Below are 57,671 nucleotides of genomic sequence, written 5' to 3'. Positions count from 1 at the left end.
CTGCTACACTAAGGCGTCATCGCATAATCCGCGCCAACGCCTTAGCTAGGCATTACCCAAGGTCAAACCGCTGGTCCTCACACTCTACGGCAAATCATTCCCCGCCGCAAAGTACGTATCGTACCACTCTTGGCGCGTCAACTGCACGTCCGCGCCTGTCATACTTTCCTTTAAGTGCTGCGGGTTCATCGATCCTAAAATCACTTGCATATTAGCCGGGTGCCGCAAAATCCATGCCGTCGCAATCGCATTCTTGGTCACACCATACTTGTCCGCCAGCGCCTGCAATTGCTTATTCAATTCCGGGAACTTCGGGTTGTCAATGAAGGTTCCCGCAAACATCCCGTACTGGTACGGCGACCAAGCTTGAATCGTCATCCCATGCAGCCGTGAATACTCAATGATTTCACCATCGCGATTTACACTCGCCGCATCCTGCATATTAGTATGCAGGCCAAACTGGATTGGCCCCGTATGCATGACCCCAAACTGCAACTGGTTAATCATTAACTTTTGACCAAGTGCTGCTTGCAACATCGCAACCTGCATCGGGTTAAAGTTCGACACCCCAAAGTGACGCACTTTCCCGGCCGTCTGTAATTCATCAAAAGCCGCCGCCACGTCGTCTAGTTCCATCAATGGATCCGGCCGGTGCAGCAAAAAGCTATCCAGGTAATCCACCTGCATTCGTTGTAAAATACCGTCCACCGTTTTAATCAGGTGTGCCTTGGAAAAATCGTAGCGCTGACCAAAGACCAGCTCACCCTTACTCCGCTTTGGATCCAGGACGATGCCGCCCTTAGATTGAATCCAAAAATCATCCCGGTGTAAACCAGACCGTTTTAACGCTTGCCCAAAAACGGTCTCTGATTGGCCATTACCATAAATGTCCGCACTATCGATAAAATCAACCCCGTGCTCATGAACCGTGTTTAAAACGCCGGCAGCCTGATCAGGATTGAGCCGAACCATCCGCATGATTCCCAGTGCAACCGCCGAAACCGACTGACTGGTTGCGCCTAATTGAATTGTCTTCATTTAGTTTTCACCCTCGTTTAAACTTTTTTCGTTACAAGTCTACGGTACTCGTCTTTACGGTCACAGACAACTAAAGCTCCCCGTTTGGATGGTTTTCAAGTAAACAAAAGAACTTTCGGATCCACGATCCGAAAGTTCTTTGATTACTTGAATTATGCTTCAGAATCAGTCGTTGCTGAATCAGCGGCTGAATCCGCTGCACTCGTTGCCGAATCGGCTTCACTAGCAGCACTCGTTGCATCGCTAAACGCAGCACTACCATCAATGACGATATCGCCTTCATCATCATCCGCATCCTGTTCATCTTCGACCTGGGCGAGTTCCGTGCGAAGACTATCCGTTGCCCGGTCCAAACTGGACGTAAAGGTTTCGTCACCGGCGCCCTTAGTTGCTTGGTACTGCTCCGCAAAGTCCGCAACTTTCCGCTTAGCTTCTTCAAATTCTTCGCTAGCAACGTCCCGAAAATCCGCGGTTGCATCGTTCGCGTAGAACGCGTAATCGATGGCCCGATCTTTGAAAGCGGCTAATCCGGCCTGCGCCTTAGCGGCTAATTCCGCTTTTTTTTCGTCAGATAACTTGGTGGCAACGGCAGCAATGGCACTTGCCCCAACGGCTAATCCAAATAAGAATCCCTTTTTTGACATCGTTAAGACTCCTCACTATTTTTTTTTGACCGACGGTTCCGATAGACATCGAAGGCGGCTTTACCAACCTTACCGGCGCTCGTAAACTTACTACGCTTCTGGTTATTATGACCAACCTTCGCAGTTAACTCCCGGGTCGCCGCGTTCAGATCCGAAACGCTTTGACCTAAGTCACCCATCGCTTGGAATGCCGGGTCAATTGACGCGACCTTGCCATTAACATCTTTTAATAATTCATTGGCGTTTGCCATAATTTTTTCCGTTTGGTGTGATAAGGCATCGACATCATCCGTGATGGTGTTTAAACTTCGGTTGACTTCCCCCATCGTTTTCGTAATCCGCATCAGGAAAATCCCGATGAAGCAGACTAACAGTAAAAACGCAATGGCGGCAATGATCCCCGCAACGTGTGTAATCATCCGTAATTTCCTCCTTCAACTGCCTCTATATTAGAACTAGCATAGCATTGTCTTAATTAAATCGCAATTATAAAAGTGCTTACAACTTAGACTAACCGCGAATTCACACCAATTGTCATTGGACTTGTGGGGCGCGCTTCTGCTACACTAATTAACAGACTATTAGACGAAGGTGAACACATGACTTTTCCAACGATGTTAGCCGTCGATACCCCAACCAAGCAAGTGTCCGTATGGATGAAACTGGTGCAAAAAATCGATTGGCAACAAATTATCATCGACATTGGTGGTAAGATTATTGAAATTATTCTCTTTATTTTGTTGTTCTGGATCATTGACCGCGTCGGTAAGCGCCTGATCCACCATATTTTTATCACGAACGCCCGAACGAGCGATACGGCCAGTAACCGGATCTCAACGATCTACACGTTGACGCTTAACATTTACCATTACGTCATCATGTTTTTTGGCATTTACGCCGTTCTCTCCGTACTTGGCGTCCCGGTTGGAACCCTGATTGCCAGTGCCGGAATCTTCAGTGTGGCCCTCGGTCTTGGTGCCCAAGGCTTTGTGAGTGACATCGTTACTGGTTTCTTCATCTTATTGGAAGACCAGATTGACGTCGGCGACTACGTTCAAATCGAAACCGTTGAGGGAACCGTCTCCGCAATTGGCTTGCGAACGACCCAAATTACAAGCCCGGACGGCACGTTAAACTTCGTCCCCAACCGCAAAATCATGATCATTAGTAATCAGTCCCGCAACGACATGCGGGTCCTGATTGACTTGTACGTGACCACCGCCACGCCCATTCAACAATTAACTGAAGCGGTCAAGGACGTCAACCGCAAGCTCGTACCTCAGTATCCCGATATTATTGGTGAACCCGACATTCAGGGGGTCACCACGCAAACCGACGGGACGCTCGTTTTTCGGGTTCAGTTTTACGTTAAAAACGGAATGCAATTTGCCATTCAACGCGACTTTCTCGCCGCTTACTTGGCAGCTGCTAAAGCAGCTAACATTCAGTTACCCTCGACCCGCTTAAATTTAACACCTAATCATTAACAAAAAATAAGAGTGTGCCAAAAGTCGGTTAGCTGGTGAGCATTAACGACGTAAGGCGAATAATCCTGGGCTTGGATTGTTTGACTTACGGGGTTAAGCGGAGCCAGCTGACTTTTGGCGCACGTTTCGGCTATTAACATGAGTCAATACACAATGAGGCTGTGACATAAGTCACAGCCTCATTTTTACGTTGATTTAAGCTTAAGCTTGCCGTAACGCATTGCGATGCGTCAAAAAGCCGGTCATCGCGTCAACCCCGCGCATAATTGCGTCGGTATGCGGAACCATTTTTTCTGAGTGCAACGAGTACGGACTATCGACTCCCAACCAGAACATCGTTCCGGGAATCTGATGGATCAGATAACCAAAATCTTCACCGGTCATCGCCGGTTGCGTTTCAATGAAGTTGACCCCGTCGGCACGTTGCATGTAATCAATAAAGTCCGCCGTGATCGCATCGTTGTTCTCAACCGGGTAGTACCCGCCCTGGTTCAGCTTCAAATCAATATCACAATCGTAAGCCAGCGCAATCCCTTCCGTAATGGTCCGGACCCGCCGTTGAATCAGCAAGTTCATGTCCTGCGTCAACGCCCGAATCGTCCCATCAATTTGGGCCTCACCAGCAATCACGTTACCAATGGTCCCTGCCGTGAAGTGGCCCAACGTGACCACGCCACTTTGAATGGGATCCACGTTACGAGCAACGATCGTTTGCAACTGTTGAACTAGCGCCGAACCGGCAACCACCATGTCATGAGCCTGATGGGGATAAGCGGCGTGACCGCTCTTCCCGGTTAAGTGGGCGTGAATTTCACAAGTTCCCGCAAACAAAGTCCCCATGCGGCAACCAATGGCACCGGTTGGTAAATTCGGATTGTCATGAAAGGCAAAGATTTCGTCCGGCCGCCAATCCCCGTCGAGTGCGCCACTTTGGAACAAGCGCATCCCACCGGAGGCATTTTCTTCGGCCGGTTGAAAGATGAAAATCATATCCGTCGTTGGCTGATTTTCAGCAAAATAACTCAGAATCCCCAGTGCCACCGACATATGAATATCATGACCGCAAGCGTGCATCTTACCAGGATGCTTCGACGCAAACGGCAACCCGGTTTGCTCAGTCACCGGCAGGCCGTCAATATCGGTCCGGTAGCCGATGCGGTAATCGTGCTGCTGACCGCTAACCTTGACTAAAATCGCCGTCGGGACACTCGCAACCCGCTTAACCGTTAACCAGTCCTGGGGCATGGCCGCAATCAGCTTTAACAAGTAGGCTTGCGTTTCGTGTTCTTCTAACCCGAGTTCCGGAATTTGATGTAAATGTTGATAAATTGGAATTAATTCGGCTTCCCGTAACGCCATCTTTATCCCTCCGTTATTAGAGATTCCGTAACTCGTTCATTAATTCAGTCTTACTCTTAGTTTGATCATCAATGTCTTTTAACTTCCGTGCTGGTAGGCCACCGACAACGGTGTTCGGTGCAACGTCCTTTGTAACAACCGCACCGGCCGCCACAACGGCGCCCTTACCAACGTGCACGCCTTCTAAGACTACGGCATTGGCACCAATCAAGACGTCATCATCAATCCGAACGGGTTGGGCCGAAGGTGGTTCAACCACGCCGGCTAAGACCGTTCCGGCACCAATGTGGCAATTCTTACCAACGAGGGCCCGGCCACCAAGGACCACGCCCATATCGATCATGGTTCCTTCACCAATTTCAGCTCCGATATTAATGACCGCCCCCATCATGATGACCGCGTTGTCACCAATTAAGACTTGGTCACGAATCGTAACCCCGGGTTCGATGCGCGCGTTATATTGCTTCAAATCAGCTAACGGCACCGCTGAATTACGGGCGCTATTTTCTAGTTGATAATCGTCAATGTGGGCCGCATTCGCTTTCAAGAATGGTTCTACGTCAGCCCAATCACCGAATAACACACCAGCTTGGCCACTGAAAAACGTCTTAATTGTTGCGGGGACGTCTAACTGGTCCAGTTGGCCTTTCACGTACACCTTAACGGGTGTTTTCTTTTTCGCACTACCAATGTAGTTAATAATCGACTGTGCATCTAATTTTGCCATCGAAGGGCCTCCATTACATTTATTTAGCTTTTTCGCTAGTGGAAAAATCCTTTTCAATCATATCATACTGTTTCCCAATTTCATGGGTCAAGAAATTAAAACTCTTCATAAATTCACGCCGGGTCACAATCCCTTGAAAAACGTGATCCGCGGTCACCACCGGGACGAACGGGTGGTCAATCATTAAGTGCAGGGTCGCTTCTAAGTGATCAATGTCTGGGACCGTCTTAACGTCGGTCTCCATCACATCACTGACCCGCTTGTGCATCAAAATGTCCACGTTTAATTGATCAAACCCCAGCATTTGTTCCGTAATTAGCGGTAATGAAATCAAACCTTCAAAGTGCCCGGCCCGGTCCAGTACTGGAATTTTAGAATACTTAATTTTCGTTAGGACGAGAAATGCATGGTACAAATTATTATCAGCTTGGACGTTAGCAACGAGGTCGGCCGGAATCAAGTAATGGTCGGCATTACGTGCCAGCATGTCCGCAACTGGTTGAATCAACATTCATAAACCCTCCCTTAACAACTATTCGGTAAACCTGACTAATCCTATTTTACCCGAAAATCGTCTTAAGTTGAGGTTGGGGTCCCATATTTAATCAATTTTTTTACCGTGCAAAGTGGAACTTCAACTCGGGAACCGCCTGCATCTGGCGGTCATAGTACTGCACGTCTAGTGCGTCCGTACTCGTCGTGACAATGGCATAGGTCCCACCAATCCGGGTAAACTCACCCCGTGGGTAGCTAATACTCCCAGGATTTAATACTAAAATGCCATCGTGACGCTCAACCCCCAGTTGGTGCGTATGACCAAAGAAGGCCAGCTGCGCACCGGCCGCTTTAGCACTCGCCAGTAAGTGCGTCAAACCAAGGTTGACCCCGACCAAGTGGCCGTGCGTCATGTAGACGGTCTCCCCCGCCACTTGGGCCTGAAGCGCATTGACAAACTGCGGGTCAAAGTCCATGTTGCCCCGAACAACGTTCATCTGATCAAAAACCGCGTCGTCCCGTGATAATTCAGAATCACCACAGTGGAAGAACGCATCGACCTGACCTTGATACGCCGTCAATAAATTCACTAAAATATCACGATCACCGTGACTATCGCTAACTACTAAACATCGCATCTAATTCGACCACCATTCATCAAATTTTGTCATCAATTTACGCAACGCCGCGCCGCGATGACTAATCGCATTTTTCTGTGCCGCAGTCAGTTCCGCTAGTGACCGGTCATACTTGGCCGTCCAAAACAACGGATCGTAACCAAAACCGTTATGACCACGCGGCGCAATTAGGATTCGACCAGCGAGTTCCCCGTTAACGACCAGCTTCTGGCCGTTGGGCTTTAAAGCCACTAAGGTCGTATGGAAGGTCGCCGTTCGCTTTTCTAACGGTACGCCGCCCAAATTAGCTAATAACTTTGCATTGTTCGCCGCATCATCGTGGTCACCAGCATAGCGGGCTGAAAAAACGCCCGGATCGCCGTGTAACGCGTCCACCATCAAGCCCGAATCATCCGCAATTGCGGGCAGCCCAGTCGCCGCTACGACCGCGGTCACCTTTTTAGTCGCGTTTTCTTCAAACGTGATCCCGTTCTCGCGAATCGCTGGCACGGCTGGAAAATCGGCTAGCGTTTTAATGGCAATGTCATCCTTGGCGAGCATCGCTTCAAATTCCCGCGCCTTATTGGCATTATTGGTGGCAATAATTAATGTCTGTGGTTTAGTCATTTCATTCACTCCCTAAATCAACGTGCTGGGACTTAAAATCGGGCAGTTCAAGCCAGTCCTTTGCGATTGTTTCAAACTGCTTGGCCGAGCCAGTCGTATAATATTCATCCGGGTAACGCTTGGTTGCACTGGTGTTAGCAATATCTAAGTAATCCAGCATGGCCGAAACATCGTTAACCGTTTCAGCTCCCGAATCAATCAGCGTCACCCCACTCCCCATCACGTTTTGAATTAACGGCCGCAACAACGGGTAATGCGTACAGCCCATCACCAACGTATCAATACCCGACTGTTTAAAGCTTTGGAGGGTTTCCGCAACCACCCGTTTAGCAACCGTTGAATGATACTCATTGGATTCGACCAATGGGACAAATTTCGGGCAAGCCTTCGATAGCACCTGTTCATTAGGATCCTGCGTTAAGATGGCGTCGCGGTACGCATTACTGCGAATCGTCCCCTCAGTCGCAATCACCCCAATGTGGTGCTGCTTGGAAGCCTTGATCGCCGCACGCGAACCCGGCGCAATTACCCCAATCACCGGAATTGGCAAGTTGGCTCGTAAATCTGGCAACGCGGCCGCCGTGGCGGTATTGCACGCAATCACCAATAATTTGATGTGCTTTTTTAATAAGAAGTTCGCCAACTGCCAAGAAAAGGTCCGCACCTGTTCACTCGGCCGCGGACCGTACGGTAGCCGGGCCTGATCACCAATGAAATAGATGGTTTCGCGGGGCAACTGCTTCCGGGCCTGCTTAACGACTGTTAAGCCCCCCACACCCGAATCCATAAAACCAATTGCATGTTCATTTGACATTCTCAAAATCTCCGTTCGCTGAATTCTGAAACTTCATTATGTTCTTTTTTGGAGCCGATTTCAAGCCAGACCAATTTGTAAGGTTTTCTTTTGATAAAGCGAAAAAATCCCGCAGATTCCTTGAAACAAGGTATAATAACTATTATGAAGTGGTCGAATGACTACGATTTATTGTATGGAAAGGACCCTATCATGACGAACGCCTTTTATTCACAATTTGCGGGTAACGCCGTAAAGTCTTCCGTTTTAAGCGTGGAAGTTTTACGCGACGCCCTGATTCCCAACCTACTGGGCGACGAAAGCAGTGGGATTCTGTATTGGGCGGGTAAGGATTTGGCCCGTCAATTTCCAGTCGGGTCGACGGAGGACCTAGTCACGTTCTTTGAACAAGCTGGCTGGGGGCACCTGGTTTTAATTAAGGCCACGGAGGACCTGGTCACCTACGAACTCACTGGCGAACCGGTCGCGCGGCGGAGCGCGGCCATTAAGAAACCCGACTTCATGTTAGAAACCGGCTTTCTCGCTGAACAAGCCGTTCAGCGAACTAGTTGCATCAGTGAAGCCAAAATCACCTTCCAAAATCGGATGCGTTTGCGCATCGTGGTCACGATTGATCACCAGCAGCCCATCAGCAACTACGATCCGGCAACCCCGATTGAAATTATTAAACCGCGGGTCGAAGAAGAACCCTCGGCACCAGCAGATGACGCCAACTAACAATCATTGGCGTTGTCGGTTAGCAACGCGTCCTAGCGCGTTTGTAAGCATACTAAAAGCGGACTCCCATTTTGGGCGAGTCCGCTTTCTTGTTTAAATTCACTACTGTTTAGAGGTACTGATCTAAAGTTTGCTTAATTTGTTCTTTAGAATGGTAACCTACCAGGGTATCAACCACTTCACCATCTTTTTTAACTAATAAAGTTGGGATACTCATAATGCCGAAATTGCTAGCCGTTTCAGGGTTGGCGTCTACATCCATTTTATTGAAAGTAACCTTGTCACCCATTTCGCCATCCAATTGTTCAACAACTGGCGATTGCATCCGACAAGGACCACACCAAGTTGCCCAGAAGTCAGTTAACGTTACGCCCTTAGCCGTATCGGCTTCAAAAGTTTTATCAGTAGTTGCTGCGACCATTTAAATCGGCCTCCCTAAATCTTATTTTGTTACTATTTGTAAGTATAGCGGCTTTGTTTCCGGAACACAAATAATTCGTTCACAATTCAATTTTATTTTGCCTACTTAAACTGAACTTCAGTCGCCCCGTTGCCACCGTGGTTTGGCGCTGCAAAATGGAACGATTTTACCTGCCGATTGGTTTTCAGGTAATCCGTGATGCCTTGCCGTAACGCACCGGTCCCCTTACCATGCACAATTGTAACCGACGGATAACCCGCTAGTAGGGCCGCATCAATGTAGCGATCCACTTGCGTCATCGCGTCCTCGTAGCGCACGCCCCGTAAGTCTAAGTTAGGTGAAACGTGACTCGCGTGCGCACTTTGAACCGTCGCGCGGGCGCGCTTCGGCTCAGCTTCCGGCTTAACCTTTTCAAGGTCGGCTTCCTCAATTTTCATTTTTAGAATTCCCAGCTGAACTTCCCACTGATGGTTACCCATATTTTGAACCAGAACGCCCCGCTGGCCATACGACTTGACGAGAACGTCATCGCCCTCATGGAAGTCGTGTTGCGCTTTCGCCCGACGTAGGACCCGGTTCTTTTTGAGCTTTGGTTGTTGTTCAAGGGCGTTTAAGGCTCCCTTGGCATCGATCAGCTCGTTTTCTTTAATGGTTGCGTGACCACTCATTAACTGTTTCTTACGCAGGTCACTAATAATGGCGTCGGCCTTGGTTTTGCTGTTCGCCACAATTTCATTGGCTTGCGTTTTAGCAGCTTCAACCAGTTGATCCTTACGTTGCTGATAAGCGTTAAACTCGCTCTTTAATTCGCGGTGTAATTTTTCAGAATCAGCGACCTGTTGCTTTAACTGAATTTGCGCGTCTTCAACCTGCTTACGCTTGGCAACTAGGTCGGCAATCATCGCGTTTAAGTCCTGACTATCCGAATCAGTCAATGAACGTGCCTGATCAACCACCGACTGTGGAATCCCCAGTCGCTGCGCAATGTCCAACGCGTTACTTCGACCCGGAATTCCCACTAATAACCGGTACGTCGGTTTTAGCGTTTGCTCGTCAAATTCCATGCTGGCGTTGATCGTATCCGGCCGGTTAAACCCGTACGCCTTGAGTTCCGGGTAGTGGGTCGTTGCAACGACCTGCGTCCCGTGGGCCCCAATGGCGTCCAACAGGGCAATCGCGAGCGCGGCCCCTTCCTGTGGATCGGTCCCGGCACCCAGTTCATCGACCAGCACTAAACTATGTTGATCAATCTGGTCTAGGAAACTTTCAATATTTTCCATGTGCGACGAGAAGGTACTCAGGTTCTGCTCAATCGATTGCTCATCACCAATGTCGGCAAAAATTTCATTATAAATCCCGATTCGACTACCCTCGTCGGCGGGAATGAACAGGCCGGATTGGCCCATCAGCTGCAAAAGGCCCAGCGTTTTCAACGTAATCGTTTTCCCACCGGTGTTAGGACCGGTAATCACCATGGCTTGGTAATCGGTTCCCAAACTAATGTCGTTGGCCACGACCTTGTGCGCATCAATCAACGGGTGGCGCGCTTGCCGCAAGTAAACTTCATTGGCCGCCGAGACTTGGGGTTCGGTGGCGCGCATCGCGTGCGCATAGCGCGCCTTAGCGTTAATGAAGTCAAAGTGGCCTAACATGGTCGCGTTTTGCGTAATTTCATCCCGGTAAGGCGCAATTAGGTTTGACAATTCTTCAAGAATTCGTTGCTCTTCCTGCTTTTCGGCAACTTGATTTTGGCGCAAACGGTCATTCAAAGTCATGACGGCCTGGGGTTCAATAAATAACGTTTGACCACTGGCACTTTGATCATGAACGATCCCGCCGAAACGCGAGCGGTTCTCCGCTTTGACTGGAATAACGTAGCGGTCGTTCCGAATGGTAATAATCGGGTCACTCAAATATTTCGAGTCGCGACCACGCGTATAAGTTTCCATTTTACTGCGAATTTCAGCCTCGGTTTTCCGAACGTTACCGCGGATTCGATTCAATTCAGGCGACGCGTCATCCGTGATGTGCCCGTCACCTTCAATGGCCGTTGCCAGTCGTTTAGTCACGGCTGGGAGCGTCACCAGTTCCTGGACTTCATCAAACAGGTGGCGAATGCCGTTTTCTGGCGCATCCTCAGCCAGATCATCAAAGAAGCGGACGATGGCGCGGGTCGTTTTGAGTACCCGACCAACCTGGCCAAGCTCGCTCCCATTAAGGGTCGCACCGATCGCCAAGCGCTTCATGTGCGGCGTAATATCCGCTAAACGGGCAATTGGAATGCCGCCCTTTAACCGGTAGACTTCCGCACCATCGTTCGTTTCGTCCAGTGCTAACTGCACCGCCGCCACGTCCGCGGTCGGCTGCAGTTCGGTCAGCTCTTGCTGACCAGCGGCTGAAGCCAGGTAAGGTTCCAATTGTCGCTTAACTTGTTGGTATTCTAAGGTTTTTAATACTTTGGAATTCACTAATATCCCTCCGAAGTGTGGCCGAACCACTCAACTGCAAAAAAAAGACGATGCGTTACTGTTCGGCATCATCCGGTTGCATCTTCAATAATTCGGCTTGCTTATCAACCTGATCCGAAATTGCGTTAAACGCAAGTAGGATTGCAATTTCACGGTCAGATAAAGTTGGTGCTAACTGTTTTAATTGTTCAATTTGTTCGTTCATCATCCGTGTCACCGTTTGCATGTGACGATCGGACGCCGTTCCGATGATCGTGTAAGTCTGACCATCGATTTCCGCTTTAAAGCGCCGTTTGCTTGCAGCCATCCAAATCCAGCTCCCTTTCAATAACACTTAATATTCTAGCATGCTCATTACGTTTATGCGACTGTTAGACCTATTCTTACCAAAAGCGGTGTAAAAAACGGGAACCTCAGGGTCACGCCCCAAAGTTCCCGTTCACCTGACGCTACTGATTAACGATCGGCACTACTGCATCCCACCGTCGTCGGCTAAGAACGTATTCAATACTTGTTCGACCATGTCCCACTCTTCGTCGGATTCAATCAGTTGTAATTCACCATTATCGCCATCTTCTGGATCAAAGATGTAGGCCTGAATATCAACTTCATCATCGGCAGCCGCATCGGCTGGATAGAGTAGGATGTAGGAATGACCGAAATCTTTAGAATCAAAGGTAAATAAAATATTAAATAACGTTTCGTTACCGTCGTCATCGACTAACGTAATTACGTCGTTTTCATTGGTGTTTTGGTTTTGGCTCATGTTAGTTCCTCGCTATTCTTGTGTGAGTTTGCCGTGGCGATCAAGGTAGTTTTGCAAGATCAAACTTGCCGCTAGCTTATCGATCACCTGCTTGCGCTTCTTGCGCGACGTATTGGCCTCTTCGACTAGCATCCGTTCGGCTTCGACCGTGGTCAACCGTTCGTCTTCAAAGTCGACCGGCATGTTAAACCGTTCCGTTAATAAGTCCCCGTAGTGTTGGGACGCTTCGGCCCGCGGTCCGAGGGTATTGTTCATGTTTTTGGGCAAGCCCAATACAAACCCCTGCGTTCCGTGTTCTTTAACGAGTTCGGCAACCCGTTCAATGCCAAATTCTTCCGCATCTTCATTGATGCGGATAATTTCAACACCCTGAGCAGTCCAGCCAAAAATATCACTTACGGCTACACCAACAGTTCTCGAACCAACATCTAACCCCATTAACTTCATGCATTAACATCCTTATCTGCTTTCAAGTATGACTTGACAAGCTCTTCGATAATCTCATCGCGTTGATGCTTACGAATCAAATTCCGAGCATCGTTCAAGCGCGGGATATACGCTGGATCACCAGATAGCAAATAACCCACAATCTGGTTAATCGGGTTATAGCCCTTTTCTTGTAACGCTTCATAAACCGTCGTTAACGTGTCGTGAACATCCTTAACGTTGTCATTATCGAAGTCAAAATACATTGTTTTGTCTAATGAACTCATATAAAGCACCTCCCGCTAGTTTCCGCTTCTAATCTATTTTACTAAATGCCCCTATGAAGTACAATCAATCCATTCTGATGTAACACATTCGTAATAAAACGAGCATGATTAAGTTTGCCGTTTTAACTAATCGTTCCAGCCATTTAAAATATGGCTCTATACCAATTGGTGTTGAGGTTGCCGCCAGCAGTGGGTGTAATCGGGTGGCTGGAACACTGCGGGCATCGATTTGAGCTCACTCAGAAAAACCACTGAGCAATCTCAAATTCGAGCCTTATTCTAAGCCGGAAGAACAACACTTCCAGCTAAGAATAATTTCGCAGTTGAGCCATGGTTACACCCGCTGCTGGCTAGACTGGCTTTTATATTGAGTCTCACGGGTTACGCTAGTAAGTCTTAATTAATGAAGTTGATTCCGCAAAACGGTTATTAAATTTAACGTAATCTTGCTTGCTATTTTGCTAGTCACAACGAATTGATTGAAAATTCAATTGGCAGCTTTCATAGCAAATCAACACCAAATATCATAGACCCTAAAATATCCGTTAACCGCAAACCGCAAAAACCGGGCCTGGCTCATCTAGCCAGTCCCGGTTCAAAATTGCAATTATTGTTCGTTTAACCAGTCGTAAGCCGCTTTCAACGCTGCTGGTAGTCCCGCTGGCTTCTTACCACCAGCTTGGGCTAAGGTTGGGCGACCGCCACCGCCACCACCAACGAGTGGGGCAATTGCTTTGATCAAGTCCCCGGCTTTAATTCCCGCCTTGGCCTTGTCGTCACTCACCGCAACTAGTAAGTTGACCTTTTCGCCGATCACCGTCCCTAAAACAAGCACGTCAGAGTACTGCTTAGCTTTCCAAGTGTCCCCAAGTTGACGGAGTTGATCCATCCCAGAAACATCGACTTGCTGGGCAATTAGCGTCGTGTCATTAACCGTATCAACTTGTTCAAAAATGGCGCCGGCCTGTTGCTTAGCTAACCGGCTTTCCAATTTGGCACTTTGTTGTTGGGCCGCCTTTAGGTCGGCTTGTAATTGGTTGACCCGTTCACTAACGTCGCTTAACTTCGGGGCCTTAACCTGCGCAGCAACCCGTTTTAATTGCTGTTCTTCGCTTGCCAAAAGCTGGAAAGCTTCCTTCGAAGTAACGGCTTCAATCCGCCGAACTCCGGCACCAACGCCGGCTTCGGAAGTAATCTTAAAGAGTCCCAGTTCGCTACTATTCTTGACGTGGGTCCCACCATCAAATTCAATTGAGTAGTCCCCAATTGAAACGACCCGAACGACCTTACCGTATTTCTGGGTAAAGACGGCAATTGCGCCCATTTTATGCCCAGTTTCCTGATCAGTATGGATCGCCGTTACCGGTAGCGCCGCCCAAATCTTATCATTAACGATCTGTTCTACGCGCGCCAACTCTTCGGCAGTCACCTGACCAAAGTGGGTAAAGTCAAACCGCAAGTAGTCTGGCTCTACGAGTGACCCCGCCTGTTGCGTGTGTTCGCCAAGAACGTCGCGCAAGGCTTGGTCTAACAAGTGGGTCGCGGTATGGTTCTTTTCAACCTTGGCGTGGAACGCTAAGTCAACGTTCAACGTGTAGGTTTGGTCCTGGTGCATCGGCTTTAAGACGTTGACCGTGTGTAAATGCTGCTTATTCGGCGCATTTTGGACGTCAGTCACTTCAGCTACGGTTTGACCATCCGCATCTAAGATTACCCCCCGGTCGGCAACTTGACCGCCCATTTCAGCGTAAAACGGGGTCTTACTGAAGATCATTTCGGCAACCCCGTGATCAACGTGGTCGACCAATTGTTCATCAACAATGATGTCATTTAGCACCCCGTGAACGTCCGTTAATTCGTCGTAACCGACGTATTCACTTGGCGTCTTGATGTCCATTAACAAGCTCCGTTGAACGCCCATTGACTTGGCGCCACTCCGGGCGTTGCGGGCCCGTTCCCGTTGGGCCTTCATTTCGGTTTCAAAACCGGCTTCGTCAACTTGTAGGTCTTCGTCGCCCGCATATTCCTTCGTCAGTTCAAACGGGAAGCCGTACGTATCGTAGAGTTTGAACGCGTCGGCACCGGAGAGCATCTTTTCGTTTGCTTGTTTCGTTTCCGCGATTAAATCGTTCAGTAACCGCAACCCGTCGTTCAGCGTTTCATTGAAGCGGCTCTCTTCGGAAGCAACGATTTTTTCGATGTAATCGGCATTCTTCAGTACGGCTGGGTAATGCGACTGCATAATTTCACCCACGATTGGGACTAATTGGTCTAAAAACGCACCCTTAAGGCCCAACTTTTGGCCGTGTAGAATGGCCCGGCGGATCAAACGCCGGATAACGTAGCCGCGGCCTTCGTTTGAAGGCAACGCGCCGTCTGAAATCGCAAACGTAATGGCCCGTGCGTGGTCAGCAATCACCTTAAACGACACGTCGTCTTGCGCGTTATCGCCGTAATGCTTGCCCGCGCTGAGTTCCTCGGTTTTACGAATAATCGGTAAAAAGAGGTCAGTTTCAAAGTTAGTGGGTGCGTTTTGAAAAATTGAAACGACCCGTTCTAAGCCCATCCCCGTATCAATGTTTTTACGGGGGAGCGGTTCGTACGTATCTTCAGGCGTGTGGTTGAATTGGGAGAAAACAATGTTCCAGACTTCCAGGTAACGTTCGTTTTCACCACCCGGATAATTTTCAGGATCGTCGTCCGCCAAATTATTGAAGGACTCGCCGCGATCGTAGAAAATTTCGGAGTCCGGACCAGAAGGCCCCTGACCAATATCCCAGAAGTTATCTTCAACTTTAATAATGTGGCTGGGGTCCACGCCGGCTTCTTCCCAGAACTTAGCCGCGTCGGTATCCTTCGGGTAAACCGTCATGTACAGCTTATCCGGTTCCCAGCCGAACCACTTCGGTGACGTTAATAATTCCCACGCCCACGTAATGGCTTCTTTTTTGAAGTAATCACCAACGGAAAAGTTTCCAAGCATTTCAAATAACGTATGGTGCCGGGCAGTCCGGCCAACGTTTTCAATATCGTTGGTCCGGATACTCTTTTGCGAGCTAGTCATCCGCGGGTTATCCGGAACGACTGACCCGTCAAAATACTTTTTCATCGTGGCAACGCCGGAGTTGATCCATAGTAAGGTCGGATCATCAACCGGTACTAAAGAGGCGCTCGGTACAATCGTATGGCCCTTTTCGTGGAAAAAGTCCAAGTACATTTGCCGAATTTCACTGCTACTTAACTGCTTCATTAACTTTTGGCACCCTCTCTATCCATCTATCTTGATTTTAGGCAAAAAAACACCGTTGCGAGCAAAGACGCTGTTAACGCGGTACCACTTTGCTTGCAACGATGTTGTTCGTTTACCTCTTAAGCTCATTAACGCTGAGACACGGACTAGTTTGCTAGTCAATTAATTCCAGGTAGCACCACCAATCGACCGCGCTTTTTTCAGCAACCAAAGCGTTTCTAAACTGACGTCGACTTGCGGCATGTCCTGACTCTGCTAAAGTATAGAAAACTTAGCGCAACTTGTCAACTGCTAGCTAACGCTAACCCTTGCGATCCTTACGGGCTTTCCGCGCCGCCGCACGTTGTTCGATTCGGCGGTCCATCCGGGCCTTATCACTAATCTTCTTACGGATTCGCCGCTTATACCCCGGCTTAATCTTCTTCTTTGACTTTTTAACGTAACCAATCAAGGTTGGGTCCAGTTTTTCTTGTTTCGGCCCCCGTTTGGCCCGACGGTTACGGTCGTAAGTATCAACGACTTCCCCATTTTTAATCGTTTTAGGCTTAAATTTAATGCCCATCGCTTCAACGGCGCTGACCTTATCCTCTTCACCCGGGCTATAAAGCGTAATGGCGGTACCCGACATGCCATTGCGGCCCGTCCGGCCGACCCGGTGAATGAAGAATTCTAAGTCGTTCGGAATGTCATCGTTAATAACGTGCGACACCCCTTGAATATCAATACCACGGGCCGCCAAATCGGTCGCCACAACGAATTGATACTTCAATTGTTGTACTTCACGCATGACGCGTTTGCGTTCCCGCGGTTGAATATCTCCATGAATCATAGCGACCGTTAAACCTTGTTGCCGTAAGTAACGGGTTAACTCCTGGACCCGTTCCTTCGTATTCGCAAAGATTAGGACCAGGTACGGCTCACCAATCGTTAACAATTGATAAATTAGGCCGTTGCGGTCGTGACTTTTGGTTGAAATCAACCAGTTATCAATGGTCGGGCTAATGACCGATTCCACCGGAATTTCTTCCATGACCGGGTTATTCATGTACTTCTTCAAAAATGGCGTTAATTTTTGGGGCATCGTCGCTGAGAAGACCAGCATTTGTAAATTAGCTGGCATTCGGCCCGCAATTTGGTCAACCACGTTTAAGAAACCGAGGTCCAGCGTCATGTCGGCCTCATCGACGACCAACTGGTTTGCCAAGTGCACGTCGAGGGCCTGTGAGCGCATTAAATCTAAGATGCGCCCAGGCGTCCCAATGATCAATTGTGGTTGGTGTCGGTGTAACTTTTCGATTTGTTCCTGCTTATCAGTCCCGCCGACGTACAACCCAATGTGAAACGCCTTCGGGCTATGACTAATCAATTGCTTGGCAGCGTCATGAATCTGGTAAGCCAATTCCCGGCTAGGAGTCGTAATAACGGCTTGGACCCGGCGCTCGTCAGCGTTTAATTGGTTGATCATTGGCAACAAGAAGGTATGGGTCTTCCCACTCCCAGTAGCCGATTGACCAATCACACTCCGTCCGGCCGCAATCACCGGAATTAACTTCTCTTGTACCGCCGTGGGCTTCCGGAAATGAATTTCATCCAGTGCCTGCATCAAAAACGGTTGCAATTTAAACTCTTCAAAACTTGCGGTCATTGTTAAACCTCTTTCTTATCCTGGCTGGCAACTTGATCAAGCTCCCGCACAACGGCTTCGATTTCCTGTTGATTTTGCGCCTTAGCACCACTGGCTAACGGGTGGCCCCCGCCACCGTGATGCTTAGCAACACCGTTAATTGACGGACCCTTCGAACGAAGCCGAATGCGAAAGTCGCCTTCCTTTTGCTGAACAAAGATTGCCCAGCATTCAACGGTATCAATCCGACCGGGTAACGGGACGACGCCAGCCGTGCTGGCATCACCAATTGCAAACGAATCCATCAAGTCATTCGTCAAAATGACGTAGGCCGCACCGGAATCAAGTTGGGTTAAATGTTCGTAAACGTAGGCTGACAACCGGGCCACCGGCATGGTAATGGTATCTTCAATTCGGTTAACGGCGGTGGCGTCGGCTCCGGCCTCCATTAAGGCCGCTGCCGCCCGCATCGTGCTTGGCTTAGTCGCATCGTACAAGAAGCGCCCGGTATCCCCAACGATGCCGGCATACAACAACCGCGCCGCGTTGGGCGTCATCGTTAGGTCCGCACCACAAGTTGCATACCACTGGTAAATCATTTCACTGGTACTTGAGGCGTCCACGTCGACCCACTGCGGATCGCCAAAGGAATCGTCGTTAGGATGGTGGTCAATTTTAACCAGGGTCTTCCCCGCTTGATAAAATTCACCATCGATTCGCGGCTGGTTGGCCGTATCTAAAACGAGGACTAACGCGTCTTGGTAGTCGGCCTCGGTAACTTCGTCCATTTGGCCGAGCCAATCAAACCCGTGGTACTGCTTGCCGGGTGCGAGGACCCGTTTATCCGGAAAATTGGTTTTAATTAAGTCGGCCATTCCCAGCTGACTCCCGATTGCATCGGGATCGGGCCGTTGATGGCGGTGAATGATAATTGTTTTTGCTTGTTTAATTAACGTTAAAATTTCTGTTTGGACGGTCATAATGATCCTTCTTATTCCAAGATTTACTAGTGACCCACTTCGGTCACAGTATTCCAGTATACCGAACAATTGGCCGCGCGCCAAATGAATTCGTCGTAAAAGCGCGTTCAAGAAGGTTGGTTCGGATACAGTGGTAAACTAATGTTTTCAAAAGTTAACGGCGCTAAGCCGGTAAACGTGATGCCCAGTAACCGAATCCCACTATCAAAATGGGCATCGACCACCTCATCAAAAATCTGGGTGGCATACCGGTTAATCACTACCGCATCATTCGGTAAAAACTCGCTAAAGGTCCGGCGCTTAGTAATCGTCACGAAATCACCGTACCGCAATTTCAGTACCAACGTTTTACCGTGACGTTGATGTTTCTGCATGGCAGCGGTAACGAGCTTTGCAATTTCTTGCAGGTGTTCGTTCACTTCCGTTTGAGTCGTTAAAAACGGGCCAAACGTCCGCTCCTTACCAATTGATTTCCGCTCACGTAAATACTCGACCGGCCGATCATCGCTCCCACGGACCCGGCGATAAAGGACGTACCCCAGCTTTCCGAACTGCTGAATCAAATCTAGCTCGGACTGCTTAAAAAGGTCGCGCCCCGTTTGAATACCCAAATCGTGCATTTTCGGGACCGTTTTTTTACCAACGCCACGAAACTTCTCAATCGGTTCCCGCCACAAAAATTCGTGGGCGTCCTCGGGTAACACAATGGTAACGCCGGCTGGTTTCCGATAGTCCGAAGCCAACTTAGCAATAAACTTATTGTAGGAAATCCCGGTCGAACAAGTGAGTTGCGTTTGCTGGTAAATTTCTTGTTGGAGTTGGTGCGCAAGCTGGACCGCGCTTCGTAGCCCCTTTTTATTAGTCGTGACGTCTAGGTACGCCTCATCAAACGCAATTGGTTGAATTTTATCCGTATATTCATGAAAAATCTGATGAATTTGTTCTGAAACCGCCCGGTATAGCGGGAAATTGGGCGTCTTAAAGACGGCTTTCGGACAGAGTTCCAGTGCTTTTTGCGCAGGCATAGCCGAGTGAACTCCGTACTGCCGCGCAACGTAGTTCGCCGTCGTCACGACGCCCCGACCGCCGGTTTTGCGCGGATCATGCGCGACAACCAGTGGCTGCGTTTGGTAGGCCGGCTGCTCGCGTTCTTCAATTGACGCGTAGAAAGCATCCATATCAACGTGAATGATTTTACGACTCGTATCAACTTTAATGGGTGCTTCCACAATTGCTTGGGCCACCGGAACCCCCTCCTTTCGAATAGGTTCATTATACACGAACAAACGTTTGCTTGTCGCGCCAAACGCCCTTAGAAAAGGTAAATAAAAACGCAAGCCCCTACGGACTCGCGTCTAACTTGATTGCTTTATTTTGCTTCGGAATCAGCATCTTCAGTAGCACTAGTTGCTTCACTGTCAGCTGCTGAATCAGTCGCACTGGCTTCGCTAGTTGCTTCAGAAGTTGCTGGTTCAGCTGGCTTAGCCGCTGCGGCACCTTCCTTAGGCGTTACCCGCGCAACCGCACTCAAATCAAAAACCAAGTAAATCCCGTCACAGTCTAACGTTACGGTCTTGTCGGCTTCGTTGACTTCATCAACGACCCCGTGCAAACGACCAATCGTTGTGACCTTGTCACCACGTGAAATTTGCTTAAGCATTTGTTGATGCTTTTGTTGTTGTTTTTTTTGTGGACGGATCATGAAGAAGTACAAGAACGCGAACATGACCACGATGAAAATAATTGATGTCATTTGACCCATTAGTGAATCGCTCCTAATCTATTCAATGTTTGACTAACTTTAACTTTAACAAATAACGGCTAAAATTACTAGTATCCCTAGAAGTTTTTCGGGTTTTCCTGGTTAAAGCCGTACATTTCAAAGAAATCTTGCCGAAATTCTAGTAAGTTATCATCCTTAATAGCTTGCCGCACTTGTTTCATTAAGTGCAATAGGAAGTACAAATTGTGGTAACTCGTTAGTCGTAAGCCGAACGTTTCATCCGCCTTAATCAGGTGACGCACGTAGGCCCGGGTGAAGTTACGACAAGTGTAGCAATCGCAATTATCATCAATTGGTGAAAAGTCGTGGGCGTAAGCCGCATTCTTAACAACTAACCGGCCGTGCGACGTCATGCAAGTCCCGTTACGCGCAATTCGGGTCGGTAGGACGCAGTCAAACATGTCGACTCCCCGAATGGCACCGTCAATTAACGCATCGGCTGAACCAACACCCATCAGGTAACGCGGCTTGTTAACCGGTAATAGTGGCGTCGTAAAGTCTAAAACGTGATTCATTTCAGCCTTAGATTCACCGACGGATAGGCCCCCGATGGAATATCCTGGAAAGTCCATGCTGACCAGGTCCTTGGCGCTTTGCTCCCGTAAATCTTTAAAGCCGGCCCCCTGCACGATTCCGAAAAGGCCTTGGTAATCGGGGTGTTGGTGCACTTTTAAACCGCGTTCGGCCCAGCGGCTTGTCCGGGCAACGGACTTGCGGACGTAATCGTAACTTTCAAAAAACGGTGGGCACTCGTCCAGGCTCATCATGATGTCCGGGCCGAGGTCGTTTTCGATTTGAATGGCTTTTTCGGGTGACAAGAACATTTTTGACCCGTTGAGGTGGTTCTTAAAGTGAACCCCTTCTTCGGTAATGTCGCGGTTTTTGGCTAATGAAAAGACTTGGAAACCGCCAGAATCGGTCAAGATTCCCTTTTTCCAATTCATAAATTGGTGCAAACCGCCCCCCTCTTTAACGATTTGTTCACCAGGACGCAGCCAAAGATGATAGGTATTCGATAAAATGACGTTGGCTCCCATGGCATCCAGTTCTTCCGGGGCGAGCGACTTAACACTCGCTTGCGTGCCAACGGGCATGAACATTGGGGTCGGGAACGTCCCGTGGGGGGTAATTAACTCACCCAAGCGGGCGCCCGTGTGTTTTTCAGTTTTAATTAATCGGTATTTAATTGCCGGTTCCATAAATTGTTTCCTCCGTTAAGTAGCTTGCTAAACTTTGACTATCATAGCACGAAACGCGCTGGTCAACCAACCACCGCCATTCCGAGCAGCCTAAAAATGGGAACTTCAGGCGTCCCTGAAATCCCCATTAACGACAGTGTTCAGCTTAATGAATAAACATGGCGTCACCGAAACTAAAGAAACGGTAACGTTCATCAATCGCGTGCTGGTAAGCCTTCAAAATCAAATCACGACCCGTAAAGGCCGCTACTAGCATCACGAGCGTCGATTTAGGTAAGTGGAAGTTGGTAATAAACGCGTTGACCACTTTCCAGTCGTAACCAGGCTTAATAAAAATGTCGGTCCAACCAGAATCCGCCTTAATTTCACCATTAAACTTCGTCCCAATCGTCTCTAACGTCCGAATTGAGGTCGTTCCCGTGGCAATGATGCGGCCACCGTTTCGACGAACTTCGTTCAACGTCTTGGCCGCCTCTTCGTCTAGTCGGTAGAATTCACTGTGCATCTTATGGTCCTCAATATTATCCTCTTCAACTGGTCGGAACGTTCCTAATCCTACGTGTAACGTGATGTACACCAGTTTAACGCCCTTATCCTGGACCTTTTGTAACAGTTCCTTCGTCCAATGAAGTCCAGCCGTTGGCGCCGCCGCGGACCCGTTTTCCTTTGCGTAAACCGTTTGGTAACGGTCCGGATCATCTAGCTTTTCCTTAATGTATGGTGGCAACGGTGTTTCACCAAGTCGTTCCAAAATTTCCATAAAAATTCCGTCGTAGTGGAATTTGATCATTCGAATCCCGTCTTCTTTTTCCGCGGTCACGGTGGCCGTTAACTGACCATCGCCAAAGGAAATCTCGGTCCCAACCTTAGCCCGCTTAGCCGGCTTCATCAGGGTTTCCCATTCATCCCCCTCCGTATTATGTAATAACAATACTTCGGCGTGGCCCCCCGTTTGCGGTTTAACCCCGTAAAGCCGCGCTGGCATCACGCGGGAGTTATTCATGACAACCGCGTCACCCGGGTTCAATTCATCCAGAATGTCGTAAAAATGCTTATCCTGCATTGCACCCGTCTGCCGGTTTAATTCCAATAAGCGCGACGTATCCCGCTTTTTGATGGGCGTTTGGGCAATTAATTCATGTGGTAAGTCGTAGTCAAAATCTTCTAGTGTTAAGCTCATCTAATGTTACCCCTTATCTTAATTTTGTTCTGGATACGGAAATCCTAAGTGCTGGTAGCCTTTCAAAGTGACGACTCGGCCACGTTGGGTGCGTTTCAAGAACCCAATTTGGAGCAGGTAGGGTTCAACCACCTCCGCAATCGTATCCGTTTCCTCACCAATGTTCGCGGCAATCGTCGCCAGCCCAACCGGGCCACCATTATAGTATTCCAACATGGTGCGCAACAACTTATTATCGGTTTCGTTTAAGCCCGCATCGTCGACCCGCAAATAGGTTAATGAGCGACCAACGATCTGTTCATCAATCGCCGTCTGGTCGGCCACCTCCGCAAAATCGCGAATCCGCTTAAACAGCCGGTTCGCAATCCGGGGCGTGCCGCGCGACCGACGGGCAATTTCGTGGGCCCCCGACGGCTTGATCGACGTATTAAAAATATCAGCCGTTCGCTTGACGATTTCTTCCAAATCAGCCACTTCGTAATATTCCATGTGTTCAACAATTCCAAAGCGATCCCGTAACGGCGCTGATAACATCCCCGCTCTGGTGGTCGCTCCGATCAACGTAAACGGTGGTAGTGGAAAGTGCACCGGGTGGGCCGTTGGTCCCTGACCGACCACGATATCCACGTAAAAGTCCTCCATCGCTGAATACAGCATTTCTTCCACAATTTTTGGTAACCGGTGGATTTCATCAATAAATAAAATATCACCGGCCTCCAAATCGTTCAAAAGCGCGACCAGGTCACCAGGTTTTTCGATGGCCGGTCCACTCGTGGTCCGAATGTTGACCTGCATCTCATTTGCGATTACCATCGCCAGGGTCGTTTTCCCTAGACCGGGTGGCCCGTACAGTAAGACGTGATCCAGAGATTCTTCACGTTTACGCGCCGCCTCGATATAAACGCCAAGCTCATGTTTAACCTGATCTTGGCCAATGTACTGGGCTAGCGTTTGTGGGCGCAGCGACTTTTCTAACGATGCTTCGGCGTCATCCGCGTTGTTGCCGGATAATAATTTATCATCGTCCATTCAAGTCCCTCCTACTTCGTTAATAATCTCAGGCCCTCACTTAACAGGGCGTTCGTATCTCCCGCTTGCTGTTCCGCAAAGGTTTCAAGCGGCTTCGTAATCTTTTTAACTTCCCGTTGCGAGTAGCCTAACGCAGTCAGGGCCGCGAGCGCGTCTGTCAGCGCTTGGTCGTCTTTAGGCGTCGCAACGTCTAGGGCCGTTTGACCACTAACGTCAACGTTGAGGTCGTCTAGCTTCCCCTTCAAATCTAAAACGATCTGCTGGGCCGTCTTCTTACCAACGCCCGGGAAACTCGTCAGGTACGTTGCATTTTCCTGATTAATGGCTTGAATCAAGCCCGAATGATCATTATTGGCAAGAATCGCGAGCGCCGACTTCGGTCCAATACCAGAAACGCCCAATAACTTTTCAAACAACGCCTTTTCGTCAGCATCGTAAAACCCAAACAACGACATGCCGTTTTCACTGACGGCCTGATGAATGTAGAGTTTAACGTTACTTTGACCAACGTCGAAGCGGTACGGATTGGCGGTTAAGACCTTATAACCGATACCACTGACTTCGATAACAATGTAGCTGGGGGTTACATCGGCAATTTTGCCGAGAAAGTATTCATACACAACAAAAGCGCTCCTTTAAACTAAAACGTATGTTTGCTTGCTAAATTGTACCACATTTCAACCAATAAATCGTACCTCCGAAACGTGAAAAGTCGGCGACCCTGAATAAGTTGCCGGCATCCCGGGAAAATGCTATGCTCAAAGCCGATATTAACTACAAAGGAGCCAACTGCGATGCAAACCGAACCCTTTATTGCCAAATTACCAACGGCAAGTGGCCTGCGTAAACTTGGTCAGAATCAACCTGACTTGAACGCTGAAGACCAGGCTGTTCAAACGACGGCCAGCTATTACTGGTACGAACTAACCCAAGCGGGCGTTCACCAGTGGCGCTTAATCGCCCGCTGGCCAGCCGACCAACTCGTGACCACCATTGTGCCGGGTCAACCTAACACGGTACTTTACCCACAACAAGCCGTGCTAGAAATGTTAATCGATGACTGGGTCGGCCACTTCAAACCGGTCGTGACCCTCACCGATGCGGCCCAAGTGACGCACCGGCTCTGGCAGGTCACGGAGCCCGAGGCAAACGCCGCCATCACCGACGCGCTAACTGCCGTTACCCCCCGTAAAACCTGGTTAACGACGACCAGCACCCCGCTGGTCATGTTGGTGAGTGACACTGACTGGTCTAAGTTCAAGAATCCCCTTGAAATGCCCGCCCACCTAATCGAATTAGCGAACCAATAGAAAAAGAGAGTGTGCCAAAAGTCGGTTGACTTTTGACGCATTCTCTTTTGGTTCTGTACCAATCGACGTTGAAATTGCCGCCAGCAGCGGGTGTAACCGGTTGGCTGGAACACTGCGGGCATCGATTTGAGCCCACTCAGAAAAACCACTGAGCAATCTCAAATTCGAGCCTTATTCTAAGCCGGAAGCACCCCACTTCCGGCCAAGAATAATTTCGCAGTTGAGCCATGGTTACACCCGCTACTGGCTAAACTGGTTTTTATATTGAGTTTTACGGGTGATTCTGATAAGTCATAATTAATGAAGATGATCCTGCAAAACGATGACTAAATATAGCGTAATCTTACTTGCTATTTCGCTAATCACAACGAACTGATTGAAAATTCAATTGACAACCATCTTAGCAGATCAACACCAAATATCATAGTCCCTTTCTTTTTAGCACTACTTAAGGTCGTCGCCGCCACCAACGCCAAGCACTAACGCCCGCAACACCGAGCAAAATCACCGCCGCCGCGGCGCTTAGCCACTGTCCAAGTCGTAACCCCGGTGTCTCGTAGGTTAGCTTGATGGTGTGCCGGCCAGCGGCAAGTTTAGCCCCAACGAAACCAAGGTTGACAACCTGCGTTTTAACCGTGCGACCGTCAACTTGTAAGTGCCAACCACTGGAATACGGAATTGAAGTGGTTAAAACGCTCGCCCGCTTAGTCGTCGTCGTGCCAGTGACCTGGTTCGCTCGAACTCGTAACCGCTGCAACCCCTGCCGTTGGAGCTGGGCCGTCCGTTGCCGGTGTGCCCGCTTAAAGGGTACCGCCACTAAGCGCGCCGACTTAAAGTGTAGACTTTGAATCTTACTAAAGTTTAGCGTGATCAGTTTGCGCGCGTGCGCACTATAACCCAAGTTAATTACCGCACTCGTGCGCGGTTCGTAATCGGACATGTTGGTTGTCCCTAACTGGTTAAAACTGACTTCGTTATCCATCGTCGTCGCCGTCAGGGAATAGCCGCTTGCGCTTAGGTTGCCTTTCAACCCGTCCCGTAAGTCGTTTAAATGGTCAATTTTACTGTACGGCCGGTCCGTAAACACGGTCGTGTTGCGACTCGTCTTCAGTGCGTGCTTGATTGACGACCGCTGATAATCAATCCCATCTAACACGAGGTACAACTCCGTATGCCGATAACGTTGCGGGTGTTTGATCGTTAACTGGTACGGAATCTGATGCCCCTGCACGTCGCTAATCAAGGATTTGAGCCCGTCCTGATTCGTCTTGACATTCTTTTCAAGCCGTTCCTGGTTAGCCGTCACTAAGTTTTGCAGCGTCGTCGATGGCTTGGTCAGCCCAGTCGCGGGCGCTAAAATTTCGCGTTGTTCCGGCGTTAACGTAATGGTATCCGCCGGCAACTTGGTCAGCGCGTTATTGGAAGCACCGGTCGCGTGCTGGTTGCGATAAATCATGACCTTATCCAGGCTGTCCAGCACGGTCGTGGTATCCGGCGTGACCGTGTACGCAACGTCCTTCGCCGTCGTTTTAGGGCTAACCGTTTTAACCCCACGAACGCACTGGGTCGTAACGGCCCCCTGCAAGAGGGCCTGTTCCTTATCAACCGCCCCCAGTTGGTTAAACTGCTTGCGGTTGAGTTGCTGCGTCTGCGTATAGACTAACGGTAACGCCTGCTCCGACTTCAACAGCACCGTACCGGTATGGTTGCTCAACCCGTAAATAAAGCGATCGGCATAGACTTTCGGCGTCTGATCGGCCTGCTTGACAACCTGATAGCCAGCGGGAAGCGCAGCGTTCTTCACCTGGTCTTCGCGGGCAAACAAATACTTAACGCCGAGTAAATTAGCCATCGTCGTACGGCCGTTCAGCGTTCCGAGCGGCGAGTTCATCGCGTACTCCGAATTACCTAACGCCTGACTAAACGCTCCCACGTAACCATTTTGAACCGAAAAATATGAGCCGACCGTGTGGGTCTTTAGCAGCATCGGCACGTTACTTTCAGCCGAACGCATCGTGTAATAGTTGGGGGCTAACGCCGTGCGATAAAACTGTCCAGTTTTTGCTTTGGTTCCCTTTTCAGCGCCGTCCAAATAATCCCGGGTCCACTTCATCGCGGTACCGCGGCGTAACTGCTCGGTACTATTAGAATTCGTATTAATACTCAGCCAGCCCAGTCCGTTGTTGGCTAAGTTCAACGTAACGATGCCGAGCAATAACGGGTAAAACGTCCTCGGCTTCAGGTGCAACCCTGGCCGGGCTAACAAAACGCCCACTAAGGCTAGTAAAACTAGGTAGGTCGCGATGTCGTGCTTGCGAATATTCAGGAAAAAGCCGTTAATCAACCAAATTAAAATCAGGAGTCCCCCGCTGACGCCGGCGAGCCACTTCAAGTCACCAGCCGTCAAGTGGTCTAGTTGATCGACAAAGGCCATGGTCGCGTAAGCAAATACTAGCGTCGCGAGTAGTAGCCACCGGTTCGACGGGGTGGACAGCACGTTAAACGTCGCCGCAAAGCCGGGAACGAGAATCCCAGCTAACATGGCAAGTAGTACCCAGTTAAGTACCCAGTAACGCTTAAAGTGCCGCAACGTATACACCATCGCAAGAAAGCTAATACTACTAATCCCCAGGGTCACCCAGTATTGAACGCTACCACCGTTCGTGAGTAGCCGGTTTGGTAGGTTCACGTAGTAGTTAATCGGGTACGTTAAAAGACCGTTAGCGAAGTTAAAGCTGGCCCGGGTCGCGTGCAACATCATCAGTAAGGTCGGCACGAATAAAAGCCCGCTAAGCGCAAGCCCCAAGCCAACTGCTAACGCCAGTCGCCAGAACAATTGCCAAAAAGGTCGCATCGCCAAGTGGGCGTGACGCCGCGCCCAGTAACGCACGAGCGCGTAAATTAGGCCCCCTAGGCCGAGTAAGTACGCAAAGTAAAAGTTACTTAAAATCACGACCGCCGTAATCAAGCTCAGTGGTACCCAGTGGCGCCCCCGTAAAACCCGTTCAATCGCCCAACAAAGGAGCGGAAACCAAATCATCGGTAATAAAAAGAACGGGTGGTGCATCCCCACGTAGAAGGTGTAGGCCGTAAAGGTATAAGTCAACGTCCCAATTAACTGACTCAAGCGGCGAAAATGAAACTGACGACTAAAGCCAAGGAAAGCCCAGCCGACCGCGTACAAGCGGAGTAAAATCAGTGCTTGATAGCCCCATTCGAGCTTGGCTGCCGGAATCAATGCAACCAAATAATTAAACGGATCACCCACGACGTAGTAAGCAAAGGTCGTTAACCGGTCGGCCCCTAAGCCGAGGTTCCACGACCAGCTAAATAATTGGCGCGGGTCGCTTTGCAGAATTTTTTGAAATTCTAACAAGATTGGAAAATGTTGCGCAATCCCGTCCACTTCCCAAATCAAGGTGCGCCCGGCCCAAAATAGGCCGCTGTAACTAATGGTCGCAATCACGACAAACATTAACGTGTACCAGACGCCCAGTGGGACCTTTCGTAATCTATTCAACTTCAGTGTTCCCCTTTATAAGCGCGGATTCCCCGCTAGAATCAGAGACTGCTCCAAAGTCAGCTGGCCTAGCCAAACCAACTTTTAGCACGCTCTTAAAAATGATGTTCCCATTTTACCATTAATCATTTATTTAAGTCGTTTTTATGACGAATCTTAACCAAATCGAAACGCACGCCAACTCAAGCTGACCAGTGGTCTAACTTAGTTGGCGTGCGTTTAAACGTTACTTAATCCTAGCCTATTCGTGGCGCGGCGACTCGTGACTATCCTGAATTCGTTTGAAAAGTCGTTCCATATCGGAGTTAGTGAAGTGCACCGTCACCGGCCGTCCGTGTGGACAATTAAACGGATTTTCACACTGCGGTAACTTCGCAATCAAAGCCCGTGCCTGTTGATCATCTAAGTGGTGGTTCGCCTTAATGGCACGTTTACACGACATCATGATGGCCGATTTTTCACGGAATTGGGCTACGCTCAAGTGGTCGTCTTGTAAAATCCAATCGACCATTTCCTTAATGGTGTCGGCTTCCTGCCCGGCCTTGAACCAGGTTGGGTGCGAATGCACGATAAAGCTATTGCCACCAAACGGCTCCAGGTGTAGCCCTAACGCCGCCAATAACGGCAGCTTTTCTTTAATCTTCAAAACGTCCGGGGTTGGGTAGTCCAAAACAATCGGAACTAATAAGTTTTGTTGATCCGAACTAACTTCCCCAATGGCTTGGCGATAGTATTCATAATTAATGCGTTCTTGGGCCGCATGTTGGTCCAAAATGTACATCCCATCGTCCGCTTCAGCAATTAAATACGTCCCGTGCATCTGCCCCAAATAGCGTAACCGTGGAAAGCGCTCCTGCGTTTCGGACGCTGCACTTGCAGCCGGCGCATCCGGCTTAGCCGCGGCGCTGGTAACTACCGGTTGCTCCCCAAACGGTAAGGCGGGCGTTTCCGCGTGATATTTTTCATCAAAGGCTTGAACCGCCGGCGTCTTTAATTGGCTGCGGGCGTCAATCATGATTGGCGCGGCACTCGTAGGCGCACTGGCCGGGGCTGATTTAGCCGCTGCCATACTAGGTGCTGGTGTCGGCTTAGTCGCCGCCGCAAGCGACGCCGCAAACTGTTCCGGCTTCGGTGCAGCGGAGCGCGGCGTTACCTGGTACCCCGACGAAGCCGCGTTCAAATTAATGGTGAGCTGGTCGGTATTGACCCGTTCACGGCGATGACTACCGAGGTTCGTCAGCGCCGACGGGATCAGGTTAACGTTGGCTAACCGGTCCCTGATGGTCGTACTGATGAGTTTAGCTAAGGCGGACTCCTTACTAAGCCGGACCTCCCGCTTGGTCGGGTGCACGTTCACGTCGACTAACAGTGGGTCCATCCGCAGGTCCAAGACGGCCAGCGGGTAGCGACCGACCATTAATTTAGAGCCGTAACCAGCGATGACCGCCTTAGTCAACTGCTGGTTTTTAATCGCGCGACCGTTGATCAGCAGCGTAATGTACTGGCGGCTGGCCCGCGTTAATTCGGGTAACGCCACGAACCCTTTTAAGGTAAAATCGGGGTCGTTACCATCAACCGCAACCATTTTACGGGCATTTTGGACGCCGTAAATCCCAGCAATTACTTGTTGCAAGTCACCCCGACCGGCCGTTCTCAAGAGTTCCTTTTGATTGTGAACCAGTCGAAACGCGACCGCCGGATAACTCAACGCTAAGCGGTCGACCACGTCGACAATGTTAGCTAACTCCGTTTGGGCCGACTTTAAATACTTTAACCGGGCCGGCGTGTTAAAGAACAGGTCGGTCACGGTGACGTCCGTTCCTTGCCGCAGTGCGGCCGGCGTTTGTTGTAACAACTTACCGCCCCGGTAATGGACGGTCGTCCCGCTAGCGCCCGTACTGGTCGTCAGCGTGACGTCGGCCACCGAAGCAATACTTGGTAAGGCTTCGCCCCGAAAGCCGAGTGAACTCACGCGGAACAAATCTTCCCGCGACGTAATTTTACTCGTCGCGTGGCGCTTAAACGCCGTTCGCACCTCGTCAGTTGCAATGCCGTCGCCGTCGTCAATCACCCGAATCGAGCGCACCCCGGCTTCTACTACTAAAATGTCGACCTGCGTGGCGTGGGCGTCCACCGCGTTTTCAGCCAGTTCTTTTACGACCGAGGCGGGCCGTTCCACAACTTCACCAGCGGCAATTTGGTCCGCTAACACGGTTGATAATTCATGAATGGTTCCCATTTCGATCGTCCTTTCTACTTAATTGAACGCAACTAACGCCCTAAGCGTTGTTGCCACTTATAGAGTTGATTCATCACGTCCATCGGCGTCATCGCCATTAGGTTTAACCCTTTTAATTGCTGTAAAACTTTCTCACCCTTCGGATCGGTCACGGTTGGTTCCGCAAAGAGCGACAGTTGTTCCTCCGTGCCGGAAGCGGGTTCAACCGCGCCCCCAGCTTCACTATCGTTAACGGCCGCTTTAGGCGTTACTTTCGTTGGATCCGCGCTTTGCTGTGCGGGTTGCGCGTTAACCGTACTTTCGGGCGCACGCGCAACGGTGCTGGCCTGAACCGCCGCCGTGCTTTCATCCGCAGCGGTCGTCGAGACCGTACTGGTTTGTTGCTCCAAGCTCGCCAAAATTTGATCCGCACGCTGTAACAACTCGGTTGGCATCCCGGCCAACTTAGCCACGCGGACCCCGTAGGACTTATCCGCTGCCCCGGCTTCCACCTTGTGGAGGAAGACCAAGTTGCCATCCTGTTCGGTCGCACCAACGTGGACGTTACGGAGTCCGGCCAATTCGTGATCGAGAGCCGTCAGTTCGTGATAGTGGGTTGAAAATAACGTCTTCGCGTGAATGTGATTATGCACAAATTCAATGATGGCTTGTGCAAGCGCCATCCCATCGTAGGTCGCGGTCCCGCGTCCAATTTCGTCAAACAAGACTAAACTGTTAGCGGTGGCGTGTTGTAACGCGTTGTTTGCTTCCTGCATTTCGACCATGAAAGTACTTTGACCAGAAATCAAGTCATCGGTCGCCCCGATCCGGGTAAAAATTTGATCAAAAATCGGGAGCTTGGCCGCTTTAGCTGGGACAAAGCACCCAATCTGCGCCATGATCACCGTTAACGCTAATTGGCGCATGTAGGTACTTTTCCCGGACATGTTCGGACCGGTGATCAGGAGCACCGTCTCATCGGGGGTCATTCGCACGTCGTTCGGCACGTAACTCTGATTGCCCATGACCTTTTCAACCACCGGGTGGCGGCCAGCATCAATTTGAAGGTCGTGACCGGTCGTTAATTCCGGCTGGACAAAGTGGTAGTCCTCACTAACGACCGCAAAACTTTGGAGCACGTCAATGGCGGCCACCGCCCGGGCAAGCTTCTGAAGGCGTTTAATGGCCTTCTTAACGGTTTCGCGCACCTTGGTGAAGAGTTGGTACTCTAACTGGGTAGAATGGCTCTCAGCTTCTAATATTAGGCTCTCGTGTTCTTTGAGTTCCGGGGTGCTAAACCGTTCCGCGTTCGTCAACGTTTGTTTACGTTCGTATCGGTCCGCCGGTAACTGGGCTAAGTTCGCCTTAGTAACTTCGATGTAGTAACCAAACACGCGGTTAAAGCCAATTTTAAGATTTTTAATGCCGGTGGCTTCCCGTTCCTGGGCTTCCAGCGCCGCAATCCAGCGTTTCCCGTTATTCATGGCATCCCGGTACTTGTCCAATTGCGGGTCGTAGCCGTCTTTGATGACGCCGCCATCCGTCACTGATAACGGGGGCTCCTCAACGATTGCTCGCTCAATGAGTTCCGCAACGTCCTCTACGGGATCAAGCTTTTGAACCTCATCTTTAAAAACATGGCCGTCCAATTCGGATAAGATATAGCGAATCTTCGGTACCTGCCGTAACGAAGTTTTAAGTTGAATCAAGTCGCGGCCATTCACACTTCCAAACGCAACCCGGCCAGCAAGCCGTTCTAAATCATAAACTTTGACCAGCTCTTCTTGCAGGTTGTTCCGCTCGAAGTAGTGGTCTAAAAACGCGGCCACCTTGGCTTGCCGGGTTTCGATATCCCGTTTAATGATCAGCGGCCGTTCGAGCCACTGCTTCAGCAACCGGCCCCCCATTGCGGTTTTGGTTTCGTCTAGTAACCACAATAAGGTTCCCTGCTTTTTCCCCGTCCGGATCGACTTCATTAATTCTAGGTTATACCTAGAATTGTGGTCCAACTTTAAAAACGCGGAGGGTTCGTACGCGACCGCTTTTTGTAAGTGCGCTAAACTGCGCTTTTGCGTGACGTTGATGTACATCAGCAGGCGCTCAACCACCTGCTGCTCGATTGAACTCGTTAAATCCTGTGTTAAGTAACTAAGCTCGGCTTGCGGCGTCACCTGATTTTGTTCTGAAATTAAGATTCCCAGCGCTTGCAAACGTTCCCGGAACGCGGTTGGAACCGATTCATCCACCACGGTTTCCTTAGTTTGTAAGCTCGTTACTTCGTTCAATAACGCATCGGTATTGGCGAGGACGCTCGTTTTGAGTTCCCCAGTTGAGAGGTCGGCGTACGCTAATCCCCACTGGTCGGCTACCTTGATCAGCGCCGTCAAATAATTATTCGACTTAGCTTGTTCAGCACCGTGCTCCAGGGTCGTCCCGGGCGTCACCAGCTGAATCACTTCCCGCTTAACCATCCCTTTAGCAAGCTTCGGGTCCTCCATTTGTTCACAAATGGCAACCTTGTAGCCCTTATCTACTAAAATATCAATATAATTTTGGGCGGCGCGGTGCGGAACCCCGCACATCGGAATCGGGTTGTCCGCCGAATGGTTTCTTGTCGTTAACGTTAATTCTAATAGTTGCGCGCCCTTAACGGCGTCGTCATAAAACATCTCGTAAAAGTCCCCGAGACGGTAAAACAAAAACGCGTCTGGATACTGCTTCTTAACGGCAAAGTACTGACGCATCATTGGCGTATCTTTTGTCTTTTGCGGCACTGCTAATCCTACTTTCTATTTAAACCATTAATCATCAAAATACGGGTGGTCGGGGTTAATTAGAATCCGACTAATTTTCTGGGCGTGACCGTTGCGCTCGTTAACGTCAATCACACAACCTGAAAGTACCGCCGGGCTATCCTCCTGGACGTTAAACCGGGTCGGCATTTGCGTTAAGAACCGTTCCAAGACGTTCTCCCGGGTCATCCCTAAAATGCCATTATACGGTCCCGTAAAGCCGACGTCACTTAAGAAGGCCGTTCCGGCTGGCAAAACCCGCTCATCACTTGTTTGCACGTGGGTGTGGGTCCCCACCACGGCACTCACTTGTCCGTCTAAGTACCAAGCCAGCGCTTCTTTTTCGCTAGTTGTCTCAGCATGAAAATCAATAAAAATATTGGGGGTCGTTTGGCGGAGTTCATCTACGAGGGGCTGAACCGTCGTAAACGGGTTCGCTAAGTTCTGACCCATAAAGACATTCCCCTGTAAATTAATCACCGCTAATTGGACGGCGTTGACCTTTAAAACGGTATAGCCGACACCGGGCGTGGTGGCCGCGGGAAAGTTAAGCGGCCGAACCAGCTTTTTGGCCTCACCAATCAAGTCAAAAATTTCATTATTATCCCAAGTGTGGTTGCCCATGGTCACCACGTCAGCGCCAGCGGTCAACAGGGCTTTATACACCTGCTGATTAATACCACGCCCACGCGTCGCGTTTTCACCATTCACAATTGTCACCTGCGGTTTGTAACGCCGCTTTAACTTCGGTAAGTACTCGTCAATGGCCGTTTGGCCGACCGTTCCCATCACATCGCCCACAAATAAAATTCGCATAGTTTGCTCCCTTGTTTAACGTTATACCCTTCATTTTAGCATTAAATTCCCTGAAAAGCCGCTCGAAATCGAAACCACCGGCGCAGTCCCCCAGGCCGTTAGTCGGCCCGTTTCGGCGTTCAAAAAAGGATTGGAACCGCAGTCCCAATCCTGATTGATCACTATTTAGCGTAATCGACAGCGCGAACTTCACGAATCACAGTCACCTTAATGTGACCAGGATATTCAAGTTCACTTTCAATTTGCTTTTTAATATCGTGTGCTAAAACCGTTGCCTGTAAATCAGAAATTTCATTTGGCTTAACGATTACGCGAATTTCACGACCAGCTTGAATGGCATAACTCTTCTTAACACCATCTTCCTGGTTCGCAATTGCTTCCAACTTTTCAAGTCGGTGAATATAGTTTTCCAGTGATTCACTCCGGGCACCCGGACGGGCCGCCGAAATTGAATCGCAGGTTGCAACTAATACCGCGATGATCGACTTAGGTTCAACGTCCCCGTGATGGGACGCAATCGTGTTAATCACCACCGGATTTTCTTTGTACTTCGTGGTTAATTCCACGCCAATTTCAACGTGGGAGCCTTCGACCTCGTGATCGACGGCCTTACCAATATCGTGTAATAATCCTGCGCGTTTCGCGAGTGTAACATCTTCACCAAGTTCAGCGGCCAATACGCCCGCCAACTTCGCAACTTCAATTGAGTGATTCAAAACATTTTGCCCGTAACTCGTCCGGTAATTCAACCGCCCAACGAGCTTAATCAAATCAGGATGCATGCCGTGAAGCCCCAGGTCAAAGACCGTTTGTTCACCGGCCTCACGAATCTTCTCATCCATCTCTTTACGAGCTTTTTCAACCATTTCTTCAATCCGTGCGGGATGAATCCGCCCGTCTTGAATTAATTTCTCAAGCGCAATCTTTGCAATTTCGCGCCGAATTGGATCGAAGCCGCTCAAAACGACCGCTTCCGGCGTGTCATCAATAATTAAATCGATCCCCGTTAGCGTTTCAAGCGTCCGAATATTGCGACCTTCCCGGCCGATAATGCGGCCCTTCATGTCGTCATTTGGTAACGTGACCACTGAAACGGTGGTCTCAGAAACCATGTCGGCGGCACTTTGTTGAATGGCCTGAACGATTAAGTTTTTCGCTTCTTTCTCAGACTGGGCCTTGACTTCATCCGTATTTTCTTTAATCATAACGGCCCGTTCGTGCGTTAATTGCTCGCGCGTTTGCGTTAAAATCCGTTCACGGGCCTGTTCTTTTGACAGGGCCGCAACCTTTTCTAACTCAGCTTGACGTTGCGTGATTAGTGAAGCTGCACTTTGTTGCTGTTGTTCAACGCGCTTTTGTTCATTGGCAATTTTTTCTTCCTTTTTGCCTAAAGCATCTTCACGTTTTTCAAAAGTATTTTCTTTATGATCCAAAGTTTCTTCGCGTTGAAGCAACCGGTCCTCTTGTTTTTGGACCTCATTACGCCGCTGCTTCAATTCGTTTTCTACTTCGGTTCGGTAACGATGACTTTCCTCTTTGGCCTCAAGGATTTTTTCCTTGCGCTGAGTTGCCGCCGTTTTCTTTGCTTCAGAAATAATACCTTCGGCTGTGTGTTTGGCTACGTCCAGCTGTTTTTCATGGACGTTCTTACGAACATAGTAACCAACCCCATAACCGACAACAATTGCGATGACTGCGAGGATTATACCGAAAACAATCATGTTTCCACCTCCGCATCACCAAAATCCAGTTAACCTAAAATCAACTACAAATTTTCAGATGTTATATTTTGATTACTTACACACTAGTTATTCTAATGTTAGAAACGGAGGGTGTCAACTTAAAGTCCCATGGCAAACCCGCGGGAAAACGCCGGGAAAGACACAAAAATGAGGATTTTAGACGCTACACCTCTAAAATCCTCATTCTAAATTGCTTTAAATTAACGTTTAAACCACTAGTTACTTGGTCTTACCGTTCGTATCAGGGCCTAAGTCAAGGGTCGTATCTTCGGCCTTGGTGGCACTGAGTTTCTTTGGTGCATTTTTAGAGGCTTTGGTCTTAGCCTTTTCCGAATCTGCGGCCGAGTCAGCGGCCGTGGCCGTCTCCGTTTCGGCGTTAGTTTGGTCCATGCCGTAAGCTTGGCGAACTTTTTGCCGAATCTCGGCCATCGTGTCCGGATGTTCCTTCAAGTACTTCTTCGCATTTTCACGACCTTGACCAATTCGGTCCTCGCCGTAAGAATACCACGAACCACTCTTCTTAACGATGTCCTTATCAGCGGCCATGTCAACAATCTCACCGGTTTGGGAAATCCCGCGCCCGTACATAATGTCAACTTCAGCACGCTTAAATGGCGGCGCAACCTTGTTCTTAACGACTTTGATCCGGGTACGGTTCCCGATAATATCGGTCCCTTCCTTGATCTGTTCAGCCCGCCGGACTTCCAGACGAATCGTCGCGTAGAATTTTAGGGCCCGGCCACCAGGAGTGGTTTCGGGGTTCCCGAACATGACGCCGACCTTTTCACGAATTTGATTAATGAAGAGGGCAATCGTCTTGGTTTTATTCAACGTTCCGGATAGCTTCCGCAACGCTTGGGACATCAGGCGTGCCTGAAGCCCAACGTGGGCGTCACCCATTTCACCTTCGATTTCAGCCCGCGGTACTAAGGCCGCAACTGAATCGACAACTAAAATGTCGATGGCACCACTGGAAACCAAGGCATCCGCAATTTCCAGTCCTTGTTCACCGGTATCCGGCTGCGATAAAAGTAAGTCATCAATGTTAACGCCCAAGTGTTCTGCATAAACCGGATCAAGCGCGTTTTCAGCATCAATGTACGCCGCCGTCCCGCCTTGCTTCTGGACTTCGGCAACCGCGTGCAACGCAACGGTCGTTTTACCGGAACTTTCAGGACCGTAAATTTCTACGATCCGGCCCCGGGGATAGCCACCAACGCCTAACGCGTCGTCTAAGGCTAACGAACCACTGGACACGGTTGAAATATTGGTATTCGCCGCATCACCCATTCGCATGATGGAGCCCTTACCAAAGTTTTTTTCAATCTTTTTTAAAGCGTTATCTAACGCTGTTTTCCGCGCATCAGCCAAATTACTTCCTCCTTTGGTGCTCGTTTTCACTCTTAATATCATAGCGGTTAAAAGTTAGAATTGCAAGCAAAAAGCGAACAAAAGTTCGGTTTATTTTGCTAGTCGAGTATCTGCCAATAATGCCCGGCGTAATAAATCAAGCCCGGCCATAACGGTCCGTTCGCGCACCTTTTGCCGGTCACCACTAAAGTGATATTCGTAAGCCACGGTCGGTTGATCACGGTAAGCTAGTCCGATCCAAACCGTCCCGGCCGGTTGTCCTTCCAACGCCTCTGGGCCCGCAACACCGGTAAAACTAAGCGCCGTATCGGTTGCTAATTGGTGTTTGGCGCCGTCCGCCATGGCAATCGCCGTCGCCTCTGAAACGACTCCAGCTTGATCAATCGTCGCTTGCGCGACGTTGACTAACTGGTGCTTGGCCGCGTTGGCGTAAGTTACAAACCCTCCCGGGAAAACGGCGGAAACGCCGGGAACGCTCCCAATCGTACTCTGAAACTCACCGGCCGTTAAACTTTCGGCGGCCGTAATACTGAGGTTCGCTTCAATCAACCGGTGAACCACAACGGCTTCCAAGGAATTGTCATCGCCATAACCATAACAATACTCCCCGACCCGCGCTTGAATCTCCGCCTCAGTCCGGTCTAATTCAGTTTTAGCCGCAGCCTTGGTCGCCGCCTGGGCGCTTAGGCGCAACGTGACTTCGTTAGTTTTAGCGTACGGCGCAATCGTCACAGCCTGCTGACCATCAATTAAAGCTTGTAGTTCCGTGACTAAGCGGGATTCCCCAATGCCAAAGAACCGCAAGACCCGTGAATAGATTTGGGCCTGTTGACCATAGGCCGCCTGCAGCTTGGGCTTAGCCTCGGTATCAAACATTAAAGTCATTTCCCGCGGGGGCCCCGGTAAGAGCAAGAAGTCCGCCGAATCGGGAGACTGGTAAAACGCACCAACCGCCATTCCATTATGGTTCGTAAGCGGGGTTGCCCCTTGTGGATAAAGTGCTTGAAGCCGGTTATTAGCCGTCATCGGTTTATCCGTGTTGGCAAACCAGTCGGTAATTTTTTGCATTGCCGCTTCATCCGTTACCAGCGGCACGTTAAGATAGTGTGCCAGCGTCTGTTTCGTCAAGTCATCCTTGGTCGGCCCCAGTCCGCCAGCCAAAATGACTAAGTCGTTGCGGCGAGCCGCAATTTCGATGACGTCGGCTAACCGGTGCGGGTTATCGCCCACAACAGTTTGATAGTAGCTATCAATTCCGAGTTCTGCGAGCCCGCGGGCAATGTGGGTACTGTTAGTATTCGTAATTTGCCCCAGTAGGATTTCAGTTCCTACCGCGATAATTTCTGCTTGCATGTTCAGATTCCTCCTCAACCGGGTATTCACGCCAAGCGTTAAGTACCCGTCTACTTTAGTATATACGAAATAAAATCACGCGCCCATTAATAAGGTGGTCGTTTTTACGTCCAAATTAAAAATGGACCGAAACCTAGTTTCAGTCCATTTTTTCCTATTTAAAACCGTCCGCAAAGACGTCCCGGTTTTGAACAAAGTAATCGATCCCCGAGTAAATCACGAAGAACAAGCAGATGTAGAGCATAATCAACGCAAACGGTACGTTGATGGCTGCAAACAAGACGTTGTTTAGCAACAAGAAAATAATCGCAATCATCTGAGTCGTCGTTTTAATTTTACCAGGCATCGCCGCGGCCATGACCTGCCCATTGTTTTCAACAATCAGGAGACGCAAGCCGGTAACGGCCAATTCCCGGCATACAATGATCGCCGCCACCCAGTCTGGGACTGCGTTTAAGCGCACCAAAATAATGAAGGCCGTCATCACCAACATTTTATCCGCCAGCGGATCGGCAAATTTACCGAAGTTGGTCACGAGGTGGCGTTTCCGGGCAATTTTACCATCCGCTAAATCCGTCAGGGACGCCCCCGCAAAAATCACGGCGGCGACCACCTGCGTGACTGGAATCGCGGTTCCCGCCCAGGTCACCGTCCCCCAGCTCAATGGTAAGACCATGATCAAGATAAAAATGGGAATCAAAATAATTCTAAACACAGTTAACTTATTAGGTAAATTCACAGTTTCAACCCCCGTTGCCCTTATTTAATCGTCAGCGTAATCGTCCGCACTTGCGACGTACTATTATTTGGATTGAAGTTAAACTTCTTTCCGTTAATCGTCACTGAGGTGGCAACGGCGTTTCCAAACTGGAACTTAACCGTCGAAGCGTTGCTTGGTAGTGTAACGGTGTGGTTACCATTGGCAGTCAGCGTTCCTTGCCAAGTTTGGCTCCCGTTCGTCGTCACGCTAGTCCAAGCGGCCTTGGTTGACTTAATTTCAACCTTATTTTCCTTGGCGCCATTTGTCAGCGTGTAGGCCGTGTCGCTATCCCCATCCGCCTTGATGGTCTGGGCCTTCTTAGCACTGGCCTTCTTGGCCTTGCTTTCAGAACTAGCTTTATCAGCGGCACTGCTACTCTTAGCGCTGGCTTTTGACGAGCTCTTGTTACTTGAAACTTGAACCGACGAGCTGCTAGCTTGATCCGCTGAACTCGAACCGGCGTGGGTTCGGACCGCCATAAACCAAATGAAGAGTAAAATGACAATCACAATCGCCGTCACGATAATGGTCGGTAAATAGTTTTTAACCCGCCCAACCGTCGTTTCCGGTTGTTCCCGACTTGCACGCCGGGTCGTTGGTTGCACGTCATCAACATTTTGAACGTAGGTTTCCGCGTGGGTCGTTGGTAATTGATCGCGGTAAGTTTCCAATAACTCGTTACCATCGAGATCAACCGTGTCAGCGTATTGCTTGACAAACGCCCGCACGTAGAAATCACCCGGTAATTTATCGAACTGCTCATCCTCAATTGCAATCAAATAACGCTTTTGAATCTTCGTAATTTGTTGCAAATCGTCGATAGTCAGCCCTTTAGCTGTTCGAGCCGCCTTTAAGCGTGCTCCAATCGTTGTTTGTTCTTCGTTATTCTCACTCATTGACCTTTTCTCCACCCTAAGTCTATTTTCAAAATTCTTACGCATCTAAGTATATCACAGCCGCCAAATTTCGCAGTTGTCACACGCATAACTTTCAAAAATCTTTACCGCTTAGCTTGCGGTCGAATCTGGTATTCGCTAATCGCCTTAGAAGTCAATAACTGCGCCGCAACGGCGTTAATATCGGCTAACGTTAACTGTTCAATTACCGCAGATTCGTCAAATAAAGTGGCCGAACCAAATAACCGTTGATCATAACGGTTGGCAATTGCCTCCAATGAATTTGCCATGAAGACAACCCGGCCAATCATTTCCTTCTTAACTAATGCCAGTAAGTCGCCCTGATCTGCGAGGGCCGCTTGCCAGTTTTCCAAAACATCAATGACCGCCGCGTCAAACTTCGCGGGATCATCCGTCTCACCACTAAAGGTAACGAAGTTAAACCCGGATTGTAGTTCAAAGTCGTAACCAAAAGTATCGTCAATGATGCCCTGATCATACAACCGTAAATAATCCTTCGAGGTATCGCCAAATAACATTTCTAATAAAACGTTCACGGCGGCCCGGTACTTCAACGCGGGCTGTCCGTTTTCAATGGGCGTCAGCCCCTTAACACCGACAATTGACTTCGCCCGACTAACCGGCATTTCAATTGCCCGGTAAGGAATAATATCGTGACCATCCGCCGCCGTTGCTGGGATTTTACGTTCAATCGGTTGAAAATCCGCGAAGGTTTTTGCCGCTTGATTCTGCTCGATCCAGCCCAAAACTTCCGTGGGATCTAAGTTGCCCACCACAAATAGGGTCATATTTTGGGGGTGGTAGAACGTCCGGTAAGCCGCGTACAGGTCATCCGCCGTAATCTTAGCAATCGAATCGGTCGTCCCGGCAATGTCATACTGTAACGGATGGTTCGGATATAAATTGCCAATCATGCCAAAGTATAGCCGCCAGCTGGGATCATCATCGTACATTTCAATTTCTTGCCCAATGATGCCCTTTTCTTTTTCCACCGTCTGACTCGTGAAATACGGATCCTGGACAAAATCGAGCAGTGTCTCCAAGTTTTCACGTAAATGCTGTGTCGCCGAGAACAAATAACTGGTCTTAGTAAAACTCGTAAAGGCGTTTGCGCTTGCACCGTACGCCCCAAACGTTTGAAAGGCATCGTGATCCGCCTTCTCAAACATTTTATGTTCTAAGAAATGGGCAATCCCATCCGGAAAGCGTTTCAAGTCCGTTTCCCCCGCAGGGACGAAGGTGTTATCAATTGAGCCGTAATTAGTTGTAAAGGTCGCGTACGTTTTATGGAAACCGGCCTTGGGTAACAACGTCACCGTCAGTCCGTTTGCGAGTTGGGTCTGGTAGCAGGCCTCATTAAATTGTTCATATCGATTAATTTGCATGCTGAACCTCCCCACTCAAAAAGAACCCGTTATTCAGGGTGACCAACTTAGCGACCGCAATAATCTGGTCACGCGTCACGGCTTGAATCCGTTCGATCCAATCCGCATCCTGAACCCGCTCCTGCGTTAAGTCGTCAATCAGCGCCTGGATGGAAAATGTGCGTTGACTATCCAAGCTGGATTCAAAGTCGTTGATCAGCCCTAATTTAAGTTGATCCACTAATTCGTCCGTAAAATCACCGTTTTGAATAGCGGTTAACTGTTCCGCAATAATGGTCAGCACTTGATCGTGCTTTTGACCGTCAATGCCCGCTTGTACTTTCAGCACTCCGCGGAACGTGTCTAGCGCGCTACTTGCATAGTAGGCCAAGCTCGCCTTTTCGCGGACGTTCATAAATAATTTGGATAGCGGTGATCCGCCAAACAATTCATTGAATACGAGGGCCGCGTAGTAGTGCTCACCCCGATAAAAAACGGGTAAGTCGTAACCCAAGTTCAGCTTGGCCTGACTAAGTGTTTGCACCTCATGCTGTTCTTGATAATGCCCCGTATTACGATGCTGATAAAATGGGCGCGGCCGGGGAGCAAAGCGGTCTTCAAAGCCCGCCGCTTGCCACTGCGCTAAGACCGCATCCTCATCAATATCCCCAACAACGATAATGTTAACCTGATCACGTTGCAGTAAGTCCTGGTAATATTGGTACAGCTCATGGGCATCAACCGTCTCAAGGTCGGCTGCCGTTCCAAAACTAGGGACCTGTTGTGCGGGTTCCTGACTAAACAGCGCCGCGTTTAATTGCTGCGCCGCGTAATACTGTTTATCATCCGCAACCGATTTAATGGCCGCCTTTAAGTTTGTCACTTGACGATCAAACGTCGCCTGATCAAATTGACCAGCGTGGACCAGCGGTTTAAAAATAATCCGTTGTAAAAATGCAATTGCATCGTGGGTCAGCGGCTGATTGGTGGCTAAATATTGTTCGTTAGCAACCGTCAATGAAAGCCGTAAATTGTGGGTTGGTCCCTTACGACTAACCCCGGCACCAAAGGACGCCCCATACATAGTCGCGAGTGCGTGGGCGAGTGCCCGCTGGTCGGGATAATCCGCCGAACTAGTTTCTAATAAATTTGCGATTAGCGCCCGCTGTGTAATCGTCTGCCGATCAAGCGGTGCGCGGAAATTGACAATAATTTGATTGGTTTTGAATTGATGACTAACGATCGTCGTCAATTCAACCCCTTCTGCTATCTGAGTTTGCAACCTATTTGTTCCTCCTTGCATATGTATAAATAATAAGCGAAAGCCTAAGTCGGCGCAACTTTCCGTACTGGGCGCGCTTCAAATTCACTTTTCACCCGCTCAATCTTCCTTAAAATTAAAAGACTATGAGGATTGATTAACGTTGCAAACCGCCGATTTGTCTGCTATTCTTTTCAGTATTGATAAATTGAGGAGCGATTTAATGTGAAAGTAATTAAATTTGGTGGTAGTTCACTCGCTAGTAGCCATCAACTCGAAAAAGTATTAGCCATCGTTCGCGCCGATGCCCGCCGTAAATACGTCGTGGTTTCGGCTCCCGGCAAACGGTTTAGCGGTGACACGAAGGTAACCGACCTGCTTATCCAGTATGCTCGTCAGACCATTCACCGTCAAGACACCACGACCACTGCCCAAACGATCATTGAACGCTACGCCGAAATTGGTCACGGGTTTAACGTCGCTGACGAGCAACTCGAACCCATTTTTAAAACGATTCGGGACCTACCTAAACAAGCTTATGCGGATAACACGTACTTAATGGCCGCGTTCAAAGCGCACGGGGAACGGCTTAATGCCCAACTCGTGGCCGCCGTTTTTCAGCAATCCGGCTTAAACGCGCGCTACTTAGATCCGCGCGACGCGGGCATGGTTGTGACCGACGTCCCCGATGACGCCCAGATTATTGCCAGTAGCTATCCTCAAATCGAACGCTGGGCGAATAGCGACCAAATCCTAGTCATTCCTGGGTTCTTCGCCTATAACCGCAACGGTCAAATTTGTACGTTCTCGCGTGGCGGTTCCGATATTACCGGGGCCATTATTGCGCGCGGCGTTCACGCGGAGCGCTACGAAAACTTTACCGACGTTGACGCAATTTACGCCGTCAACCCCAGCTTAGTCCCCCAGCCCGCCGCTATCCCCGAAATGACCTTCCGGGAAATGCGTGAGTTGTCCTACGCTGGCTTCTCGGTTTTTCACGACGAAGCCCTCATCCCCGCCATTCAGGGTGATATTACGGTCAACGTTAAAAATACGAACCATCCTGAAGCACCCGGGACGTTAATCAAATCGAGCCGCGAACCTAACCTGAATGCCCCGGTTACCGGGATTGCCAGCTCCTCTAGCTTTTGCGCACTATACTTGCGGAAATACTTGTTAAATAAAGAAGTTGGGCTAGGACGTAAAATTTTAACCATTTTAGAAACCCATCATATTAGTTACGAACACATGCCATCTGGGATCGATGACCTCACCATTATTTTTGACGAGCACCAGCTCACACCGGAACTTGAACAAACCCTCGTTCAAGAAATTTCTGCGGCCATCCACCCCGACGAAATTCACTTTAACCACGACTACTCCATTTTAATGCTGGTTGGTGAAAACATGCGGAACCGCGTTGGTATCATGTCCCGGGCCGCCGGTGCGCTCGCGGCACAAAACATTAAGTTAATCATGGTCAACCAGGGAGCTTCCGAAATCTCCATCATGTTCGGTATTCACGATCAGGACGCTGATCGGGCCGTGGTTGCGCTTTACAACGAATTCTTCAAATAATGAGCTTTGAACGGTAGCCGAACGCGGTTACCGTTTTTTTTTACGTAAAAGGAGGCTATGACATCCGTCACAGCCTCCTGGGTATCGCCGAATCTTAATAGCCGAAATGTGTGCCAACGATTAACCGACTTCTAACACACTCTCAACCTAATTTTCCACTTTCTGATTACCAAACCACTTGTGGTTAATCTTAGCAAGCGTGCCGTTGGCCTTTAGTTCCTTTAAACCGGCGTTAATTTTGCGCCGCATCGTCTTGTCACCCTTGCGCATCCCAACCGCAAAGTCTTCGGTTTCAAACGCACCCGGCGTCTCTTGATAGTCACTAGAGTTAGTTTCGTGTTTGATATAGTAACTGGCATACACACTATCAATCAGTAACCCTTGAATCCGGCCCGCGTTTAAATCTAGAAAAGCGTTATTGAACGTGTCGTACTGAACGGCGGTTTTATTCGCAATTTTATCTTTCAGTAACTTGGGGTTGTTTTCCAGCGATTCGTACCCCGATGACCCGGATTGGGCCCCCAGCGTTTTACCCGTCATGTCATTGAACGAGTTGATATGATTTTTCTTGAGTGACACTAACACTTGTTGGTTTTTTAAATAAGTATCGCTAAACGCAACCACTTTTTCCCTTTGGGGATTCTTAGTATAGCCGTTCCAGATCAAATCGATCGTTCCGTTGCGTAACTCGGTTGCGTTCATTGACCAGTCGATTGTCTGGAAACTAATCTTAATGCCATACAGTTTAAAAACCGCCCGCGCAAGATCAATGTCGTAGCCGACGAGCTTTCCTGATTTTTCCCGAAAGCCCATCGGCACAAAACTGTCGTCGAGCCCTACAACGACGTACCCGCGCTTTTTGACGCTTGACCAAGTATCTTGGGTATCCGCTCGCTTGGTGACACTTTCACCACAACCACTGAGGGTCGTGACCATCGTTAGTACCATCACGACGAGCAATCCTAACGAAATCAGTCGTTTTTTCATGTGCACACCCCCTACTAGTCTTGGTTTGGTTCAACCCGAAACATTTCGTCCGCAATATTTTCCGCGAAAGTTAAATCGTGGGTCACGATAATTTGCGTCATGCCATCGGCCTTCAAGCCCATGATCAGCTTTTCAACTTCTTGGCGCAGGTTCGGGTCCAACGCGGACGTTGGTTCGTCATAGCAGAGCACGTTCGGCTTCATTGCCAGTGCCCGGGCAATTGCGACCCGTTGTTGCTGCCCGCCGGATAACTCGAACGGGTACTGATTAGCGTGATCCGCCAAGTCTAGCCGCGTCAAGAGCTCGAGCGCTTGTTGCTTAGCCGTCTCGGCCGATTGTTTTAAAACTAAAGTGGGCGCTAACGTAATATTTTGCAAGACGGTTAAATTTGGAAAAAGTTCGAAATTTTGGAAAACAACGCCAATCACGCTTTCGTTGGCCCGGTTAGTATACGGTTCAAAATTTTGTCCATCCACTAAGAACTGACCACCATCAACCCGCTCCAATCCAGTAATGCAACGGAGTAACGTCGTTTTACCCGCACCAGAAGGACCAACGATACTCAAAATCTCACCGTCGCGGACCGTCAAATTTAAATCCTTGATGATGGTCCGATCACCAAAGCGCTTCGTAATATTTTTAAGTTCTAACATAGCGGTCCCTCCTATTTCCAGTACGAGTAGTGTTTTTCAATCCGACCAAGCACGAAGGTCGTGACGGCCGTTAATAACAGGTAAATGACCCCAACTAAGACGAGTGGAATCAACGTAACGTCGCGCGCCGTCGCAACGTTTCCGGCCCGTAACAAGTCGCCCAAGCCAATGACGTAAACTAAGGACGAATCCTTAACGAGGTTAATGACTTCGTTACCAACGGACGGTAACACGATTTTAATCACTTGTGGAATCACAATTTTACGAATAGTTTGACCGTAGCTTAATCGGAGCACCCGGGCACTTTCGTACTGGCCACTGTCAATTGACTGTAAGCCTCCACGGAAAATTTCGGCGAAGTACGCAGCGTAGTTCAAAATGAAGGCAAATAGCGCGGCGTAGTAACGCGGAAAGACAATGCCAATTAACGGCAACCCGTAGAACACGAAAATCAGTTGCAGTAAGAGTGGCGTTCCCCGCATTAACCAAACGTAAAAATGCAATAACCATTGGAGCGGTTTAATGTTCGAAATTAATCCTAAGCTGACAACCAATCCGAGTGGTAACGAGCCAATCAACGTCCAAATAAAAATTTTTAACGTCATGCCCGCACCGGCTAATAATGATGGCAAAATCTCTAAAATATAGTGCATGTGCGTTCCCTCCTAATTTACAGTTCACAACTTCGGCGTGCGACCACAAAAAAAGTCCCCTTGAGTAACAACTCAAGAGGACGTCTGCGCGCGGTACCACCTCACTTCGTAGCCGCTTCACAACGACTACCTCAGGGAGTTTAGTGATAATAAAAAAATCGTCCTTAGATCCAAACGATCTAAGAGGACGATTTCATCGCGGTGCCACCTCATGTTCGCTGACGGCTCACACCGTCAACCTCAACGAGTTTATCACTAAACTCCGCCGCTAACGAGGCTAACCGAAACGGCCTACTAACTTCAACCGTTCAACTCACAGATGTGGTTCGTGTTCGTTGCCGATCATCTTTCCACCACCGACGACTCTCTGGACATGCAACCAAACACTACTCTTCTGTTCCCTGCTTTTTAAATGTTGCATTCATACTAATCGAAATTTAATCAAACGTCAAGCCCTTTTTTACTTTTTGTGGTGAAAAAGACCCGCTAACCGCGACCAAACCCCCGGTTTCGGTGCATCGAGGTTCATCAGCGGCACCGTTTCGCCCTCCAAGCGGCGGGCAATGTTGCGGTAACCTTGTGAAGCGGCGTTTTTCGGATCAAGCACGATTGGCTCCCCGTTATTAGAGGTCCGAATAACCGCGTCGTCGTCAAAAACAATCCCTAACAGGTCAATCGACAGGTGGTGCGTGATTTCGTCAATGTCCATCGTTTCCCCATCCTGCATCATCCGCCGCCGAATGCGGTTAATGACCAATTTAGGCGCTTCCGCCAACGGGTATTGTTCTAATAATCCGACAACCCGGTCGGCATCCCGGATTGCTGAAATTTCGGGCGTCGACACAATAATCGCGGCGTCAGCGCCGGCAATCGCGTTCATGAACCCCTGTTCAATCCCAGCCGGGCAATCCAGTAAAATGTAATCAAAGTCGGGTTTCAACTCTTCAACTAACTCGCGAACCTGATCCGGATTCAGTGAATTTTTATCCGCATTTTGAGCCGCTGGCAAGAGGAATAGCAAGTCGTCAAACCGCTTATCCTTGACCAGTGCTTGACGCAATTGTGCGCGGCCCGCGATCACGTCGACGATGTCATAAAGAATCCGGTTATCTAATCCCAGAATAACATCCAGGTTACGAAGCCCGATATCTAAGTCTACTAAACAGACTTTCTTGCCCATTAAGGCTAAGGCTGTCCCTAAATTGGCCGTTGTCGTGGTTTTACCCACACCACCCTTACCAGAGGTGATGACAATTGCTTTTCCCATCAAAGAAGTCCTCCATTTCGCGTAAATAACTTCGGTCGTACTCGTTTCAATTGGTTAAGTGGTTGGTAGTCGAGCGACTGAATATCATTGATATACACCACGTTGACCCCACTCACCGTTTTATCAAGGTCTACTAATTCTAACAATTCGCCCACCCGTACTCGCGGTACGGTTGTCAAAGGACTCACAATGACGGCCTGATTATGATCCGGGTAACCCGCTTCCAGCGCCCCCGCAACTTCGCCCATGACAAAAATACTACCGGTGGCGCGTAAAACGCCCCCCTCGTGAATTTTGCCAAAAAAGAGCACGTCGCCGGTAATTTCAACGACCTGACCGTTCCGGATAATTTGATTGACGAGGTGCACGGTATTACGTTCGACCATCGCCAGTGCGTCGGCCGTTAAAATCACGTCCGCCGTTAGTTTATGAATACTAAACAACGGGTAACGTTGTACTAACTGGGTCACCTGCTGATTTTGCGCCGCAGTTAGTAACCGGCCCTCGGTACTCATATCAAATGAAATCTGTTTATCCGTTGTGTTATCGGCATTTAATCGGTCTAAAAGGGTCTTTAAATCGACCATGATTTCGTCAAAGCTAGCAGCTTGGCGAAAAATCAGCTCATAACCATCGTTGCTGGCTTTTAAAACCACACTTTGCTGCATGTTAGAATTCCTTCCTGTCGGCTAATTCACGCTCAAGTACAACCGACGCATTGGATAATATAAAATAACAAAGATTGCTAAGTTAACCGCAATCGTCGGCCCGAGCGTATAGACCGCAAAATCTGCCAGGTTATCGTTAATAACGTGGCCCATCGTATACCAGATGAACGTAAACGCCTCCACAATGGTTAGGTTGATAATGTAAACCATCAGCAGCGTTAAAAAGTTCAGATCCAGCCAAGGCTTAATTTGCCGGCAAATGTACACCACCAGTGGGAGTGAGATCATGAAAACCCCAAACACACCCGTATAGTACCAATCGTACACCAACCCAACAAATAACGCCCAGAGCCCGACCGATAAATCGTCCCGATCGTCTAAGAAAACCGCAAAAATCAGCCACAGTAAGACGAGGTGCAACACGCTCGAATACGGGTAACTAAAGAGGTTGCCCGCAAACACGTTTGACAGTGAACCGTCTAAGAAGAGGGCCACGAACAGCCCAATCGGAAAAATAAGTTTTAACCGTGCGTATGGCAATCCGACACCCCCTACTATTCAGCAACCGTAACAACGGTTAAATCGCTCAAATCGGCAGCTGGCTTAATTTCAACTTCCGAAGCCAACCCGTAATCATCCTGTTTAACACTAGCAACGGTCCCCACGTACAAGCCCTTTGGCGTGATACCACCGAGACCACTCGTCACGACTTTATCACCCTTTTTTAGCTTAACGTTGGACGTCACCGACCCCATTTCAAGGGTCCCACTACTCTTGTCATACCCAGAAACAATCCCGTTCACGGTTTTCCCCGCTTTATTGGTAATTTCAATGGCAAACTTGTTGGCTGACGAACTCGTGCTAGAAATCAGTTCAACCTTAGACGAAGTCTGGTTGACTTCAACAATCCGGCCAATTAAGCCAGTTTGAGACATTACCGGCATGTTCTTCTTAATCCCGGCCGTGGCCCCCTTGGAAATCACAAGCTGGTTCATCCAAGACGAAGGGGTCCGAGTCAGAACGTTGGCCGTTACGGCGGTGTAATCTGAGAGTGATTCGTTTAATTTGAGTTGTTTACGAAGTTGCTTATTTTCAGCACTCGCCGTTTGGGCGTTGACCTTAGCCTGGGCTAATTGGTCGACCTGCTTTTTCAGCTTCTGGTTTTCCTCATAGGTATTCAATAAATCAGAAACTGAGTTGGTCGCACTTTGCAGTCCGTTGACCGGCCACGCAACCACGCGACTCGCCGCACCGGCTACGTCGTTTCCAAACTGCTGAATCAATGGCGGCGTTGCTCTTTTATTCCGAATCGCTACCGACACACTCATTAACCCAATGCTAATAATCAGTACAACGATGGCGATCACCAGTTTACGGTTAGAAAAAAACTTTTGCATAATGAACCCCCGGTCGAAAATTCAATCATTCAAACGAAAACGGGCCCGCCCTAGTCACTTTTAGCCACTAGTTCGCGTCAATAAATAAGCGGGAAGATCCCTTCCCGCTCACCCGTTATCGCTTTTTCATTACATCGATACTCTTAAGTGATTCACCCGTCCCAACCGCAACGCAGTCTAACGGTTCGTTTGCGATAAACACTGGTACTTTGGTTTCATCCGCAATCACTTCGGAAAGATTCTTCAATAATGCGCCACCACCGGTTAAAACAATCCCGTGGTCAATGACGTCGGCAGCAATTTCTGGGGACGTTTCTTCCAAGGTTTCCTTGATAGCTGAAATAATTTCACCGACAATTTCTTGAATGGCTTCCGCCACGTCAACGGCTGAAATTTCAACGGTCTTTGGTAACCCGGAAAGCAAATCGCGGCCCCGAATCGTCGCGCTCTCGATATCCTTGGCTGCTTCCAACGAAGCGGAACCAACGTCCATCTTTAATTGTTCTGCTGAGCGTTCCCCAATTAATAAGTTGAACTTTTGGCGAACGTGATAAATGATTGAATCATCAATCTTGTCACCGGCCATCCGAATCGAACGACTTGAAACAATTCCGCCTAAGGAAATCGTTGCAACGTCGGTCGTTCCACCACCAATGTCCACAACCATGCTCCCAGTTGGATCCATGACCGGCAAACCGGCCCCGATGGCTGCGGCAAAAGGTTCTTCAATGACGTAAGCATCGCGCGCACCGGCAACCCGGGTTGCGTCGATGACCGCCCGCTTTTCAACTTCCGTAACGCCACTTGGTACACAGACCATGACGTACGGCTTGCCATTAGAATGGCCTAACGTTTTTTGAATAAAATACTTCATCATTGCGACGGTGGTATCGTAGTCCGCGATAACCCCATCCTTCATTGGCCGAATGGCCACAATGCTTGCTGGGGTTCTCCCAATCATATCCCGGGCAGCTGACCCAACTGATACGATTTCGCCAGTCTTCGTGTTCTTCGCAACTACGGATGGTTCTCGTAGTACGATGCCCTTGCCGTCAACGTACACAATGGTGTTGGCGGTACCGAGATCGATCCCGATATTCTTTGTCCCTAATCCGAACACTACATTCATCCCTTCATGTTTTACAAATTTAATTTTTTATTAGTCATAATAGTAAGTATTATAGCATAATCGCGCGACTTACAAAAAGCATCACTAACTGATAGCATACCTTACTTCCATAAAAAATACCGGAATGGTTACCACCCTTAGATAAAATTTAAAAAAAGCGCGATCAGGCCGAATAAGTACCGGTCCTAACCCCGCTATTTTACCACATTCTACTGGGAATCCATATTACAATTTATCAGCCCTTGCTCGGCAAAACTAAAGTAATCGTTTGCACCAACAATGAAGCTGTCCAGCAACGGGATTCCGACAATCTCTCCCGCTAATCGCAGTCGCTTAGTAAACTCAACGTCTTTTTTTGACGGGGTAACGTCGCCACTCGGATGGTTATGGGCGATAACGATCCGCGCAGTTGCTCGGGCTAGTGCGCGCTGCAACAATTCTCGTGGGTGCGCCGGACAACTATTTAAGGTTCCTTGAAAAACGGTCTGGCGAGCAATAATCTGATTCTTAGTATCCAAACATAACAATATTAATTGTTCCTGTTCCAAATTAGCAAAGTCGTGCGTTAGTTGCGCCCCAACTTGTTCACTGCCGTAAACCTGACCAAGCACGATTTGACTCGGATGCGGTAACAGCTGCCCGCACCGCAAGGCAATTAGTAGCCCGTTCCACAGCGGGTTACTCGTGGTTTGCGATAACCACTGCGGGGCACTAGCCGGTGGAAAAGTACGCTCAAACGCAAGCGTGGCCGTTTTCACCGCCTCGGCCGTTAAAAAGGTTGCAAAGTAAGTTTCAATCAACGTATGAATTTGCGTTAACGGTAGGTTTCGTTCGTTTAATGTTGGCATTTTCACCACTCCCTTACAAGGAATAGTTACGCCACACTAGTCACTTTCCGTTTTAAAAAACGCCCGCACCTCCGAAATAAAGTACAGTGAGCCGGTCAAGAGGAGGACGTCGTCACTCGACATCTCCTGGGTAGCCCGAACTAGCGCGCTTTGCCAGTCGGCAAACACTTCGCCAGCGCGACCCCGAGTAAGTTCTTGCTTTAACTCGGCTGGCCGCGTTGCCGGACGCTTCGCACTCGGCCCCGCAAACTGCGTTAATAACAGGTGGACGTTCGGCAGTTCACTAAGAGTGGCGATCATTTGGTCGTGTTGCTTATCCGCTAAAACCGCCACGATCACGTAGACTGTCTGGTAGGCAAAGCGCGTTTTCAGCGTAGTTGCCAACTCGAGCATTGCGGGTTCGTTATGGGCGCCATCAATAATGATTAACGGGTCCGAATTAAGGCGTTCAAACCGGCCGGGCCACTGGGTGGTCGCCAATGCCGTTTTGACGTCGCGCGGCGTGACACTGCCACCGGTTTGCCGTTGATAGGTCAAGTAAGCTGTTAAGGCTACCGCCGCATTGTCTACTTGGTAGTCACCGAGCAGTGGGGTGGTTAACGCCTTAAAGTGGGCGGTTGAACCGTCATAATTAAAGCGCTCCTCCCACCCTTGCGCGGGTAGTAAGTGGGTAGTGAAATCCTCACCCAACGTTTGTAGGGCCGCACCCCGTTCGGTCGCCGTCGCAACCATCACCGCTTGCGCCTCCGCGGGTAATTTTCCGACCACCACCGGGACGCCCGGCTTAATGATGCCCGCCTTTTGCGTCGCAATTGCAGTTAACGTTTTTCCTAGGATTTGCATGTGGTCGTATCCAATCGTCGTCACCACGCTAACTTGTGGCGTCCAAACGTTGGTCGAGTCATACAAGCCACCAATCCCCACTTCAATGACCGCCACGTCAATCGGCTGGGTCGCAAAGTAGAGAAACATCATGGCGGTGATGATTTCAAATTCGGTCGGTCCCCCACTGCTCAACTCCGCGTCAAGCTTAGCAACTACCGGCTTGACCCGGGCAACCAACGCGACTAAATCGGCATCACTGATTGGTTGGCCGTCAACGCTAATACGCTCGTTAAAGCGAACGATAAACGGTGACGTAAAGGTCCCCACCGTTAAGCCCGAGGCCATCAGGAGGTCCCGTAAATCGGCCACCGTGGACCCCTTCCCGTTAGTCCCGGCAACGTGAATCCCGGCAACCTGCGTCTGTGGATCACCCAGCTCCGCTAAAAAGCGTCGCATTCGCGCCAGGGTTGGGATTTTTTTAAACTGCGTGCGGCCGTGAATAAACGCGAGCGCCGCTTGATAATCTGTCATGACTGATTCCCCCATTAACGGCACGGTTAAAAACACGCCAAACGCGCCCGTGCCAAAGACTGTTCTCAGCATACACCAAAGGAGGTCCCAAGGAAACGGATCTTCCGGGGGACCTCCTTCGATTAACCACAAGCCTTTAAATTAAGCTTGTGCTTGAATATCGGCTAACCGTTGCTTAGTTGCGGCTAACTTCGCTTCATTATCCGCTAATTTTTCTTTTTCACTGTTAACGACCGCTTCCGGAGCGTTCGCAACGAAGCGTTCGTTTTGAAGCTTCTTGGTTGCCCGCGTAACTTCACTTTCGAACTTCGCCTGTTCCTTTTGCAGCTTCTTGACTTCTTCGTTTAGGTCCACCAATTCAGCCAGTGGAATGTAAACTTCGGCGTCACTAATGACCTGGGTCATCGCTAATTTGGGTGCGACCACGTCAGCCCCGATTGAGAGCGTCTTCGGGTGAGCGAAGCGTTGGATGTAATCCCCGTTCGCTTCAAAAACGGCTTGCAAACGTTGACTATCCGTCTTGATCAACAAGTCCACCGCCGATGACATCTTGGCGTTGGCTTCGGCCCGGATACTCCGAACCGCCGTAATCAACTCGATCAACGAAGCCATATCGCTCTCGGCGTCGGCGTCGTCAAAGTCGGCGTGCGCTACTGGGTAGTCGGCAACCACTAATGATTTACCCACGTGGGGCATCGATACCCAAATCTTTTCGGTAACGAATGGCATGATTGGGTGGAGTAAGCGTAACGTTTGATCGAGGACGTACGCCAAAACGTTCTGGGTATTGGCCTTCGCCTGCGCGTCATCGCCAGTCAAGACTTCCTTACTCATTTCAATGTACCAGTCACAGAAATCGTTCCAAATAAAGTTGTATAAGGCCCGACCGGCTTCACCAAAGTCAAACTTATCAAAGGTGGTCGTTACCTGCTTAACGGTGGCGTTTAAGCGGCTTAAGATCCACTTGTCCGCAAGTGTCCAGTCCGTTTTGGCTGGCAAGGTCGGTTGTTTCATCTCACCAAGGTTCATGATGACGTAACGACTTGCGTTCCAAATCTTATTGATGAAGTTCCACGCCGCGTCCATCTTCGTGTAACTAAAGCGCACGTCTTGCCCGGCCGTCGAACCGTTGGATAGGAACCAGCGGAGGGCGTCGGCGCCGTACTTACCGATGACGTCCATCGGGTCAATTCCGTTACCTAACGACTTACTCATCTTGCGGCCCTGTTCGTCGCGAATCAATCCGTGTAGCAACACGTTCTTAAACGGCCGCCGTCCGGTAAATTCAAGGCTTTGGAACATCATCCGTGAAACCCAGAAGAAGATAATATCGTAACCGGTAACCAACGTGTTGGTTGGGAAGTAACGTTTGAAGTCAGCGGAAGTTTCGTCTGGCCAACCCATGGTTGAAAATGGCCAAAGCGCACTCGAGAACCAGGTATCCAAAACATCGGGATCTTGTTCCCAATTTTCAATATCCTTCGGGGGTTCTACGTCAACGTAGGTTTCACCCGTTTGCTTGTTATACCAAGCTGGAATTTGGTGACCCCACCAGAGTTGCCGTGAAATAACCCAGTCATGGACGTTTTCCATCCATTGATTAAAGGTTTCTTCAAACCGCTCCGGTACAAAGTTCACCTTGTCATCCGTTTGCTGGTTCTTTAAGGCCTGTTCAGCCAGGGGCTTCATCTTAACGAACCACTGAGTTGATAAGCGGGCTTCCACCTGAACACCGGTCCGTTCGGAATGACCAACGCTATGAACGATTGGATCGATTTTAAGCATCAAGTCCTGGTCTTGTAAGTCCTTGACCATCGCTTTGCGGGCAGCAAAGCGGTCGAGCCCTTCATACTTACCAGCATTCGCGTTCATGGTTGCGTCTTCGTTCATGGTGTTGATACGCTTAAGGTCGTGGCGGTTCCCAACCTTAAAGTCGTTCGGGTCGTGCGCCGGCGTAATCTTAACCATCCCGGTCCCAAACTCAGGATCAACGTAGGCGTCCGCAATGATTGGAATTTCGCGGTTGGCAAGCGGTAAAACGACCTTTTTCCCAACCAGGTCCTTGTAGCGGTCGTCACTCGGGTTAACGGCCACCGCCGTGTCCCCCATCATCGTTTCGGGACGGGTCGTGGCAATTTCAATGTAGTGCTTCCCGTTAAAGGTTGTTTCCGGATCAACAAACGGGTACTTGACGTGGTAAAAGGCCCCCTGGTCGTCCTTATGGATTACTTCAATATCGGATAAGGCCGTCCGTGCTTGTGGGTCCCAGTTAATGATGTATTCACCACGGTAGATCAAGCCTTTTTTGTACAAAGTGACGAAGACCTTTTTAACGGCGTCGGATAACCCTGCATCCATCGTGAAGCGTTCCCGGGAATAGTCTAATGACAAGCCCAGCTTAGCCCATTGTTGCTTGATAATGGAAGCATATTCATCCTTCCAGTCCCAAACTTGTTGAATAAACTTTTCGCGGCCGAGGTCGTAACGGCTAACCCCTTGTTCCCGCAATTTGGCTTCAACTTTAGCTTGAGTGGCGATTCCCGCGTGGTCCATTCCGGGTAACCAGAGCGTATCAAAGCCCTGCATCCGCTTTTGACGAATAATAATATCTTGAAGCGTGGTATCCCAAGCGTGGCCCAGGTGTAGCTTCCCCGTCACGTTCGGTGGCGGTAACACGATTGAGTACGGTTTAGCTTTCTTGTCGCCTGACGGCTTAAATAAATCTTGGTCGAGCCAAGTTTGATAACGACCCTTTTCAACGGCCGTGGGGTCATACTTGGTTGGCATATCAGTAGTTGGTTGTTCTGCCATTTGGGGGCACATCCTTTCATTTCAAAAACAATAACGCTTGTCATCATCATGCTGGCACACAAAAAGCCCATTCATCCAATTGAACTAGGACGAATGGGCTTCGCGGTACCACCTAATTTTAAAACCGGTCACCCGGCTTTACACTTAAACAGAGTTGTTAACGAACGGTGTGTTCCGTCCGGCTATTCCTACTACGCAACTACGGTTCAGAATAGCAGCTCGCAAGCTACCTTCAAACTAATTCCGCCAAAAGCGTTCCAGTTAATCGCTTTTTCCCTGAAGACGGGGCTTAGTCCTACTCTCTTGCTCATTGCTGAATGACACTATTGTAATGAATTTGGGTCGCGGCGTCAATCTTTATTCAAATTGTTTTAACGCGTCGAGGGCCGCCACGTAATTCGGTTCGTGACTTAAATCCGGCACAATTTCATGATAAACAATCTTACCAGCGGCATCAACCACGTAAATTGCCCGCGTCAAGGTCCCGTTATTTGGTAAGTACAAGTTAGTGGCGTACCCAAAGGACAGTTCCTCGTCGGAAACGACCGTCAAGTTCTTGACGCCCTCCTTCGCACACCAACCGGCCTGGTCGGCAATTGAATTATTGGAAACCGCTAGAAATTGAACGTGGGGATACCGGTCAGCCTGTTGGTTGAACTTCCGAGTTTGGATTGAGCAGACCCGGGTATCGATATCGGGCATGACACTAATTAGTGCCGGCTTGCCAAGAAGGTCCTTGGTTTTTAACTTTTCGTTGTGGGTCGTGAAGACTTTGAACTTTGGTAATTGATCGCCGTCCGCCAACGGTTCACCCACGAGCGCTAACGCTTGATCATGAAATAATACTTGCACAGCAAACACCCCTTCAGTACTGTCTATCGCTAAGATGATTAAAAATTTAACTTGCTTCAAATTTACCGCAAACTGGGACGACTCGCAAATAATAGCCCCAAGATTTAGCA

General features: G+C 49.3%; 51 protein-coding genes and 2 other annotated features. Of the genes, 4 read left to right on the top strand and 47 right to left on the bottom strand.

Annotated elements, in window-relative coordinates; genetic code table 11:
* Nucleotides 1–84: 84 nt before the first annotated feature.
* The 3 genes from FFM79_RS03525 to FFM79_RS03515 form a co-directional block, all read right to left on the bottom strand.
* A complete protein-coding gene (locus FFM79_RS03525) occupies nt 85–1,038 on the bottom strand; it encodes an aldo/keto reductase (RefSeq protein WP_137642087.1) in 954 nt (317 codons plus the stop codon).
* A gap of 152 nt (nt 1,039–1,190) precedes the next feature.
* Complete coding sequence (locus FFM79_RS03520) at nt 1,191–1,682, bottom strand: YtxH domain-containing protein (RefSeq protein WP_137642086.1); 492 nt, start codon at nt 1,680–1,682, stop codon at nt 1,191–1,193.
* A 2-nt stretch (nt 1,683–1,684) separates the two neighbouring features.
* Nucleotides 1,685–2,101, bottom strand: coding sequence for a DUF948 domain-containing protein (locus tag FFM79_RS03515; protein WP_137642085.1), 417 nt, complete (start codon nt 2,099–2,101; stop codon nt 1,685–1,687).
* Between the two features lie 180 nt (nt 2,102–2,281).
* Here FFM79_RS03515 and FFM79_RS03510 point away from each other — a divergent pair, with 180 nt between their 5' ends.
* Entirely contained in the window at nt 2,282–3,169 is an 888-nt protein-coding gene (locus tag FFM79_RS03510) for a mechanosensitive ion channel family protein (protein WP_137642084.1), read from the top strand.
* Nucleotides 3,170–3,370: 201 nt separating this feature from the next.
* Here the strand turns inward: FFM79_RS03510 and FFM79_RS03505 are convergent, their stop codons facing one another.
* From FFM79_RS03505 to racE, 6 genes are all read right to left on the bottom strand, one after another.
* The gene (locus tag FFM79_RS03505; protein WP_137642083.1) at nt 3,371–4,528 is read right to left on the bottom strand and encodes an N-acetyldiaminopimelate deacetylase; all 1,158 of its coding nucleotides are present in this window, start codon (nt 4,526–4,528) and stop codon (nt 3,371–3,373) included.
* Nucleotides 4,529–4,544: 16 nt separating this feature from the next.
* Nucleotides 4,545–5,255, bottom strand: a complete 711-nt coding sequence (gene dapD / locus FFM79_RS03500) for a 2,3,4,5-tetrahydropyridine-2,6-dicarboxylate N-acetyltransferase (RefSeq protein WP_137642082.1) — start codon at nt 5,253–5,255, stop codon at nt 4,545–4,547.
* A 19-nt stretch (nt 5,256–5,274) separates the two neighbouring features.
* Nucleotides 5,275–5,766, bottom strand: coding sequence for a cyclic-di-AMP-binding protein CbpB (cbpB, locus tag FFM79_RS03495; RefSeq protein ID WP_137642081.1), 492 nt, complete (start codon nt 5,764–5,766; stop codon nt 5,275–5,277).
* Between the two features lie 103 nt (nt 5,767–5,869).
* The gene (locus tag FFM79_RS03490; protein WP_137642080.1) at nt 5,870–6,388 is read right to left on the bottom strand and encodes a metallophosphoesterase; all 519 of its coding nucleotides are present in this window, start codon (nt 6,386–6,388) and stop codon (nt 5,870–5,872) included.
* Nucleotides 6,389–6,994, bottom strand: a complete 606-nt coding sequence (locus tag FFM79_RS03485; RefSeq protein ID WP_137642079.1) for an XTP/dITP diphosphatase — start codon at nt 6,992–6,994, stop codon at nt 6,389–6,391.
* Nucleotide 6,995: 1 nt separating this feature from the next.
* The gene (gene racE, locus FFM79_RS03480) at nt 6,996–7,808 is read right to left on the bottom strand and encodes a glutamate racemase (protein WP_137642078.1); all 813 of its coding nucleotides are present in this window, start codon (nt 7,806–7,808) and stop codon (nt 6,996–6,998) included.
* Between the two features lie 144 nt (nt 7,809–7,952).
* Here racE and FFM79_RS03475 point away from each other — a divergent pair, with 144 nt between their 5' ends.
* Nucleotides 7,953–8,525 carry a YslB family protein gene (locus FFM79_RS03475; RefSeq protein ID WP_225424365.1) on the top strand — a complete coding sequence of 191 codons (573 nt, stop codon included), beginning with the start codon at nt 7,953–7,955 and terminating at the stop codon, nt 8,523–8,525.
* 109 nt (nt 8,526–8,634) lie between these two features.
* On the opposite strand, the gene trxA is transcribed toward FFM79_RS03475, so the two are convergent.
* From trxA to ruvA, 15 genes are all read right to left on the bottom strand, one after another.
* Complete coding sequence (gene trxA, locus FFM79_RS03470; protein WP_137642077.1) at nt 8,635–8,946, bottom strand: thioredoxin; 312 nt, start codon at nt 8,944–8,946, stop codon at nt 8,635–8,637.
* A 101-nt stretch (nt 8,947–9,047) separates the two neighbouring features.
* A complete protein-coding gene (locus FFM79_RS03465; RefSeq protein ID WP_137642076.1) occupies nt 9,048–11,414 on the bottom strand; it encodes an endonuclease MutS2 in 2,367 nt (788 codons plus the stop codon).
* A 55-nt stretch (nt 11,415–11,469) separates the two neighbouring features.
* On the bottom strand, nt 11,470–11,721 hold the full coding sequence (gene zapA / locus FFM79_RS03460; protein ID WP_137642075.1) for a cell division protein ZapA: 252 nt from the start codon (nt 11,719–11,721) through the stop codon (nt 11,470–11,472).
* A 162-nt stretch (nt 11,722–11,883) separates the two neighbouring features.
* Entirely contained in the window at nt 11,884–12,180 is a 297-nt protein-coding gene (locus tag FFM79_RS03455; protein WP_137642074.1) for a DUF1292 domain-containing protein, read from the bottom strand.
* A gap of 12 nt (nt 12,181–12,192) precedes the next feature.
* Nucleotides 12,193–12,627, bottom strand: a complete 435-nt coding sequence (ruvX, locus tag FFM79_RS03450) for a Holliday junction resolvase RuvX (protein ID WP_137642073.1) — start codon at nt 12,625–12,627, stop codon at nt 12,193–12,195.
* Nucleotides 12,624–12,893 carry an IreB family regulatory phosphoprotein gene (locus FFM79_RS03445; protein WP_057707622.1) on the bottom strand — a complete coding sequence of 90 codons (270 nt, stop codon included), beginning with the start codon at nt 12,891–12,893 and terminating at the stop codon, nt 12,624–12,626. Before FFM79_RS03445 ends, ruvX begins: the two co-directional genes overlap by 4 nt.
* A gap of 607 nt (nt 12,894–13,500) precedes the next feature.
* Nucleotides 13,501–16,143 carry an alanine--tRNA ligase gene (alaS, locus tag FFM79_RS03440; RefSeq protein WP_137642072.1) on the bottom strand — a complete coding sequence of 881 codons (2,643 nt, stop codon included), beginning with the start codon at nt 16,141–16,143 and terminating at the stop codon, nt 13,501–13,503.
* Between the two features lie 301 nt (nt 16,144–16,444).
* Nucleotides 16,445–17,788 (bottom strand): DEAD/DEAH box helicase, encoded by a 1,344-nt coding sequence (locus tag FFM79_RS03435; RefSeq protein ID WP_137642071.1) that lies wholly within the window; start codon nt 17,786–17,788, stop codon nt 16,445–16,447.
* Between the two features lie 2 nt (nt 17,789–17,790).
* Nucleotides 17,791–18,747: a DHH family phosphoesterase gene (locus tag FFM79_RS03430; protein ID WP_137642070.1), complete on the bottom strand. Its 957-nt coding sequence runs from the start codon at nt 18,745–18,747 to the stop codon at nt 17,791–17,793.
* A gap of 107 nt (nt 18,748–18,854) precedes the next feature.
* Nucleotides 18,855–19,991 (bottom strand): DNA polymerase IV, encoded by a 1,137-nt coding sequence (dinB, locus tag FFM79_RS03425; protein WP_137642069.1) that lies wholly within the window; start codon nt 19,989–19,991, stop codon nt 18,855–18,857.
* A 125-nt stretch (nt 19,992–20,116) separates the two neighbouring features.
* Entirely contained in the window at nt 20,117–20,509 is a 393-nt protein-coding gene (gene yajC / locus FFM79_RS03420; protein WP_137642068.1) for a preprotein translocase subunit YajC, read from the bottom strand.
* Between the two features lie 77 nt (nt 20,510–20,586).
* Nucleotides 20,587–21,729, bottom strand: a complete 1,143-nt coding sequence (gene tgt / locus FFM79_RS03415) for a tRNA guanosine(34) transglycosylase Tgt (RefSeq protein ID WP_137642067.1) — start codon at nt 21,727–21,729, stop codon at nt 20,587–20,589.
* 145 nt (nt 21,730–21,874) lie between these two features.
* Nucleotides 21,875–22,909, bottom strand: coding sequence for a tRNA preQ1(34) S-adenosylmethionine ribosyltransferase-isomerase QueA (gene queA / locus FFM79_RS03410; protein WP_137642066.1), 1,035 nt, complete (start codon nt 22,907–22,909; stop codon nt 21,875–21,877).
* Between the two features lie 18 nt (nt 22,910–22,927).
* Nucleotides 22,928–23,938: a Holliday junction branch migration DNA helicase RuvB gene (gene ruvB, locus FFM79_RS03405; RefSeq protein ID WP_137642065.1), complete on the bottom strand. Its 1,011-nt coding sequence runs from the start codon at nt 23,936–23,938 to the stop codon at nt 22,928–22,930.
* Nucleotides 23,939–23,949: 11 nt separating this feature from the next.
* On the bottom strand, nt 23,950–24,558 hold the full coding sequence (ruvA, locus tag FFM79_RS03400; protein ID WP_137642064.1) for a Holliday junction branch migration protein RuvA: 609 nt from the start codon (nt 24,556–24,558) through the stop codon (nt 23,950–23,952).
* A gap of 174 nt (nt 24,559–24,732) precedes the next feature.
* Here ruvA and FFM79_RS03395 point away from each other — a divergent pair, with 174 nt between their 5' ends.
* Nucleotides 24,733–25,248 (top strand): DUF1015 family protein, encoded by a 516-nt coding sequence (locus FFM79_RS03395; protein WP_137642063.1) that lies wholly within the window; start codon nt 24,733–24,735, stop codon nt 25,246–25,248.
* A gap of 448 nt (nt 25,249–25,696) precedes the next feature.
* Here FFM79_RS03395 and FFM79_RS03390 read toward each other — a convergent pair whose 3' ends face one another.
* The 11 genes from FFM79_RS03390 to yfmF all read right to left on the bottom strand — a co-directional run bounded on the left by FFM79_RS03390 (nt 25,697) and on the right by yfmF (nt 43,383).
* Nucleotides 25,697–28,768, bottom strand: coding sequence for a YfhO family protein (locus FFM79_RS03390; RefSeq protein WP_137642062.1), 3,072 nt, complete (start codon nt 28,766–28,768; stop codon nt 25,697–25,699).
* 241 nt (nt 28,769–29,009) lie between these two features.
* On the bottom strand, nt 29,010–31,007 hold the full coding sequence (gene mutL, locus FFM79_RS03385) for a DNA mismatch repair endonuclease MutL (protein WP_137642061.1): 1,998 nt from the start codon (nt 31,005–31,007) through the stop codon (nt 29,010–29,012).
* Between the two features lie 32 nt (nt 31,008–31,039).
* Nucleotides 31,040–33,733, bottom strand: coding sequence for a DNA mismatch repair protein MutS (gene mutS, locus FFM79_RS03380; protein ID WP_174795726.1), 2,694 nt, complete (start codon nt 33,731–33,733; stop codon nt 31,040–31,042).
* Nucleotides 33,734–33,787: 54 nt separating this feature from the next.
* Nucleotides 33,788–34,594 carry a TIGR00282 family metallophosphoesterase gene (locus tag FFM79_RS03375; protein WP_137642059.1) on the bottom strand — a complete coding sequence of 269 codons (807 nt, stop codon included), beginning with the start codon at nt 34,592–34,594 and terminating at the stop codon, nt 33,788–33,790.
* Nucleotides 34,595–34,755: 161 nt separating this feature from the next.
* Nucleotides 34,756–36,315, bottom strand: a complete 1,560-nt coding sequence (gene rny, locus FFM79_RS03370; RefSeq protein WP_137642058.1) for a ribonuclease Y — start codon at nt 36,313–36,315, stop codon at nt 34,756–34,758.
* A 240-nt stretch (nt 36,316–36,555) separates the two neighbouring features.
* The gene (gene recA / locus FFM79_RS03365) at nt 36,556–37,707 is read right to left on the bottom strand and encodes a recombinase RecA (protein ID WP_137642057.1); all 1,152 of its coding nucleotides are present in this window, start codon (nt 37,705–37,707) and stop codon (nt 36,556–36,558) included.
* Between the two features lie 90 nt (nt 37,708–37,797).
* Nucleotides 37,798–39,060 carry a competence/damage-inducible protein A gene (locus tag FFM79_RS03360; RefSeq protein ID WP_137642056.1) on the bottom strand — a complete coding sequence of 421 codons (1,263 nt, stop codon included), beginning with the start codon at nt 39,058–39,060 and terminating at the stop codon, nt 37,798–37,800.
* 154 nt (nt 39,061–39,214) lie between these two features.
* Nucleotides 39,215–39,799, bottom strand: a complete 585-nt coding sequence (gene pgsA, locus FFM79_RS03355) for a CDP-diacylglycerol--glycerol-3-phosphate 3-phosphatidyltransferase (protein WP_137642055.1) — start codon at nt 39,797–39,799, stop codon at nt 39,215–39,217.
* A 20-nt stretch (nt 39,800–39,819) separates the two neighbouring features.
* Nucleotides 39,820–40,716: a helix-turn-helix domain-containing protein gene (locus FFM79_RS03350; RefSeq protein WP_137642054.1), complete on the bottom strand. Its 897-nt coding sequence runs from the start codon at nt 40,714–40,716 to the stop codon at nt 39,820–39,822.
* Nucleotides 40,717–40,820: 104 nt separating this feature from the next.
* Complete coding sequence (yfmH, locus tag FFM79_RS03345) at nt 40,821–42,122, bottom strand: EF-P 5-aminopentanol modification-associated protein YfmH (protein ID WP_137642053.1); 1,302 nt, start codon at nt 42,120–42,122, stop codon at nt 40,821–40,823.
* Nucleotides 42,112–43,383: an EF-P 5-aminopentanol modification-associated protein YfmF gene (gene yfmF / locus FFM79_RS03340; protein WP_225424364.1), complete on the bottom strand. Its 1,272-nt coding sequence runs from the start codon at nt 43,381–43,383 to the stop codon at nt 42,112–42,114. Before yfmF ends, yfmH begins: the two co-directional genes overlap by 11 nt.
* A 204-nt stretch (nt 43,384–43,587) precedes the next feature.
* Here yfmF and FFM79_RS03335 point away from each other — a divergent pair, with 204 nt between their 5' ends.
* The gene (locus FFM79_RS03335) at nt 43,588–44,940 is read left to right on the top strand and encodes an aspartate kinase (protein ID WP_137642051.1); all 1,353 of its coding nucleotides are present in this window, start codon (nt 43,588–43,590) and stop codon (nt 44,938–44,940) included.
* A 147-nt stretch (nt 44,941–45,087) separates the two neighbouring features.
* On the opposite strand, the gene FFM79_RS03330 is transcribed toward FFM79_RS03335, so the two are convergent.
* The 12 genes from FFM79_RS03330 to tpx form a co-directional block, all read right to left on the bottom strand.
* Nucleotides 45,088–45,927, bottom strand: coding sequence for an amino acid ABC transporter substrate-binding protein (locus FFM79_RS03330; protein WP_137642050.1), 840 nt, complete (start codon nt 45,925–45,927; stop codon nt 45,088–45,090).
* A 14-nt stretch (nt 45,928–45,941) separates the two neighbouring features.
* Nucleotides 45,942–46,580, bottom strand: coding sequence for an amino acid ABC transporter ATP-binding protein (locus FFM79_RS03325; protein ID WP_137642049.1), 639 nt, complete (start codon nt 46,578–46,580; stop codon nt 45,942–45,944).
* Nucleotides 46,581–46,591: 11 nt separating this feature from the next.
* Nucleotides 46,592–47,233 carry an amino acid ABC transporter permease gene (locus FFM79_RS03320; RefSeq protein ID WP_137642048.1) on the bottom strand — a complete coding sequence of 214 codons (642 nt, stop codon included), beginning with the start codon at nt 47,231–47,233 and terminating at the stop codon, nt 46,592–46,594.
* Nucleotides 47,234–47,413: 180 nt separating this feature from the next.
* Nucleotides 47,414–47,644: a binding site (T-box leader), on the bottom strand.
* A gap of 49 nt (nt 47,645–47,693) precedes the next feature.
* On the bottom strand, nt 47,694–48,500 hold the full coding sequence (minD, locus tag FFM79_RS03315; protein ID WP_137642047.1) for a septum site-determining protein MinD: 807 nt from the start codon (nt 48,498–48,500) through the stop codon (nt 47,694–47,696).
* Nucleotides 48,500–49,168: a septum site-determining protein MinC gene (locus FFM79_RS03310; RefSeq protein ID WP_137642046.1), complete on the bottom strand. Its 669-nt coding sequence runs from the start codon at nt 49,166–49,168 to the stop codon at nt 48,500–48,502. The genes minD and FFM79_RS03310 overlap by 1 nt, the downstream gene beginning before the upstream one ends.
* Before the next feature lie 21 nt (nt 49,169–49,189).
* On the bottom strand, nt 49,190–49,708 hold the full coding sequence (gene mreD, locus FFM79_RS03305; protein ID WP_137642045.1) for a rod shape-determining protein MreD: 519 nt from the start codon (nt 49,706–49,708) through the stop codon (nt 49,190–49,192).
* Between the two features lie 14 nt (nt 49,709–49,722).
* Entirely contained in the window at nt 49,723–50,565 is an 843-nt protein-coding gene (gene mreC / locus FFM79_RS03300) for a rod shape-determining protein MreC (RefSeq protein ID WP_137642044.1), read from the bottom strand.
* 115 nt (nt 50,566–50,680) lie between these two features.
* Complete coding sequence (locus tag FFM79_RS03295) at nt 50,681–51,685, bottom strand: rod shape-determining protein (RefSeq protein ID WP_137642161.1); 1,005 nt, start codon at nt 51,683–51,685, stop codon at nt 50,681–50,683.
* 218 nt (nt 51,686–51,903) lie between these two features.
* Nucleotides 51,904–52,542: a JAB domain-containing protein gene (locus FFM79_RS03290; protein WP_137642043.1), complete on the bottom strand. Its 639-nt coding sequence runs from the start codon at nt 52,540–52,542 to the stop codon at nt 51,904–51,906.
* Nucleotides 52,543–52,578: 36 nt separating this feature from the next.
* Entirely contained in the window at nt 52,579–53,898 is a 1,320-nt protein-coding gene (locus FFM79_RS03285; RefSeq protein WP_225424363.1) for a bifunctional folylpolyglutamate synthase/dihydrofolate synthase, read from the bottom strand.
* Nucleotides 53,899–54,039: 141 nt separating this feature from the next.
* Nucleotides 54,040–56,709: a valine--tRNA ligase gene (locus FFM79_RS03280; RefSeq protein ID WP_137642042.1), complete on the bottom strand. Its 2,670-nt coding sequence runs from the start codon at nt 56,707–56,709 to the stop codon at nt 54,040–54,042.
* Nucleotides 56,710–56,791: 82 nt separating this feature from the next.
* Nucleotides 56,792–57,029 (bottom strand) — a binding site (T-box leader).
* Nucleotides 57,030–57,066: 37 nt separating this feature from the next.
* Complete coding sequence (gene tpx / locus FFM79_RS03275; RefSeq protein WP_137642041.1) at nt 57,067–57,561, bottom strand: thiol peroxidase; 495 nt, start codon at nt 57,559–57,561, stop codon at nt 57,067–57,069.
* Between the last annotated feature and the right edge of the window lie 110 nt (nt 57,562–57,671).

The organism is Lactiplantibacillus modestisalitolerans, assembly GCF_005405425.1.
In the GTDB taxonomy this organism is placed as follows: Bacteria; Bacillota; Bacilli; order Lactobacillales; family Lactobacillaceae; genus Lactiplantibacillus; species Lactiplantibacillus modestisalitolerans.
Note: the sequence above shows the minus strand (reverse complement) of the source record. Positions and strands in the feature narration are given on the sequence as shown.

What these genes read in the sequence shown, in the direction of transcription:
- FFM79_RS03525 (WP_137642087.1), bottom strand. Translation starts at nt 1,038, where the DNA reads ATGAAGACAATTCAATTAGGCGCAACCAGTCAGTCGGTTTCGGCGGTT.
- FFM79_RS03520 (WP_137642086.1), bottom strand. Translation starts at nt 1,682, where the DNA reads ATGTCAAAAAAGGGATTCTTATTTGGATTAGCCGTTGGGGCAAGTGCC.
- FFM79_RS03515 (WP_137642085.1), bottom strand. Translation starts at nt 2,101, where the DNA reads ATGATTACACACGTTGCGGGGATCATTGCCGCCATTGCGTTTTTACTG.
- FFM79_RS03510 (WP_137642084.1), top strand. Translation starts at nt 2,282, where the DNA reads ATGACTTTTCCAACGATGTTAGCCGTCGATACCCCAACCAAGCAAGTG.
- FFM79_RS03505 (WP_137642083.1), bottom strand. Translation starts at nt 4,528, where the DNA reads ATGGCGTTACGGGAAGCCGAATTAATTCCAATTTATCAACATTTACAT.
- dapD (WP_137642082.1), bottom strand. Translation starts at nt 5,255, where the DNA reads ATGGCAAAATTAGATGCACAGTCGATTATTAACTACATTGGTAGTGCG.
- cbpB (WP_137642081.1), bottom strand. Translation starts at nt 5,766, where the DNA reads ATGTTGATTCAACCAGTTGCGGACATGCTGGCACGTAATGCCGACCAT.
- FFM79_RS03490 (WP_137642080.1), bottom strand. Translation starts at nt 6,388, where the DNA reads ATGCGATGTTTAGTAGTTAGCGATAGTCACGGTGATCGTGATATTTTA.
- FFM79_RS03485 (WP_137642079.1), bottom strand. Translation starts at nt 6,994, where the DNA reads ATGACTAAACCACAGACATTAATTATTGCCACCAATAATGCCAATAAG.
- racE (WP_137642078.1), bottom strand. Translation starts at nt 7,808, where the DNA reads ATGTCAAATGAACATGCAATTGGTTTTATGGATTCGGGTGTGGGGGGC.
- FFM79_RS03475 (WP_225424365.1), top strand. Translation starts at nt 7,953, where the DNA reads ATGAAGTGGTCGAATGACTACGATTTATTGTATGGAAAGGACCCTATC.
- trxA (WP_137642077.1), bottom strand. Translation starts at nt 8,946, where the DNA reads ATGGTCGCAGCAACTACTGATAAAACTTTTGAAGCCGATACGGCTAAG.
- zapA (WP_137642075.1), bottom strand. Translation starts at nt 11,721, where the DNA reads ATGGCTGCAAGCAAACGGCGCTTTAAAGCGGAAATCGATGGTCAGACT.
- FFM79_RS03455 (WP_137642074.1), bottom strand. Translation starts at nt 12,180, where the DNA reads ATGAGCCAAAACCAAAACACCAATGAAAACGACGTAATTACGTTAGTC.
- ruvX (WP_137642073.1), bottom strand. Translation starts at nt 12,627, where the DNA reads ATGAAGTTAATGGGGTTAGATGTTGGTTCGAGAACTGTTGGTGTAGCC.
- FFM79_RS03445 (WP_057707622.1), bottom strand. Translation starts at nt 12,893, where the DNA reads ATGAGTTCATTAGACAAAACAATGTATTTTGACTTCGATAATGACAAC.
- alaS (WP_137642072.1), bottom strand. Translation starts at nt 16,143, where the DNA reads ATGAAGCAGTTAAGTAGCAGTGAAATTCGGCAAATGTACTTGGACTTT.
- FFM79_RS03435 (WP_137642071.1), bottom strand. Translation starts at nt 17,788, where the DNA reads ATGACCGCAAGTTTTGAAGAGTTTAAATTGCAACCGTTTTTGATGCAG.
- FFM79_RS03430 (WP_137642070.1), bottom strand. Translation starts at nt 18,747, where the DNA reads ATGACCGTCCAAACAGAAATTTTAACGTTAATTAAACAAGCAAAAACA.
- yajC (WP_137642068.1), bottom strand. Translation starts at nt 20,509, where the DNA reads ATGGGTCAAATGACATCAATTATTTTCATCGTGGTCATGTTCGCGTTC.
- tgt (WP_137642067.1), bottom strand. Translation starts at nt 21,729, where the DNA reads ATGGAACCGGCAATTAAATACCGATTAATTAAAACTGAAAAACACACG.
- queA (WP_137642066.1), bottom strand. Translation starts at nt 22,909, where the DNA reads ATGAGCTTAACACTAGAAGATTTTGACTACGACTTACCACATGAATTA.
- ruvB (WP_137642065.1), bottom strand. Translation starts at nt 23,938, where the DNA reads ATGGACGATGATAAATTATTATCCGGCAACAACGCGGATGACGCCGAA.
- FFM79_RS03395 (WP_137642063.1), top strand. Translation starts at nt 24,733, where the DNA reads ATGCAAACCGAACCCTTTATTGCCAAATTACCAACGGCAAGTGGCCTG.
- mutL (WP_137642061.1), bottom strand. Translation starts at nt 31,007, where the DNA reads ATGGGAACCATTCATGAATTATCAACCGTGTTAGCGGACCAAATTGCC.
- mutS (WP_174795726.1), bottom strand. Translation starts at nt 33,733, where the DNA reads ATGATGCGTCAGTACTTTGCCGTTAAGAAGCAGTATCCAGACGCGTTT.
- FFM79_RS03375 (WP_137642059.1), bottom strand. Translation starts at nt 34,594, where the DNA reads ATGCGAATTTTATTTGTGGGCGATGTGATGGGAACGGTCGGCCAAACG.
- rny (WP_137642058.1), bottom strand. Translation starts at nt 36,315, where the DNA reads ATGATTGTTTTCGGTATAATCCTCGCAGTCATCGCAATTGTTGTCGGT.
- FFM79_RS03360 (WP_137642056.1), bottom strand. Translation starts at nt 39,060, where the DNA reads ATGCAAGCAGAAATTATCGCGGTAGGAACTGAAATCCTACTGGGGCAA.
- FFM79_RS03350 (WP_137642054.1), bottom strand. Translation starts at nt 40,716, where the DNA reads ATGAGTGAGAATAACGAAGAACAAACAACGATTGGAGCACGCTTAAAG.
- yfmH (WP_137642053.1), bottom strand. Translation starts at nt 42,122, where the DNA reads ATGCAAATTAATCGATATGAACAATTTAATGAGGCCTGCTACCAGACC.
- FFM79_RS03330 (WP_137642050.1), bottom strand. Translation starts at nt 45,927, where the DNA reads ATGAAAAAACGACTGATTTCGTTAGGATTGCTCGTCGTGATGGTACTA.
- FFM79_RS03325 (WP_137642049.1), bottom strand. Translation starts at nt 46,580, where the DNA reads ATGTTAGAACTTAAAAATATTACGAAGCGCTTTGGTGATCGGACCATC.
- FFM79_RS03320 (WP_137642048.1), bottom strand. Translation starts at nt 47,233, where the DNA reads ATGCACTATATTTTAGAGATTTTGCCATCATTATTAGCCGGTGCGGGC.
- minD (WP_137642047.1), bottom strand. Translation starts at nt 48,500, where the DNA reads ATGGGAAAAGCAATTGTCATCACCTCTGGTAAGGGTGGTGTGGGTAAA.
- FFM79_RS03310 (WP_137642046.1), bottom strand. Translation starts at nt 49,168, where the DNA reads ATGCAGCAAAGTGTGGTTTTAAAAGCCAGCAACGATGGTTATGAGCTG.
- mreC (WP_137642044.1), bottom strand. Translation starts at nt 50,565, where the DNA reads ATGCAAAAGTTTTTTTCTAACCGTAAACTGGTGATCGCCATCGTTGTA.
- FFM79_RS03290 (WP_137642043.1), bottom strand. Translation starts at nt 52,542, where the DNA reads ATGCCAACATTAAACGAACGAAACCTACCGTTAACGCAAATTCATACG.
- FFM79_RS03285 (WP_225424363.1), bottom strand. Translation starts at nt 53,898, where the DNA reads ATGACAGATTATCAAGCGGCGCTCGCGTTTATTCACGGCCGCACGCAG.
- FFM79_RS03280 (WP_137642042.1), bottom strand. Translation starts at nt 56,709, where the DNA reads ATGGCAGAACAACCAACTACTGATATGCCAACCAAGTATGACCCCACG.